We start from the raw sequence: 57,671 nt of genomic DNA, 5'->3' as shown, positions 1-57,671 counted from the left end.
CGCAGCAACCATTGAACGAAACAGTTCATCAAAAATATGCGGATAATCCGCAAAACTGTCTGCCAACGTGTAACCTTCCGTCACCTTTGAGCGAATAGCGGCCATCATGGTGCGAATTCGTGGTTTTTCAGACTGCTCAGAAACGGCTTTTAAGCACTCTTCAAGTGGCATGCCTGATTGTACTAATGTCGATAACTGACGCGTAATCAAAGCGAGATCAGGCGTACTGATGCCACGCTTAAAACCTGAAGATTTACCACTGGCTTTATCGGCTTTCGCTTTGGTCTGTGTTTCCACGACTTCAATCGGGACTAAGCCTTGCTCTTTTAAACGCTGGCGAACTTGACGAGCATTATCACCTTCGATAACCCCTTTTTTCTGTCTGCCTTTTTCGTTTAAGGCTTTGTATTCAAACGCCGCCATTATGCTTCCTTAGTCACTCGCATAACTTCTTCAAGCGAGGTTATGCCACGTTTCACTTTCGCTAAACCATCATCACGAATACTTGGCGTTTTAGATCGGATGCATTTATCAATCGCTTGTTCACCCGCTTCGCCATGAATCAATTCTTGGACGGATTCATCTATCATTAGAAGTTCATGGATACCCGTTCGGCCACGGTAGCCTTTGTTATTACACTGCTCACAACCATGAGCTTTGTACAGCACCAACTCTTGGTCACTGCCGAGATTAAACAGTTTTTTCTGCTCATTATCGGCTTGGTAAGGCACTTTGCAGTCTGAACATAATGTTCTCACTAAGCGTTGAGCCAATACTCCCAATAATGATGACGAGATGAGGAAAGGTTCGATCCCCATATCACGCAGACGAGTAATCGCACCAACAGCGGTATTCGTGTGCAATGTCGACATCACTAAGTGACCCGTTAATGATGCTTGAACCGCAATTTGCGCCGTCTCTAGGTCACGAATTTCCCCGACCATCACCACATCGGGATCTTGACGAAGAATGGCACGTAAACCACGCGCAAACGTCATATCCACTTTTGGGTTAACTTGAGTTTGGCCAATACCGTCGATATCAAATTCAATCGGGTCTTCAACCGTGAGGATATTTCGCTCGTTGCTATTCAGCTCTTGCAAGCCCGCATACAAGGTGGTTGATTTACCTGAACCCGTCGGGCCCGTCACCAAAATAATACCGTGAGGACGTTTGATCAAACGGCGGAAGTTTTCATGATTTTCGGCTGTCATGCCTAAACTGTGTAGATCTAAGCGGGTCGCGTTTTTGTCTAAAAGACGCATTACCACACGCTCACCGTGTGACGATGGCATAGTCGAAACACGCACATCCACCGCTCGACCACCGATTCGCAACGAAATACGACCATCTTGTGGAACACGCTTTTCTGCAATATCCAACTTCGCCATCACTTTAACCCTCGACACCAACAGTGGTGAGAGTTTACGGCTTGGCGCTAGAACGTCGCGCAACACACCATCGATACGGAAGCGAATCGATAAGGTTTTTTCGAATGTCTCAATATGAATATCAGAAGCACCCTCTTTGATCGCCTCACCAAGCATGGCGTTGATCAATTTAATGATAGGTGCGTCGTCTTCCGACTCAAGTAGGTCTTCATCTTGTGGTAGTTCTTCCGCAAGAGAGAAGAAATCATCGTTATCGGCTCCGATATCTTCCATTAACTGACGCGCTTCCGACGAATCACGTTGATAGGCATCGGTCAGTTTTTTTTCAAACAGCTCTTCTGAAATCGCTTCAGGCGTAAAAGCCCCTTTTAGCACTCGACGAACTTCCATTAATGCCGCCGCCTTGATTGGCGCGACATAAAACAAGATCGGGGGACGCTCAGGGTGAGCGTACTCCAATACCAGTTTAAATCGGTTGGCGAAACTAAAAGGTAGACGACGATAAGCTGGCGCCGTATCCAACATATCAACCATTATTGCGTCTCTTTCATTTGATCTAGAAACGCTTGAATTTCTGCAGGGTGACGAATGTCATCACCAAACTCAGGCAATACCGGAATCAAGCTGTTATCCATCAACTTCAAGCCTTGATCCGCTTTGAATAGCTGCTCAGCTCGAATGTAGTTGTATTTACGTTGAGTAATGCCATCAGCACTCATTCCATCACGAATAATGGTTGGCTTAATGAACACCATCAGGTTCTTTTTCTCAACTTGAGTGCTGGTTGATTTAAATAGGTGCCCCAAATACGGAATGTCACCTAATAGCGGCACTTTAGATTCACTCTCTAATGCACGCTCATCAATCAGACCACCAAGCACCAGCATCTGTCCATCTTGCACAATCACGGTCGTATTAAGCTGACGTTTAGCAAAACGGACATCAACCGCACCATTCGCGCCAAGAACGTTCGATACTTCTTGCTCAATTTGTAGCTGAACCGAGTCGCCTTCGTTGATTTGTGGTACCACTTTCAGCTTGATGCCCACTTCTTTACGATCAACGGTTTGGAATGGGTTGTCATTACCCGAACTCGCACTTGAACCCGTCAATACCGGCACTTCTTCACCCACGATGAAGGAAGCTTCGCCATTATCCATCACTGTAATGCTTGGAGAAGAGAGAATATTCGAATTAGAGTCTGTCGCGACAGCACTAATCAAGGCAGTCCAGTCACCCATGACTACACTCATGGCTGCGCCGTTCACCTTCCCTAATGCGCTTGCTAAAGTAGAGTAATCACCTTCTTCGGTTGTCTCGCGACTTTCCCATTTATTGTCCGTAGAATTCCAATAGCTCTCTGTTTTGGTTGTATCTTTCGCTTCTTCTAAACCAACCATCACTTGGCCGATTGATGCGCCCGTGTTGCCGTACTGGATCATCGCGCCGGTTTCTAGGTTGCCCCACTGAACACCTAGGTTCACCCCGTCGCCTTCTGACATCTCAACAATCAATGCTTCAATCAGCACTTGTGCACGACGAATATCAAGCTGAGCAATCACATCTTGAATCGCATTCATGATATCTGGCGGAGCGGTGATCACGAGAGAATTGGTGCCTTTATGCGCCGCAATCACGACATCACCGCGCTTAGTTTTACTGTTCTTACCGCCCGACTGTTTCTCCGCTTGCAGGTTGTCTGATACGCCTTTTAGCACATCCACCATGTCTTCTGCTTTCGCGTATTTCAGGTAAACCACACGGTTATTACCTTTGGTCGCCATTTCAACATCCAGTTGTTCAATCAGACGACGTAGGCGTTCACGCACTTTCGGGTCACCTGAAATCAGAATAGAGTTGGTGCGCTCATCGGCCACCAATTTAGGCTGTAAGAAAGCAGGGGTATTTTTTGTATTGGTGGTTTTATTTAACGCTTCAACAATACGTACCATTTCAGCAGCAGAGGCATTTGCTAGCTCTACTACTTCAATCTCTTTGTCACCCGCTTGGTCAACACGTTTGATGATTTCCGCTAAGCGATTCACCACCGCTGCACGGCCAGTAATCAAAATAATGTTAGCAGGGTCGTAGTGAACGACGTTACCCGCGCCCGCATTATCATTTAGCTGACGTAATAATGGAGATAATTCACGAACAGATACATTTCTCACCGCCACAACACGAGTGATCACGCTGTCGCCTTTAATGCGTTCGTTATTACCCACAACAGGAATTGCTGAGGTTTTTGCATCTTTCGCTTTAATGATTTTCAAGATGCCGGTGTCCATTTCAACCACCGCAAAACCGTAGACTTCTAATACGTTCAAGAAGAAGCTGTAATACTGCTCTTCATTGAGTACATCGTAACTACGGACGTCGATTTTTCCTCGAACGGCAGGATCAACAATGATGGTTTTTTCTAGATTTCGACCAACAATATTGATGAATTCTTGAATGTCTGTTCCTTTAAAACTCGCACTAAAATCATTTGCGATAGCCGCTGGAGTACAGAATAAGCATCCCGCTAACAACCATGCACTCTTCTTCAACCAATGTTTCACGAACCTCTCCCTCTACTCACCCCATGTGGCATGAGTCTGTCTTCTTATCTTAAATGTATAATTCGTTATCAATATCGATGATGGTGTCGCTAAAATTCAATATAGATGTCGTGTTGCTGTCCATCTCTCTCGACAGTGAGACTCAGCTCTGTCAAATCAGAAATCGACCTAAATATTTGCCCCATCGCCTTTGGATCGGTGAGGTCTAACCCATTCAGTTGCGTGGCTATATCGCCGCTTTGTAAACCAACCGACTGAAATAACTCTGGCTCTTTACCCGGGCTAACGCGATAGCCTCGTACTTTACCACCCTGCTTAACTTGGGATAGACGAACGTATTGGAATATCTGTTGTGGATCACGAGTAATCGTTTGTTTTATCTTGGCTAACTTATCACGAGCGCTTGATGGGTTGTTACCACGGACATTAGAAACGGTTTTTTTATTACTCGGTTCTGAAACAGAAAGCTTCTTATACTCTAACCCTTCGAGCATTAACGTCTCATCTCGTCCAGAGTTATCAATAATGACTCGATCGATCAATACCGCTTTCAACTTAGCGCGAGTGCCTTCAATTTCTTCATTGATACCGTATGTCGCTTGCTTACCGCGATTGGCTATAACCGCTAAACTGGTATTAGGGTTTGAACTTGCCACCGCACCCACGAGCACAAGATTAAGACGTGTTTTCGGCGCATCTTGCACAACAGGTTTAGCGATCACTTGAGGTCTTTTTTCATCATAAGCGCCAAACAGGTTGATACTTTGTAAGTCAGATAGATCCATCTGCTGCGATTGATGATTACCACGGTTTTGAGAGACTTGCGCTTTCCATGGGACTAGAGCTCCGCTTTGAGGCTGAACGAACCATATGATTTGCCCTAGTATCCAAGCAGACGCTGCGATTAAGACTAGTGTTAGTACAAAACTGATCTGTTGCTGGAGTGCTGGCCCGTTATTCAATAACCGCATATATAGCGGGCTACTATTGATTCCGCTTCCGAGCTCTAATCGTTTCAAAAATTCGATTCCTTCTTCATTCTTGGCTTTCTACCATACGCATATTAACCGCCAATTTTATCGCGGGTAAAATAGGGACGAACTATAACACAGTCAACAAATTAGGCTGAGAGCGAAGACTGAATTTGCAAGTAACCTTGAAAAATTTGATCGCAATCACCATTGTTAGCAGCAGTATATGACGATTCACCATCTCACTTAGAGGTACATTCGCGTTATGAGTTCCCCAACATCAGCAGTAAGGCTAGACAAATGGTTATGGGCGGCACGTTTTTACAAGACTCGTTCCGTTGCTCGTAACATGGTTGATGGTGGCAAAGTCCACTATAATGGTCAACGAAGTAAACCAAGTAAAATTGTTGAACTTGGGGCAGTTATCACTTTGCGTCAAGGAAATGAAGAAAAAACCGTCACTATCGAGAAAGTCTCTGATCAGCGACGAGGAGCACCAGAAGCTCAAACCCTTTATACAGAAACACAAGAAAGCGTGGCCAAGCGTGAGCAACATGCACAAGATCGCAAGTTACATGCCGTTAGCCCAAGCCCTGAACGCCGCCCTGATAAAAAGCAGCGCCGCAACATCATTAAATTTAAGCAACAATAAGCTGGATCGCCCTTATGACAACGAAACCAACGGCACAAAACGTTTTAAACCGCTACCTATTTGACAACCTATCGGTTCGTGGCGAATTAGTGCAATTAGACGAAACTTACCAACAAATTATATCTAGCAAAGAATACCCAGCACCCGTTCAAAATTTACTGGGTGAATTGCTAGTAGCCACTACTCTATTAACGGCAACGTTAAAATTTGAAGGTTCAATCACACTACAACTTCAAGGCGATGGTCCCGTATCTCTTGCGGTAATCAATGGCGACCACGATCAGAAAGTTCGTGGTGTCGCACGCTTTGAAGGTGATATTGCTGATGACGCTGGTTTACATGACCTTATTGGTAAAGGCCACCTAGTGATCACCATTACTCCGAAGAAGGGCGAACGCTACCAAGGTGTTGTCGGCTTAGAGGGTGACAACCTTGCACAAGTGCTAGAAGGTTACTTTGAGCGTTCAGAGCAACTTAAGACTCGACTATGGATTCGCTTAGGTGAACACCAAGGTAAAGCTCATGCAGCGGGTATGCTGTTGCAGGTAATGCCGGATGGAACAGGTTCTCCTAACGACTTTGAACACCTAGAGCAGCTAACCAATACTGTTAAAAATGAAGAACTGTTCACTCTTGAAGCAAATGAGCTGCTTTATCGCTTATATAATCAAGAAAAAGTACAAGTATTTACACCTCAAGATGTGGAATTTCATTGCGGCTGTTCACGTGAACGTAGTGCATCTGCCATCATGACGATTGCAAAAGAAGAAGTTTACGACATTCTTGCATCGGAAGGATCTATTTCTTTACATTGTGATTACTGCGGCACGAATTACACGTTCGACAAGAGCAACGTAGATACCATGTACAGCGATGCTGCCAGTGATAGCAACACTGTTCATTAATTTGCATAAATTAAGAAGCACATAAAACCCGTACTAAGGCCAGCATTTCGCTGGCCTTTTTTGTGATCCAAACCCAGTCATAGCAAGGCTTAAACGGCCAAATTCCTCACTTATTTTTTTGAAAGTAATAATCATTTAGCTCTAGCGCAAAGGATTGCGGACAGGATAAAATAATAGGCGCCAATATGTGACGAGACACTTAAATCCACGAATATGACATGGGTATTTTTTGAACTATATCCCTGTTTTCTCCCTATCTCGTTGTTAGCATGGTGAGCAGATTACAAAACAAAAATTATTACAAAATCCCTACAAAATATCCTACAAGGAGCACCTATGACCGTTATGGAACATACAAAGGCTGCACAAATCGATCTGACAAAACATGGATTATCTGGCGTATCTGAGGTTGTACATAACCCTAGTTATGACCAATTGTTTGCTGAAGAAACGCGCGAAGGTTTAGAAGGCTACGAAAAAGGCGTAGTAACGGAACTAGGTGCGGTTGCAGTTGATACTGGTATCTTTACTGGACGCTCACCAAAAGATAAATTTATCGTTAAAGATGAGACAACTCGCGACACGATGTGGTGGTCTGATCAAGGTAAAAATGACAACAAAGCTATCACCCCTGAAGTATGGGACGATCTAAAAGCGTTAGTCACTGAGCAGCTTTCAGGCAAACGTCTATTCGTACTCGATGGTTACTGTGGCGCGAACCAAGATACACGCCTAGCCGTTCGCTTCATTACTGAAGTAGCATGGCAAGCTCACTTCGTTAAAAATATGTTCATTCGCCCTTCAGAAGAAGAACTTGCTTCATTCGAACCTGATTTCGTTGTTATGAATGGTGCAAAAACCACTAATCCTAAGTGGAAAGAGCATGGTCTTAACTCTGAAAACTTCGTGGCTTTCAACCTAACAGAGCGCGTTCAAATCATCGGCGGTACTTGGTACGGTGGTGAAATGAAAAAAGGTATGTTCGCAATGATGAACTACCTACTTCCTCTAAAAGGCATCGCTTCTATGCACTGTTCTGCAAACGTTGGTGAAAAAGACGACGTTGCGATCTTCTTTGGTCTTTCTGGTACAGGTAAAACGACTCTATCTACCGATCCTAAACGTCAGCTCATTGGTGATGATGAACACGGTTGGGATGATGAAGGTATCTTTAACTTTGAAGGCGGTTGCTACGCGAAAACCATTCGTCTTTCAAAAGAAGCGGAACCTGACATTTACAACGCGATCCGCCGTGATGCACTACTAGAAAATGTGACAGTTCGTGGCGATGGCTCTATCGATTTTGATGATGGGTCTAAAACAGAAAACACTCGTGTGTCTTACCCAATTCACCACATCGATAATATCGTTAAGCCAGTTTCAAAAGCAGGCCATGCTCAGAAAGTTATTTTCTTAACCGCTGATGCATTTGGTGTACTACCTCCTGTTTCTAAATTGACGCCAGAACAAACGAAGTACCACTTCCTATCAGGCTTTACCGCTAAACTGGCAGGTACAGAGCGTGGCATCACAGAGCCAACACCAACGTTCTCTGCTGCATTTGGTGCTGCATTCCTAACACTTCACCCAACTCAGTATGCTGAAGTACTGGTGAAACGTATGGAAGCGGCTGGCGCGGAAGCTTACCTTGTCAATACTGGTTGGAATGGCACGGGTAAACGTATCTCTATCCAAGATACTCGCGGTATTATTGACGCTATCTTAGACGGTTCTATCGATGATGCTAAAACGAAGATTATCCCAATGTTCAATTTAGAAGTACCAACATCTCTACATGGTGTTGATGCCGAAATCTTGGACCCACGTGATACCTACGTTGATCCACTACAGTGGAGTAGCAAAGCTGAAGATCTAGCACAACGCTTTATCAAAAACTTCGCTCAATACACTGATAATGACGAAGGTAAAGCACTCGTTGCAGCAGGCCCTCAACTAGACTAAAACCAAGAAATCACGAGCAAGCCCCTCTTTTGAGGGGCTTTTTTTGTTGATGAAAGATCAAATTTGGGCCACTGTATCAATCTGAATATTGAAAAAAAGGCAATCAGGGAATGAATAGAGCCATTAAAGCAGTCATTGTTCTGCTTCTGCTGCTAACGGCCACGTTATGTGTGTTGATAGGCCTATTGCACACTCAGTACGCGACCCCGCTGGTTAATTCACTGCTCTCTTCTTATTCTCAACGGCTTGCCAGTCAACACACTAGCACTCAACACTCATCGTCTTCGATCCTGATACCGACCCATATTAAAAAAGTGACGTACGAGTTCCCAACTCACTTCACTCTGCATGACGTAAGTTTTGACAAAACAGATCTAAGCTATATTGATCAAGTGGATATCTGGCTGGACTCTCGCCTGATAAAAAAGGGCAAGCTTGCCATTGATAGCGTCTTGATTGACGGGTTAAGCCTACAGCAAGGCATCAACGCGACCCACCCACCAGAGAACGTCCTAGTTTCTCAATTAGCCATCAATAATTTGGATTATTCAGACGGTCATTTCAGTGCCCGTGGAATGAATATACAAATAGAAAAACCACTTTGGGCGCACGCCAACCAGATCATGCCATTTGGTAAAGTTCAGCTCAGTGCTGACCAGGTTTACTGGCAAGGTGAGGCGTTCAATCAACTGCTGATCAGCAGCAACTACAAGCAAGAGCGCAGCACTATTTATGGTCTCTCTTTCGAGTGGCGTGATGCTCAAATATCAGGACAAGCAGAACAGTTAAATGATCGTTGGTCACTCATCAATGTCACTCTCAATAAGCTCAACCTAAACCAGAAACAGGTAGAACGTATTCTTGCCAAGCCTTGGGAAAACATTGCTCCAGTGAATTGGGATCTTAATAGTGTCGACATCCTAAATAGCGATTTAGCTTTCAATGACATCCACCTTATTAATGTTGACGCCTCGATTGAAGATCTCACTTTTCCAACGAACATTTGGCAGCAAGACTCTGGATATTTATCACTCAATGCGGAAAGTGTTATTTATCAAGGAGAGCAGTGGATCGAGCCGAGTTTTCAAGCGAATTTCTTTCCTAATTCCATTAAGATATCGAATTTCAATGCCTCCTTACTTCAAGGGTTTGTTGCTTTTAATGGGAAATTCTCACCCAACTCTGCCAAGCTACAAAATCTCTCGATCAACGGTGTCAAATGGATAGCAGAGCAAGAGAACTCAACTCACTGGTTAGGCAAGCTTTTTCACGATTATCAATCACTCTCTATTGAGCAACTCAACATTGAACGTAGCCAATTTATTCAACTTGCGACTGAACCATTTTGGCAACTCTCAGGTATGAGTGCGGAAGGAAAGTCGTTAGAACTCATCAGGAAAGGTCGCCAAGGTGTCTGGAATGGTTCATTAACCATGAGTGCCAACAGTGCCAGCTATCAAAATATTGTGGCCTCACAGGGGCTCTTTGAGATGGAGAGTCAGCATGGTGACTGGCGGCTCAATCGCCTATTCTTCCCTTTACAACAAGGTTATATCGAAGCCAGCGCCACCATGGCATTTTCTAAGCCGAGTCAACCATGGCAACTTGAGATTGGTGTCGATGGGCTAGACATTCAACCTCTAGTTAAGCCTTTGAAGTTACCTTTTGAACTGCATGGTTTAGCTGAATTCGAACTCACCGCGTCAGGGCTCGCAGGAGATGAACTCATGTTCGCTCACTCTTTAACGGGGCAGCTGCAAGGCTCGATTCGAAATGCTGCGATTGCGAACCCACCTCAACAGCACATAGCACCGAAACCGCTGCCGACACAAGCCTCTCAGCCTCAAACTCAAACTCAAGAAGAGCTAAAAGAGGAACTAAAAGAGAAACTAAAAGAGAAACTAAAAGAGAAACTAAAAGAGAAACTAAAAGAGAATGAAACCATAACGTCATCAGCGGAGTTTATGGCTCAAAATGAGAAAGAGGTATCCGTCCCTGTAGAAATCTCAGATATTCAGATTCAAATGGATCGAGGGCGAATTAATGTCAATAAAATCACCATCATTGGGAGTGATATTGATGGGAAGATTGAAGGGCAATACGATCTAGCGTTACCAAATAAAGAGCAGGTTACGCTAGAGTATCAACAAGCTTGTCAGAAACACACTGGAGCGCTGACTTCTGATATTAGCCAAGCCGAAGATCAATGCTTAACGGATAATACCAATCACAGTAAGTAAATGGTCATAAAAAGCGTAGGAAAAATGCTTGAGAACAAGGCAGAAATTTTCGATAAGTAGTTATTCTACAATTAAAATTTCTAACGCCGTTATCGAGTATTTTAACAAGCTAGGATGACCAGTTATTTACTACGATTGGTATATTACCCCGCTCATTCAAGATTGATCCATACGGCCATCACTAATGAACTGGCCACTATCGTGACAAGGGCGCAATTATTATCATTGCGCTTACATGCTACTATTTAGCACCGCTTTGTAGTTGGGTAGCAGCATGTAAGTTCCAATAAACTGCACCGCCGCGACGTCTCCACTATAGATAGTGACATTGATAACAATCCGAGCTTTACGCCCTGAAGCCAGCCGATCCAAATCACCACTGATCCCATCTAAAGAAGTCATCGCAACGGGGCTCTCCTCAACGGGGTGGCGGTAACGAATATTGCTATCAGCCAACACAATATCCCCTTTCAAGTTACGCTCTTTCATCAATAACCAAGCCATCCCCCACCCCGTTAAAGTCGCGAGGGTAAAGGCAGAACCCGCAAACATGGTGTTGTGTGGGTTTAAGTTTGGATTGAGCTGCGCACTGCACTCGAATTGGTATCCCGTGTACTGGTTGATCTTGATTCCCATCTTGTCACTGATCGGAATATGATTCTCCCAGCGTTCTTGCAGTTCACTACACCATTCTGGCCGACGAAGCACATCTGCCATTGGATCGAGAGGTTTAATCATCTGTTGATGACGTACAGGCCCGCGTTGGTCATTCAAGTTGCCTTGGCTTTCAAAACCATTCTTCTCGTAAAATGAAATCGCATCTTCACGCGCACTACAAACCAGACGTTTAGCCCCTTCTTGACGTGCAAGCGACTCAAGGGTCACAAGGAGCAGAGATCCCATCCCTTTATTTCGAGCCGAGTTTTTCACCGCCATAAAACGAATTTGCCCTTCGTTATCGGGAGTGATGTAAAGTCGCCCAACCGCGATAGGTCGCCCACGGCCATCAACAATCATCCGATGGTGGCTCATTGGGTCATACTCATCTCGCTCTGAACCAATCGGCATCCGCCATGGTTCACGTAGCATCTGCCAGCGAAAATGGTAGTACTTGTTTAGCTGATTCTCCGTCTTTGGAGTAATAAGTTTAAACATGAAAATCCTTTTTTAGAAAAATCCTATTTACCGCTATACCTGCAACCAAAACGTCACGGGACCATCGTTAACTAATGATACTTTCATATCAGCAGCAAAGCGACCACGTTCAGTTGGCAATACTTGCTCACATTGATCAGCAAAGAAATCATACAAACGCTCAGCGTCGGCAGGGTGAGCGCCACGAGAAAATCCGGCTCGGGTGCCTTTCTTTGTATCCGCAGGCAAAGTAAATTGAGAGACCACAAGTACACTTCCATTGACTTGTTTTACATTCAAATTCATCTTGTCGTCATCGTCACCAAACACGCGATAATTCGTCACACGCTCCATCAAGCGTTTCGCTTTTGCCTCATCGTCATCTCTTTCTACGCCGAGCAACACCAATAAGCCTTGCTCTATCTCACCAACGACTTCACCTTCCACTTTAACAGCGGCTTCACTTACTCTTTGGATCAGTGCTATCACTGGTAATTCCTTCTTCTTCATCACTAATTATGGTCGAGTTTAGCACTTCTTGCTTCGAACTCCACTGAGCACTTTCGCCTAATGCTGCTGTAACTTCCGCCCCAATTAATACAATCAACCAACATAAATACACCCACACAAACAGGATAGGAATTGCGGCTAATGCGCCATAAATCAATTGGTAAGAAGGAAACTGGGTTATATAAAGGGCAAAGCCTTTCTTACTCATCTCAAAAAGCAGTGCCGCCACTAATGCACCCATCACCGCATGGCTAATGTGTACCTTCTTATTTGGAACCAACAGATATAAGCCAACAAAAGTACTTAAAGAGAGGATAAAAGGCAGCCAGCGAAGTAATGTGTGATATACCCCAGAGATCGTTTCACTCTCCAGAAAGTTGAGAGAGGTCACATACGATGTTGCCGCAATACTGGCACCAATCAGTACAGGACCAAGCGTCAATACCATCCAGTACATTGAAAATGAAAAGACAGCGCGGCGTTTTGCAGTCACTCGCCAAATGTAGTTAAGATTCTTATCAATATTCGAAATCAACATTAATGCCGCAATAAACAAAAATGCAGCGCCAACTGCCGTCATTTTCCCAGTATTGGCGACAAATTCGGTTAATGCGCCATGAACCGCATCTCCCGCCGCAGGGACAAAATGAGTGATGATGAATTTTTGTAATACCACGCCTACATTCTCAAAAACTGGAAATGAAGACAGTATCGATAACAAAACAGTCAGCAGTGGCACAATCGAAAGCAGCGTAATGTAAGCAAGGTAGCCCGCATTCACATTGACTCGGTCATGGCTCATTCGCGTGAGCAAATAGCGTCCAAATGGCACCAATTGCTGTGTAATCTGTTCGATTCTCAACTTGTATCTCCCAAATAACTCGTTCATAGTCTTATTAATAATTGATTATACCTATGTATGGAGAAATAGGATGCCCTACGTACTTATCATTCTGCTATCAGTTTTTACGTTAAGTGGATGTCAAAGCGCATATTACTCAGCAATGGAACAAGTCGGCTACCATAAACGAGACATCATGGTCGATCGCGTTGAGGATGCCAAAGAGTCTCAACAAGATGCTCAACAAGAGTTTACCAGTGCTCTCGAAGCGTTATCAGCACTGACCAAATTTGACGGAGGCGAGCTTGAGGCTATTTATAATAAAATAAATGATAAATACCAAGACAGCGAGCAAGCGGCACAAGATGTTCGCAATAAAATAGCCGCTATCGAAGATGTTTCTGATGCGCTGTTTGATGAATGGCAAACCGAGTTAGATTTATACACCAGCAGCAAATTACGTCGTTCAAGCGAACAAAAGCTACGTGAGACCAAAACCTCTTACACGGCGATGCTGAAAGCAATGAAACGTGCAGAGCAAAAAATGACACCCGTGCTCAATACACTGCGTGACAATACTCTCTACTTAAAACATAACTTAAACGCGAGTGCGATAGGCTCACTTCAAGGAGAGTTTATGTCATTGGAGCAAGATATTAGTTATGCGATTAAACAGATGAATACCGCTATCGCAGAGTCCGATAAATTTCTGAAAAAGTTGAATGCTAAATAACTGGGCTGTTGAATAGCAGGTCTGTTAGATAACGGGTCTACTAAATAACTAGACGGCTAAATAACTAGGCGGCTAAATAGCGAAATCTCTGAACAGCAAAATACGAAAACAGCAAACAACATTATTTATAGGCAAAGTGGACGCGGCATAGAATGTTTGTCGCGTTTACTTTAGCAATCGTATTGTTCCACTGATGGTACGTGCAATTCAGCCAGAATAAATTCCACTCTTTCAGCGACACTTCCCCACGGTACATTCACCACCTCATAATCAAAAGCCTGATAAACCTTAACTAACTTCTGATGGATCTCTAACGCTTCCGTAAACGGGTGAGGACGCACGTCATCTTGGACGTAAATCTCACGCTGCGGTGCACAAAGAAATACTTTTTGATGGTAGCCCAAACTCTCGCTACGATACGCTTCACTTACCTCAATCTCTCCCTGCTCCAAATAAGCACAAATATCAGGGATCGCTCGATCCATAATGCTCATCTTTGCATCGGCTAATGCGGCCCGCTTTTGTTCCGCCATCAACTCTAAACACAACTCAGCGAATGCGGGTAAATCCGTCCACGGTAATACTCCATCATCCAATTGGCTCTGTTGCTCAATCAGAGTGCGTGAACCTTCAGAGTAGACCTTAAAGCCACAAGCTCCCAATGCATTGGCTAATGTCGTTTTTCCTGCACCAGGGCCACCTGTAATAACAATAGGCTTCATATCGTATTTCATCTATTTGCCTCAATGTAACGCACATTGATTAGTTAAAAAAAAGCCCCGCTATTTCTAGCAGGGCCTTAGATTTTTGCTTACGCGTTTAACGAATTACTTCGCTGGACGGCTTGCACGTTTACGTTCGTTTTCAGTAAGAAGACGCTTACGAATACGAATGCTTTCTGGTGTTACTTCTACTAGTTCATCATCATCGATGAATTCTAGAGCTTGCTCAAGTGTGTACTTGATAGCAGGAGAAAGCGTTTGAGCTTCATCAGTACCAGATGCACGTACGTTAGTTAGTTGCTTACCACGTAGACAGTTGATAGTCAGGTCGTTTGCACGGTTATGAATACCGATGATTTGACCTTCATATACTTCGTCACCGTGCTCTGCAAATAAACGACCACGATCTTGAAGGTTGAATAGTGAGTAAGTTACTGCTTTACCCATACCGTTCGAGATTAGTACGCCGTTTGCACGTTGACCAATTACACCACCTTTGTGATCGCCGTAGTGATCAAATGAGTGGTAGATAAGACCAGAACCAGACGTCATTGTTAGGAATTCAGTTTGGAAACCGATAAGACCACGAGAAGGCATCATAAAGTCCATGCGAACACGGCCTTTGCCATCTGGTGCCATATCAGTTAGTTCGCCTTTACGAACACCAATACTTTCCATGATTGCACCTTGGTGCTCTTCAACAACATCGATAGTTACCGTTTCAAACGGTTCCATTAGCTTACCATCTTCTTCTTTGATGATTACTTCTGGACGAGATACTGCTAGCTCGAAACCTTCACGACGCATGTTTTCGATAAGGATAGATAGGTGAAGTTCACCACGACCAGAAACGCGGAAACGGTCTGGGCTATCTGTTTCTTCAACACGTAGTGCTACGTTGTGTACTAGTTCTTTTTCAAGACGCTCAAGAATGTTACGTGAAGTAACGAACTTACCTTCTTTACCCGCGAACGGAGAAGTGTTTACTTGGAACGTCATTGTTACTGTTGGTTCATCAACAGAAAGCGGAGTCATCGCTTCAACTTCGTTTACGTCACAGATAGTGTCTGAAATTTTCAGCTCACCAAGACCTGTGATTGCAATGATGTCACCAGCATTCGCTTGTTCAACTTCGTGACGCTCAAGACCTAGGTAACCAAGAACCGTACCGACTTTACCGTTACGTTTCTTGCCATCAGAGCCAACGATTGTAACTTGTTGGTTAGGTTTAACTGAACCACGAGTTACACGACAAACACCGATAACACCTACGTAAGAGCTGTAATCTAGTTGAGAAACTTGCATTTGTAGTGCGCCATCAAGGTCAACTTGTGGAGCTTCTACTGTATCAACAACCGCTTGGAACAGTGGTTCCATGTCTTCGCCAACAACGCCTTCTTCCATTGTTGCCCAGCCATTTAGTGCTGATGCGTAAACAGTAGTGAAGTCTAGTTGCTCATCAGTAGCACCTAGGTTGTCGAATAGGTCAAAGATTTGATCCATAACCCAATCAGGACGAGCGCCAGGGCGGTCAATCTTGTTGATTACAACGATCGGTTTAAGACCGTGTGAGAATGCTTTCTGTGTAACGAAACGCGTTTGAGGCATTGGGCCATCAACTGCATCAACGATCAGTAGAACAGAATCTACCATAGACATAATACGCTCAACTTCGCCGCCGAAGTCCGCGTGTCCAGGAGTATCTACGATGTTGATACGGTAATCGTTCCAATTAATTGCTGTGTTCTTAGCAAGAATCGTGATGCCACGTTCTTTTTCGATATCATTCGAATCCATGACGCGCTCTTCAGCTTCACCACGAGATTCAAGTGTACCTGATTGCTGTAGCAATTTATCAACCAGAGTTGTTTTACCGTGGTCAACGTGCGCGATAATCGCGATATTTCTTAACTTATCAATCTGTGGAGTAGACATGGATTTTCGATTCACTCATAAAAAGTAGCCGCAGGAGTGCCGCCAACTGATTTAAAAAACGGTCAATAATATACCAGATATTCTGCAGAAACCCAAAAATATGTGATCTGAATTGAAATTTTAATTTCTTATCCACTCCAAAAGTGACGAATAACACACATATAAGCGCCCTTTCTTATAAAAAGTGGATTGACAATATCTGCAAGAAGATGCTGAATAGTATGCGTTTGTGATTCATTTTAGTGCACCATCAATAATCCGCACCAAAATAGTGCACCTCAGGATCATCTTGGTGCAATAGAAGATAAAAACAAAAACACAAACGCTTCAAATCAATGAAATTAAAGGAATAATTTTTTTGGCACGGTTTTGGCTTACTCTTTATGTAAGCTCATTAAGAATAGTCAGCATCGATTAGTTCTATGCAAATGGTCATTAATCAATGCCGATTACTATTTACTCTTAATGAATAGAATCGCACCCAATATCGATTTAATAACACTGGAGGTTATCCACGATGTCAGTAGAAAATGTTCTGTCGCTAATCCAAGAAAACGAAGTTAAGTTTATTGACCTACGCTTTACCGACACAAAAGGTAAAGAGCAACATATCTCAATTCCTTCTCACCAAATTGATGCTGACTTCTTTGAAGACGGTAAAATGTTTGATGGATCTTCAGTTGCTGGCTGGAAAGGAATCAACGAATCTGACATGGTAATGATGCCAGATGCAGCAAGTGCGGTTTTAGACCCATTCACTGCTGATCCAACACTCAACATTCGTTGTGACATTCTTGAGCCTGCAACAATGCAAGGCTACGATCGTGACCCTCGCTCAATCGCAAAACGTTCTGAAGAATACCTACGCGCAACGGGTATCGCTGATACCGTTCTTGTTGGTCCAGAACCAGAATTCTTCCTATTTGATGATGTAAAATTCTCAACAGATATGTCAGGTTCTTTCTTCAAAATTGATGACGTAGAAGCGGCATGGAATACTGGTGCTGATTTCGAAGGCGGTAACAAAGGTCACCGTCCTGGCGTTAAAGGTGGTTACTTCCCAGTAGCTCCTGTTGATTCATCTCAAGATATTCGTTCTGCAATGTGTCTAGTAATGGAAGAGATGGGCTTAGTTGTTGAAGCACACCACCATGAAGTAGCGACGGCGGGTCAAAACGAAATTGCGACTCGATTCAACACGCTGACGAATAAAGCAGATGAAACTCAAATCTATAAGTATGTGGTACATAACGTAGCGCACGCTTTCGGTAAAACAGCGACATTCATGCCAAAACCACTCGCTGGTGATAACGGTTCTGGTATGCACGTGCATATGTCTTTAAACAAAGACGGCCAAAACTTATTTGCAGGTGACAAGTACGGCGGCCTATCTGAAATGGCACTTTACTACATCGGCGGTATCATCAAGCACGCTCGTGCAATCAACGCATTTGCAAACCCAGCGACGAACTCGTACAAGCGTCTTGTTCCTGGATTCGAAGCGCCTGTAATGCTTGCTTACTCAGCACGTAACCGTTCTGCATCTATCCGTATTCCAGTCGTGCCAAGCCCGAAAGCACGTCGTATTGAGCTACGTTTTGGTGACCCAGCAGCGAACCCGTACCTTGCATATTCTGCAATGCTAATGGCTGGTCTTGACGGAATTAAGAACAAGATCCACCCAGGTGAAGCGATGGACAAAGATCTATACGACTTACCAGCAGAAGAAGCAGCAGAGATCCCAACAGTAGCGGAATCTCTAGATATCGCGCTGAAAGCACTAGATGCTGACCGTGAATTCCTGACGGCTGGCGGCGTATTCTCTGATGACTTCATCAGCTCGTACATCGACCTTAAAGCGCAAGACGTTGAAAAACTGAACATGGCGGTACACCCACTTGAGTTTGACCTGTACTACTCAGTATAACTCTAGCAAGTATCGTGCTTGGCTTAGTTGCTTAGTTGCTTAGTTGCTTAGTTGCTTAGTACCTAGCTTAAAATACAAATGAGCGTCGGTATACCGTCGCTCATGTAACATGTAACTAAGCCGATTAAAATTTCAGGCTCGCCTCGCAGGCGGGCCTTTTTTGTATTTTCCTGATCTCATATCCCCATTAGCATGGGTTCTGTTTTATTTCTTAAACAGCCAAAGCCAAGCATTTATTGCCTTCAACTCAATAATGGCACGCTTGAAATGAATTCACTTTCGTCAGGAAAAGAGAATATGAAGTCTATAGTCGCCATCATCAGCCTAATACTTGCTTGGTCAATACTGTTCATCAGGCCAATAACGAGCCATGCTCAAGAGGTTTATACTTGGGAGGATGAGAATAACGTTATCCACTTTAATGAGAACGCGTTGAATGCTAAAAGCCTGACAATTACCCTTCCAGATTACCAAGCCGAGCCACCAGCGCCCGAAATAGAGAACATCGCCACCAACGCTATGCCGAGTGAAACACCAAATGAACACAAGGTTAAGGCCAACGACAACATAGTAAAATATGTGAAACCGCAGCCGGCTAAACCAGAGCGGTTAACTATCACTCTCAGCGCACCTCAACATGAAGAGACCATTCGCAGTACCCGAGGTACTATTCCAATAAGCGCACAGATAAACCGAAAACTAGGCATCGGAGAACAACTGCAACTCATGCTTAACGGCAAACGTTATGGAGCGCCGCAAATCCAGTCAAATTGGGTCTTAAAAAATATCGACCGTGGTGCTCATACTATTTCAATTCAAGCAGTTAGAAGCGGCAAGCTTATTGCATCGACTACTCCTATCACGGTGTATTTACATCGTGCCACGGCTAAGTAGTGTAATTGCAAGATAACTAAGCTAAATATCGGTTTAATCGCCTCTGTATTTACTTTTTCTTCTTGTCTTTATAAGCCATACTGAGATCGCACTGCACAACTTTGGTGCATTGCCCTCAAGTGGATCAATAGACAAGGATGCTGTTTTGAATTCTGAATTAACCAGTTCGATTATTAATAATATGGTCACGGCTACCTTAATGCTCGACGACGGCCTGATCATTCGCTACGCCAATCCAGCCGCGGAGCAACTTTTTTCTCAAAGTTCAAAACGCATTGTCGATCACCCACTGTCTCAATTAATTCAACACGCCTCTCTGGATCTTGCTCTGCTCACTCAACCATTACAGAGCGGCCAAAGTGTCACTGATAGCGATGTCACCTTCGTGGTCGATGGTAAACCACTCATGCTCGAAGTGACGGTGAGTCCACTCTCCTGCCAAGCTCCTCACTCCAACAAAAAGGCATTAATGCTGTTGGTTGAAATGAGAAAGATCGATCAACAGCGACGTTTAAGCCAAGAGTTAAACCAACACGCTCAACAACAAGCCGCCAAATTACTGGTTCGCGGGCTGGCTCATGAAATCAAAAATCCTCTTGGTGGGTTACGAGGCGCTGCCCAATTATTGGAGAAAATGCTACCTGAGCCTGAGTTGACCGAATACACCCAGATCATTATTGAACAAGCAGACAGGCTTCGAGTGCTTGTTGACCGCTTACTTGGCCCTCAAAAACCGGGACAGAAGAAGAGCGAAAATCTGCATTTAATTTTAGAGAAAGTCCGCCAGCTTGTAGAGTTAGACATTAATGCGGATGTACGTATTGAGCGAGATTACGACCCTAGCCTGCCCGATATTTTGATGGACACCGACCAAGTTGAGCAAGCGATGCTCAACATTGTGAGTAACGCGGCTCAAATACTGTCGAACCAGCCGCAAGGCATTATCACCATCCGCACCAGAACAGTGCATCAGGCCAACATTCACGGGCAACGGCACAAGCTTGCGGCACGGATTGAAATTATCGACAACGGCCCAGGTATTCCTAGTGAGCTACAGGACACACTTTTCTATCCAATGGTCAGTGGCAGAGAAGGCGGAACCGGGTTGGGTTTATCTATCTCACAGAATTTAATCGATCAGCATCATGGGAAAATTGACGTCGAAAGCTGGCCCGGTCATACGATATTTACGATCTATTTACCGATTTAATTTCACTCAGGATACAAAAATCCAATATCACTTAATAAATCACTGAGTTCACCAAATTTGCTGCAAGGAACAAAAGATGAGTAAAGGCTACGTATGGGTTGTTGATGATGACAGATCGATTCGCTGGGTAATTGAGAAAACCCTCTCTTCCGCCAATATAAAATGCGAAACATTTGCCGACGCTGAAAGTGTATTAATGGCATTAGAACGCGAAATACCCGATGTCTTAGTGTCCGATATTCGCATGCCTGGAATGGATGGTATTGACCTACTCAACCAAGTGTCACAGCGCTGCCCTGATCTGCCCGTGATTATTATGACCGCGCACTCTGATCTTGATGCGGCGGTGAACGCTTATCAAAAAGGGGCTTTTGAGTATCTACCAAAACCATTCGATATCGATGAAACACTCACCTTAGTCGAACGCGCCATCGCACATAGCCAAGAACAAAAACGTTCTCACTCAAACGCAGAAGCCTTGAATACCAATACACCTGAAATCATAGGTGAAGCCCCTGCCATGCAAGAAGTATTCAGAGCGATAGGTCGACTGTCCCGCTCTTCTATCTCCGTATTGATCAATGGCGAATCAGGAACCGGCAAAGAACTCGTGGCTCACGCACTGCATCGTCACAGCCCTAGAGCTGACAAACCCTTTATTGCATTAAATATGGCCGCTATTCCAAAAGATCTTATTGAATCAGAATTATTTGGTCACGAAAAAGGGGCATTTACGGGAGCCAACAGCGTTCGCCAAGGCCGCTTTGAACAGGCAAATGGCGGCACACTATTTCTGGATGAGATTGGTGACATGCCTCTTGATATCCAAACTCGCTTGTTGCGCGTGTTATCCGATGGCCAATTCTATCGAGTCGGTGGGCGATCACCTGTACAAGTAGACGTCAGAATCGTTGCCGCCACCCACCAACACCTAGAGCAACTCGTTAAAGCCGGAGATTTTCGCGAAGATTTATTTCACCGTTTGAATGTTATTCGGATCCATATTCCAGCGTTAAGAGAGCGTAAGCAAGATATCGAAAAGCTAACACAGCACTTTCTTAGCATGGCCGCAGAAGAGTTAGGTGTCGAAATAAAATCGCTGCACAAAGAAACAGTCGAGGTACTCAATACGCTCGCTTGGCCGGGAAACGTCAGACAATTAGAGAATATTTGTCGTTGGTTAACCGTAATGGCAAGTGGCAGTGAAATTCTACCCAGCGATCTACCGACTGAATTAGTCGATGACAAGAAAATGACCGCTCCTGACTCAGATGCGAGTTGGCAGCATCAACTCACTACCTGGGCCAAAAATTCATTAGCTTCTGGAGAAACAGAACTACTTTCTTATGCACTTCCTGAGTTTGAACGTATACTGTTAGAAGCCGCATTGGAGCACACTAATGGTCATAAACAAGATGCCGCTAAAGTTTTAGGCTGGGGGCGCAATACACTTACTCGAAAACTTAAGGAACTGTATTAGCTTTATAGACCGTTAGCTTTAATAGACCGTTAGCTTTTAGGCTATGAGCATATTAGGTCATTAGCATTTTAGATCATTAGCTTTATAGGCTATTCGTTTTATAGACTGAGCTCTCGCTTCTACTGATTGCTCAGTCAAAACAGTCGATTGTTTTTTTTGGAATGATAAACTTACAGAATGATATTCCTACAGATGAATAGTGCATGTCCATGATAAAAAAAATTACGCTTAGAACTGCTCTCGTTCTCCCCACTGTAATGATTTTAATAATTACATTTGGCGTAATTGTGTTTGTCCAACAAAATAGCTATGAAAAAATGGTCAATGATATAAGTACCAAGCAACTTACGTCACTCACCGCCAACGTCAACAAAAGCCTATTCACCTTCCTCCATGAACCATTTAATGCCAGCTTAGCTCTCAGTCATAACATCGGATTCAATCAGCTTTACCAACCAAATAACATCGAACCACTACAGAGCTACATGCATGCGGCTTTTTCCAATCTCTACCGAAATATCCCTCAATTAGATGCTCTCGGTTTTGGCTCAACACGTTTAGAACATATCACCTACCGGAAAGAAGCCAACAATGGCTACACGCTTATTCTTCAAGATGAGCGCACAGACAGAAACCTCGTCGTTTATCGTGGAAGTAAAATCAGCCAAGATATTCGTTCCATTATTTCTAACTATGATTCTCGAACCCGCCCTTGGTATACGCCGGTAGCCAAAACTAAAAAACCAATATGGTCTTCGATTTATGCTAATGCCGATGAAAGGCAAGAAATAACGCTCTCTGCGCTCACCCCCGTTTTTACTGATGATGCATTTCAAGGCGTATTTGTAGCCGATATCAAAATCAATACGTTCAATAAGTTTTTGCAGAATCTCAAAGAAAAACACAATGCCTCTTTTTATATTTTTGATCAGGACCAACGTTTAGTCGCGCATTCCAGCAATGGCAGCGTTGTCTCATGGGGGACGCCTACCACAGAGAAAGGTCACCGACTGCTGGCGACAGAAAGTAGTAACCCGATAATCAAAATCAGCTCTAGCTACATTAATGAGAACAAACTCGACCTCAATAGTGGCACCCAGCGGTTCCAGTTTAATGTCGATGGCGAGCGTTACTTTAGCCAAACCACCCCTTTTAAGGACGAATATGGTCTTACTTGGTTTATTAGCACCTCCATCTCTGAGTCCGATCTGTTAGGTGACCTGCCACAGGATCAGAAAAACAGTTGGTTAATGGGGGTGATTGTGGGCTTATTTGGTATTGGGATGGCGATTCTAGCTCTCAATAGAATCACAAAACCCATCACATCAACTGCAGATTCAGCGAAACAACTGGCGAAAGGAGATTGGGACAGCACCATGCCTCAGCCTGGGTATATATACGAAACCAGTATGTTGGTGTCTGCATTTAATGAGATGTCGAATAATCTTAGAGCCTCGTTTAAAGCGTTGAGGGATCAGATTCTCATCGACCCGCTCACGAAGTTATATAGCCGAGATGGGTTAATTGAAACCAGTTCAGCATTTGAGGCAACCTCAGGGTTTCTGCTACTCATCGGTATTGATCGCTTTAGAGATATCAACGAGAGCCTTGGGCACCACAAAGGCGATCAGCTATTGGTGATGATTGCTGAGCGCTTAAACGCCGTCTCTGAGTATGATTATATTATTGCTCGTCCAGGTGGTGATGAGTTTGCGATCTATCTTCCAAACGCAACCCAGCAAGAAGAGGTCACACTGTTTGCCCATACCATACTGCAAATCTTCAACTCAGCTTTTGTATTACAAAGCGAGAATGTCGTCATTAATGCTTCCATTGGAATTGTTGAAACGTCATCAAACCAAAACATGATGCTTTGGTTACGTAATGGCAGCATTGCATTAAGCCTTGCCAAGAAAGACATCACACACATTACGATATATAGCCCTGAAATGGCCGATGTCTCTCGTAACCGAACCAAAATGATGACAAAAATTCAGTTCGGCTTAGCAAATGATGAGTTTGTTCCCTTCTACCAACCGATTATCGATCTCGCCACAGGAAACGTCATTGGAGCTGAAGCACTGGCTCGGTGGATAAGCTCTGACAATGAAATCATTTCTCCAATCGACTTTATTCCATTAGCCGAAGATACCGGGTTGATTGAAGGGATTGGGCAGCAAATACTTGAAAAAACGTGCCATGACACTGCACACGCCATCCGCACCAGAAAATGGCCAATTAACTTCCAGATTCACGTCAATGTTTCAGTGAATCAACTCTCTAAACCGACGTATATTGATGATGTAAAGCGAATCATTCATGAAACAGGGCTTTCTGAATCGAACCTAACCTTAGAGATAACGGAGTCTCGCATTGCTGATAGTGACCCGATGGTGATGCAAAATATGCGTACTCTCAAAGAGATGGGAATAGGCATCGCCATTGACGACTTCGGAACTGGGTACTCTTCTCTCGCTTATCTACATAAGTTACCGTTCAACTGTCTTAAAATAGATCGCGCTTTCATCAAAAAATTGGATAGTAAGAATTTAGACAGTTCAATTGTTGCCGCCATCGTGAATATCACGAAGGGATTTAAAGTCAATTTAGTCGCGGAAGGCGTTGAAACTGTACAACAAGCTGAATTACTCGCGCAACTTCATTGCCCTCAAGTACAAGGTTTTCTGTACAGTAAGCCAGTGCCACTTGATGAATGGCCAACAGATTTAGTTAACATGAATTAGAAAACAGCACTTTGGGCTGATTTTCTAGACATTGAGTACTGACACTTAGGTCAATCATTTTTATACTTACGCTAACTACAGCGATCTGGAATCACAATAATGATAACTAAAAATCTGCCCCTAACTGACTTGCACCGCCACCTTGACGGTAATATCCGTACTCAAACTATTTTAGATTTGGGCCAAAAATTTGGTGTTGCACTGCCTGCTTACGATGTTGCAGCCTTAACACCTCACGTTCAGATTGTTGAAGCTGAGCCATCTCTTGTTGCCTTCCTTTCTAAGTTAGATTGGGGTGTGGCTGTTTTAGGTGATCTTGATGCTTGCCGCCGCGTCGCTTACGAAAACGTTGAAGACGCTCTTAATGCTCAAATCGATTATGCTGAACTTCGCTTTTCGCCTTACTACATGGCGATGAAGCATAAACTTCCAGTTGCTGGTGTGGTTGAAGCAGTGGTTGATGGTGTTGAGGCAGGCATGCGCGATTTCGGCATCAAAGCGAACCTGATTGGTATTATGAGCCGTACTTTTGGTACCGATGCTTGCCAACAAGAACTCGATGCTATTTTGACTCAGAAAGATAAGATTGTTGCTGTCGATCTTGCTGGTGATGAGCTAGGTCAACCGGGTGATCGTTTCGTATCTCACTTTAAACAAGTGAAAGATGCAGGCCTAAACGTAACGGTTCACGCTGGTGAAGCTGCGGGTGCAGAAAGCATGTGGCAAGCGATTCAAGAACTTGGTGCAACGCGTATTGGTCACGGTGTAAAAGCGATTCACGATCCAAAACTGATGGATTTCTTAGTTGAAAACCGTATTGGTATCGAATCTTGCCTAACGTCTAACTTCCAAACAAGCACCGTTGAATCTTTGGCTAACCACCCTGTGAAACAGTTCCTTGACCACGGTGTTATGGCTTGTCTAAATACGGACGATCCTGCGGTTGAAGGTATTGAACTTCCATACGAATACGAAGTGGCAGCACCTCAAGCTGGGTTGACTCCTGCTCAAATTCGCCAAGCACAAATCAATGGTTTGGATCTAGCCTTCATCTCTGATGCAGAAAAAGCAGAGCTACGAGCTAAAGTGGCTGACCGCGCTTAATTTTTACGGTCATCGTCGATAAGGGTTAAATGCTTTATCGACGGAAACAAAAATGCCAGCATCGTTGCTGGCATTTTTATTGGTATAAACTGAACTCAGTAATAATCGATTAAATCACTCGTGAGAACTGCTGCTGTCTTGCTCGACTACGTAAGTATTTATCAAAGCACATACAAATATTACGGATCAACAAACGCCCACGAAGCGTCACTCTAATTTCAGTGTTATCCACTTCAACCAATTCATCATCGATGAATGTTTGTAGCAGTTGCAAATCTTCAGCAAAGTACTGATTAAACGTTACTTTATACTCAGATTCAATCATACTCTTATCAAGTTTAAAGTTACAAATCAGCTGTTTAATCACTTCACGACGCAGTAGATCATCGCTATCAAGAGCGACACCTTTCCATAGCGCATGACGCAATTCATTCACTTGAGCATAGTACTTTTTCAGCTCTTTCTGGTTTTGTGCGTATGCATCACCAATCATTGAAATCGCTGAAACACCAAACCCAACCAGATCCGCTTCACCTTGAGTGGTGTAACCTTGGAAATTACGGTGCAAAATACCTTGGCGTTGAGCAACAGCCAATTCATCGTCAGGCAGAGCAAAGTGATCCATACCAATAAATTGATACCCAGCGCCTGTTAGTGTACCGATGGTGTCTTGCAAGATCGCCATTTTCTCTTCAGCTGCAGGTAAATCTTCATCTTTAATTTTACGCTGCGCTGCAAATAACTGCGGCATATGAGCGTAATTAAACACCGACAAACGACCCGGCTTCATATCCAGAACTTGAGACAAGGTTTCCGCAAATGACTCTTTCGTCTGTTTTGGCAAACCATAAATCAGATCTAGGTTAGTTGAACGGAAACCTAACTGCTTCGCGCGTTCAACCATTGCAATGATGAACTCTTCATCTTGTTCACGGTTTACGAGTTGCTGAACTTCTTTATTAAAATCTTGAACGCCGATACTTAGGCGGTTAAAGCCTTCACTGCGTAAGTGATCCAATACATCCAGCTCAATTTCACGAGGGTCAACTTCAATACTAATTTCAGCATCTGCATCAAAGTTGAACTCTGCACGTAGAATCGTCATTAAACGAGTAATTTGAGCCTTAGTTAGGAATGTCGGAGTACCGCCACCAAAATGCAACTGAGTAATACGACGTTCATTTAACAGTGACGCACGCAAGCGGATCTCATGTTCAATAACGTCCAGATACTCATCCGCTTTGTGAGAGTGGCGAGTAATCACTTTATTACAACCGCAGTAATAACAAAGCTTATGGCAGAAAGGAATATGCACATATAGCGAGAGCGGGCGCTCAGGATACTGCGTGCATGCCATATCGTAATCAGCAATGGTGAACGCTTCATGAAACTCAAGAGCGGTCGGGTATGAGGTATAACGAGGGCCGGAGTAGTTGTACTTATCTAAAATAGCTTGATCCCAAACTATTTGTTGGCCGGATTCAATTTGCTGACTGGACATGGGGTTTTCCACTTAAAACTAGGACGGGTTATTTTGCCACACGACCATGGCAGACGTTGCCTGGCAAAAAAGTTTTTAGATACAAATATTCAGAAATGCTAGCGTGATCACTTCATAAGATACCCCTAAATGAGTATCTAAAGTAACCAATAGTTAGACCATCTGAATATTGATCTGATTATTGAGCGGTTTGACTTGTTCTTGCAGCTGCTTTAACTCATCAACAACAGCGTCATTCAAGCGCGTTTCTGCTTTATGTCGTTCAAGGTTTTGCTTCATTCGCTCAGATTTTTGTATCTCTTGGCGACTTTCACCGCGAGCCATATCTTTTACAACGTGGTACAACTCTGAAATAGCAGGATAGCGCTGTTCAAAATCAACACGCTGCTCACCTTGAACGTAATCCATAATGCAATAAACGCGAATGCTAATTTCCGATAAGTCACACTCACCCTGAATACCCGCTAAACATAAGGTATTCACATTTTCATAAATATTAGCATTACGTTTATTGATCGCTAAAGCTTGGTGCTGCTGTTGCAGCACCTTTTGCTTTTTGATTTGAAGCAGAAGGTAACCCGCATAAGCAGCCAAAGCCACAATAATGACTCCACCAACAATCGCTAATAAGGTTACATTCATCAGGCTTCTTATCCTTTAAAATCGTTTAAATTGATGTCTTCAAACTGAGAAAGCAGATCTTCATCAGAACTTGATTTCTTAGGTTGTGACTTCGGCTCAATGGCATCAAGTTCAGCCAGTTCAGCTTCTGACATCTCCTCATCAGAGAATTCTTCACCAAAATGCTCATCAGACTCATCCGATTCAGGTTCCATCAAACCAAGTTGATTCATCAGAACTTCGATACGATCTAATTTCTCATCAACATACTTCTGCAAACCAGCACCTAGGTTTTCACCCATTTCAATGCGATCGATAAGTACATTAAGTTGAGCATCATTCTCAAGCATTTCAAGTTCTTGAGCAGCAGAGATCTTACGCTCTTGCTTAGTCAGCTTCTTCTTAGGCTCGATGATTAATGGGATCTTTTTCTTGCTGCCTAAACGAGGGTCACGTGCTTTTGCTGCACTTTGTGCTTTTGCATCGCTCACTTCAGAGTTACGGTTACCCGTTTTTAGACCTTTACGCTTTTTAATGCGTTTTTGCTCACGACCTTGTACATTTGACTCTGTACGGTTACGAGTTACAACGACTTCACCACCGCTTGATGGTCCTACTTTTCTAGATTTTTTATTACGGCTCATTACTGGGCTTTCCTCAGTAAAATTACATCATTACCAATAAATTCGAGTTCGAGCTTATCCCGCTCGGCCAAAAACTGGAAAGTTTGACGGCTAAAAAAGACTACATGCGTAAGGTCATTTTTATAGTGCCAGCTAGCAAACGCATCTACGTCTATTACTAGCTTAGTCATTAAACCAATCCAGCCACCAGGCTTAACTAAATTCAACCATTTCTGCCACACTTGATTGGGCTCATATAAGTGCTCAATCACTTCTGTGGCTGTCATAAAGTCATACACTTTATCTAACACCTGAGTCTCAGGGTGATAGTAAATATCGTATAACTCCATATTGTGCCCCGCTTCTTGTAACATTAAAGACAATGTCGGTCCTGGGCCACAACCAAAATCTAATCCACAAGATGGTTTTTCCAACCTTTCTAATAAAGGAGTGGAGACGCGTGATAAAAAGCGTCGATATCCCATATCTTGGGGATCATTGTTATGTAGATCGTAGTGAGCTTTTTCAACTTTAGCATCCAATCTTTGTTCAGGTGGAACAAAAACCAAATGACAACGTGAGCACTGCAAGTACTCTCGATGTTTATCTTCAAAATAGTGAGAAATATGACTACTGGAGCATAAAGGACAAAAATTCATTAACACATCCTCAAACAAGGATGCGAAACATACCAGAAACTGGCTTTATAGTGGAGAGGTATTGAACATTTTTTCATCAGATAAAGAAAAAAAATCCACATCTCGACCATCGCTGCCGATTTCAATCAGGAGAGGTAGGAAAAATAGGACGCCTCGACAATCAAGAGGAGAATTCACATGATAAAAAATGACAGATGCCACACACGAACAGCTCCGAGATGAGGCTATGGTTCTAGATCTGGTTTTGCTTCTGGCTTTAAAAAAAGAAAACGCCTCTACCAGTTAGCAGCGGTTAGCTACCACCAATAAAGGCGTATCTGTAATACTATGCTCGAGCGATATTGTTATTAGTGTAGGCCACCAACGTATTTAGATAAGGTATCAATATCTTCATCGTTCAATTTCTTCGCGATATCACGCATCATGGCGTTCATATCGTTATTACGTGACCCATCACGGAATTTTTCCAGTTGAGCTTTTACGTAATCAGCATGCTGACCCGAAATTTTAGGGAATCCAGACAATTCTGTACCGTTACCACGGGGACCGTGACACGCCGTACATGCTGTAATTCCACGTTCTGCATCACCAGCAAAGTAAAGAACCTTACCTGCTGCGACAACATTTTCTGGCGTTGTATTTCCAGAAATCGGTAGAGAAGAGTAATAAGCAGACAAATCCGCCATATCTTGCTCTGAAAGTGGCATAGCCATGCCACCCATGACAGGATCGTAACGACCTTGCTTACCACCGCTGGTCATTCCAAGCTTAAGTTCTTTTAACTGCTTCTCAAGATACTTAGCATGTTGACCCGCTATTTTAGGGTAATTAGTGATTAGACTGTTGCCGTCAGCACCATGGCAGGCAACACATGTTTGTGATTTTGCTTTACCAGCTTCAATACTACCTTGAGCCCATACTGAGCAGCTGGCTAAAAGACTCAAAATTAGCGCTAATTTCTTCATGACATTCCATTATAATTATCAAGCTTCCAGTACCACTCTATGTTCTCATGGTACAATAGGCGACCTTATGCCGAGCACGGTTATTTTACACAATTTCACAAAAAAGTAATCAATCGACTACACAAAGTCGAGATGGAGTTAACAGTGAGCGTAAAAATTCATTATCAAAACACGCATTTCATTACCAGTGCACCTGATATTCGTCATTTACCAGAAGACGAAGGGATCGAAATTGCGTTTGCAGGACGCTCCAATGCTGGTAAATCTAGTGCATTAAATCGCCTAACCAACCAACGTGGTTTAGCAAAAACAAGTAAAACACCAGGTCGCACGCAATTAATTAACTTATTTAAAGTGCGTGAAGATTGTCATATTGTCGATCTACCTGGGTACGGTTTTGCTCAAGTTCCTGTTGAACTGAAGAAAAAATGGCAGAAATCACTGGGTGAATACCTACAAAAACGTGAGTCTTTAAAAGGACTTGTCGTATTAATGGATATTCGTCACCCAATGAAAGACCTTGATCAGCAGATGATTTACTGGGCTGTAGATAGCCATATTCCAGTTCAGGTATTGCTAACGAAAGCGGATAAACTAAAAAGTGGCGCACGTAATGCGCAGCTGTTGAAGATTCGTAAAGATTCAGCAGGCTTTGGTGGGGATGTTTCTGTCGATGTATTCTCATCACTCAAAGGACTTGGTGTTGATCAACTGCGTAACAAGCTGGACACATGGTTTGCGCCGGCACTTGTTGATTTAGTCGAAAACGACGACATCGATGAGTAAATTGTAGTATTTGATTGAACGATTAAGAGCCCTGCCAAATTTGGTGGGGCTTTTTCTATTCGGGGATTTTTTCCAAGCCTATATTTTCTTTCAGGCATAAAAATCCCCACCATCCTGGTGGGGCAATGGGAGAGAAATAGTAGTAGTTATTATGCTGACTAGGATTCCTTAGCTTGGCTAAAATATCAATACCTTATCACTTCACTTTTCACCGCCTCCCACATGAACATGAGATCAAAAAAACGCTAACCAGTTGTTTTAAAAAATCAAAAACAATAAGAACCCTTCAACACTGGCTTCTTAATTTTAGCTGGAAAATATTATTCATGTGATCGGTATAAAATTACATTCCACTCATTGAGTAACACGGTCATGAGTTTTAATAATAAAGGTGTATGCGGCAATACTGAGCTCAGAAAGTAGCTGGAAAGTTAAGAGGAGGAGTTTCATATAGAGCGGTAACTGTAGGTGATATAACGGAAAAAGTTTTCTTTGCCCCATAAAAAACGCCCCAGTCAAATACTGACTGGGGCGGCTGAATCAGCCTAATCCAATAACGTGAAACAAAAGGTCTGAAAGATAGAACATCTTACCTCTGTACCCTACAAGAGATAATGTACAACAATTGGTCAGAAATGAAAACTTTTTTTGTAATTTATTTTCACCAAAATATTACTAAAAAACAGACAATCCCAATTTTTCAATTCTTTTTTTTTAATCAAAAAAAGCCAGCGTTTGTGCGCTGGCTCATGATTTATGACTCAATATGGTTAAAAAGTAACTAGTGCGCTTGGTCCCAGTTGTCACCGTGACCAGATTCAGCCACTAACGGAACATCCAGATTAGCCGCCGCCTCCATCAATTGTTGTACTTTACTTTCAATTTCGCCTAAAGCAGACTCTTGAACTTCAAATACCAGTTCATCGTGTACTTGCATCAACAACTTCACTCGACCATCGCCTTCCGCTTGGATCCATTCGTCTACCAATAACATCGCTTTCTTAATGATGTCTGCCGCTGTTCCTTGCATTGGGGCATTAATCGCCGCACGTTCTGCTGCTTTACGACGCATTCCATTACGTGATTTGATTTCTGGTAAATGCAACTGGCGACCAAATAAGGTTTCAACAAAACCCTGTTCAGATGCTTTTGAGCGCGTATCTTCCATGTATTGCATCACGCTTGGGTAACGTTCGAAATACATGTCCATATAATGTTGAGCTTCGCCTCTTGGAATACCAAGCTGTTTTGCTAAACCAAATGCACTCATTCCGTAGATAAGACCGAAGTTCACCGCCTTTGCTCGACGACGTTGCTCTGTCGTCACTTCATCGATGCTAACACCGATAATTTCAGCCGCGGTTGCAGCATGAATATCTTTGCCCTGTTGGAACGCTTCTAATAAGGCCTTATCCCCTGATAAGTGCGCCATAATACGCAGCTCAATTTGAGAATAATCGACCGCTAAGATTTTCCAACCGTGAGGTGCAACGAATGCCTGACGAATTCGACGACCTTCTTCGTTACGAATAGGAATATTCTGTAAGTTTGGATCGGTTGAAGATAAACGACCTGTCGCCGTTACGGCTTGGTGATACGAGGTATGCACGCGCCCAGTTTCGCCGTTGATCATCTTCGGAAGTTTATCGGTATACGTTGATTTCAGCTTAGCTAGACCACGATATTCTAGGATAAGCTTTGGCAATGGGTAATCTAACGCAAGCTCTTGTAATACTTCTTCGTTAGTCGATGGTGCGCCAGATGGTGTTTTCTTCACGACTGGCAGTCCCATTTTTTCAAATAGGATCGCTTGAAGCTGTTTTGGAGAGCTTAGGTTGAACTCTTGTTCCGCAACTTCATACGCTTTTTGTTCGAGTTCATCTAAACGAGCCGCGATCTCTTGCGATTGAGCCCCTAACAGCATGTCATCAATGAAAACGCCCGTACGTTCAATGCGTGACATCACTGGCACTAATGGCATTTCGATATCTTCATAAACGGATTTCAGCTTTTCATCCGCTTCAATGTGTTTCATCAAACGATTGTGCAAACGTAGAGTCACATCCGCATCTTCTGCTGCATATGGTGACGCTTGCTCAAGATCGATCTGATTAAATGTCAGCTGCTTTTTGCCTTTACCTGCGATCTGCTCAAATGAAATACAGCTATGTTGCAAGAATCGAAGCGCTAAGCTATCCATATCATGCTTGCCACCGACACTGTTATACACGTAAGACGCTAACATGGTGTCGTGTTTGATGCCTTTCATATCGATACCGTAACGCGCAAGAACACTGGCATCGTATTTCAGATTCTGCCCAACCTTCGCTTGTGCATCATCTTCTAAAATAGGTTTTAACTGTGCTAATACCCAATCACGATCTAGTTGCTGTGGCGCATCAAGATAATCATGAGCCACCGGAACATAAGCGGCTACACCTTCTTCTGTCGCAAATGATAGGCCGACTAGATTCGCTACCATGTAGTCTAGGCTGTCTGTTTCAGTATCAAACGCAAACAGCTCAGACGCTTGCAATTTTTCTAACCACAATTTGAAGGTTTCTTCATCAAGAATGGTTTCGTACTGACTGCGGTCAATAGTCACCGCTGAATTGTCGATTACTGATGCAGAACTTGAAGCGCTTGTGCTACTGCGCATCGCACCGGACTTTTCATCCGCCTCAACAACGCCTGTGCCACCTTCAAGTAATTCATTCAGCCAAGACTTAAAGACCATTTGGCCGTAAAGCTTAATGAGCTCATCGGTATTTGGTTCAGCCTTAACTAAAGATTCTGGTGTCTCTTCTAGTTCAACATCTAATTTGATCGTCGCAAGCTCGTAAGACATCAAAGCATTATCTTTATTGTCGACTAACTTCTTCGCCATGGTTTTAGAACCACGGAAACCTAGGGCTGCGATGTCATCAAGATTTTCATACAGCTTTTCAATACTACCAATACCTTGCAGTAGAGCGGTTGCCGTTTTATCACCAACCCCAGGAACGCCTGGAATGTTATCGACTTTATCGCCCATTAAGGCTAAGTAATCGATGATTAACTCAGGGGGAATTCCGAATTTTTCGATCACCCCTTCACGATCCATGACCACGTTTGTCATCGTATTGATAAGCGTAACGTTCTCATCTACAAGCTGCGCCATATCTTTATCGCCAGTGCTGATCAGAACAGGCATACCCGCTTTAGAGGCTTGTGACGCTAATGTACCAATAACGTCATCGGCTTCAACTCCAGAAATCGAAATTAATGGCAAGCCCATTGCTCGAATCACATTGTGCAGCGGCTCGATCTGACAACGTAGGTCATCTGGCATTGGTGGACGATTGGCTTTGTACTCTGGGTACATGTCGTCACGAAAGGTTTTCCCTTTGGCATCAAAGATGACGGCAATCCTATCCGAAGCAAACTGCCTCATCATACTGCGAAGCATATTCACAACACCGTAAATGGCATTGGTCGGAATATCACCATTACTCATGGTGCCAGGATAAGCATGAAAAGCACGGTAAAGGTACGAAGATCCATCAATGAGAATTAATGGGTTATCAGGAATGCGAGCCATAGTATTTTGTATCCAAAGAAATACGAAAAATGATCTGCTTAGGATGCCACGACTCACGATCTGAATCTATGCCAACCATTCGCTTTTACTCGCATAGATCAAGCGAAAATCGTTGTTCACAAGACACTCAAACTGTGGATAACTCTGTTTATATATTTTATCCACTGGTTATACAAGGTAATTAATTCGCACCAAACCTCAACTTAAGCCCATGAAATAAATAAACTTATATATAGATCGAACAGATTTAAATCGATCCTTTCACGATCCCTCATTGTGGAAAAGAATGTTCCCCATCCATTATTCCACTCCACCTGACACCTCTAAGCGACTGGCATAAAAAAAGCGACACCCGAAGATGTCGCCTAGCATAAAAGTGGAAAGCCAAATCATTTGTTGTTATTCAGCCTTACCAAAAGCTATAAATTACACTGGAAGCAATGTGAGCAATGTCGTGTCAAAAAAGAACTTAGTGCAAGTTCGTTAAGAATTCTTGGTTAAAGCTAAATTGGAAGCTTTTCAACATCCTTGTGAACCGTTTCTTTATTCCTTAAGACGCAGTTAATAATAATGATTCTCATTTAATAGTCAACCATTAAATGAGAAAAAATATCATTTAGATCTTAGCGTGTTAATTGCTTAACAAAATGAATGCTCGAAGCGGATAATGGCTCCTTTTTTTCGAAATGCTCAATGGCGTAGCCGTTTCTCAACAGTAAACGCAGCATCGCTGGAAACTGATTACGAGATTTTACTTTCAGATACTGATACTGCTGGCTTTCGACCCAACGCTCTTGCTCATTCAATAACGCTTGGGCTACTCCTTTATTTCTCGCAATCGGAGAAACGCCACCAAACCAACTATAGAAAGTGTCATCATCAAGCTGGTAGCCAATTTTAAATCCAAGCAACGTGCCCTCTTCTTCGGCAACAAGGATTAGCTGCTTTTTACCTTGTAAACGAAGTTGTAAAGATTCGATGGTCTCTCCTCGAACAAATTCATCAATAGATTCAACCACCGCGATGACTTCTTGCAGGTCACCCACTCTCACATCAACCGACATAAACTATCCCTCCAATAAAAAAGGGCTGGTACAAGACCAACCCTATTTACTACTGCGTTTCGTTTACCCTACTTTTCAGTATTTAGGTGCTCAGCGGCTTGTGCATTTTCTTGCGCCAACCATTCCGCTACGTCTTTCGCAAAGTACGTTAAAATGCCATCAGCACCCGCACGTTTAAAGCAAAGTAGTGACTCTAAAACCGTCTCTTGCTCTTTTAACCAGCCATTTTGAATCGCCGCTTTATGCATCGCATATTCACCAGAAACTTGGTAAGCAAACGTTGGAACTTGAAGCTCTGACTTCACTCGACGAACAATATCTAAATACGGCATGCCCGGTTTCACCATGACCATATCCGCACCTTCATTGATATCCATCGCCACTTCATGAATCGCTTCATCACTATTTGCTGGATCCATCTGGTAGTTTTTCTTATTACCACCCTTCAAATTAGATGATGAACCGACGGCATCACGGAACGGGCCGTAGTAACAAGAGGCGTATTTTGCCGAGTAAGCCATAATCTGAGTATGAATATGCCCAGCTTCTTCTAATGCTTCACGAATTTTACCAATACGGCCATCCATCATATCCGATGGAGCAACAACATCTGCGCCAGCTTCAGCATGAGACAGTGCCTGTTTGATCAAGACTTCTGTCGTTTCATCGTTTTGTACGTAGCCATCTTCATCAATAATGCCGTCTTGGCCATGAGTGGTGAATGGGTCTAATGCTACATCAGTAATCACGCCCATTTGCGGCACGTGTTCTTTCAATGCGCGAACCGCTCGTTGCACTAAGCCTTCTGGGCTGTATGCTTCAATAGCACATAAGCTTTTTGCATCTTGATTCACTACCGGGAATAAAGCGATCGCAGGCACGCCCAGTTTGGCTAGGTACTCTGCCTCTTCGAGCATCAGATCGATAGAAAGACGCTCAACACCAGGCATCGACTCAACCGATTCACGACGATCTTTACCCATAAGAATAAACATCGGATAAATAAGATCGCTAACTGTAAGTTGATTTTCGGCCATAAGACGGCGACTAAAATCATGTTTACGCATGCGGCGCATACGTCGCCCTGGGAATTGACCTTGAATTGAAACAGACACTCGATTCTCCTTGTCTGGATTAGTAGCTTAATCAGAGAATATCACTCTCGATCTCAGACGCTAGTGCTATTATTTAAAACCTGTAAAAAATGACGAAAAATGACCTTCTTCTCACACTGCTTTATACTCTCCCTACTAACGAAACCGACTGAGACCAAACATGATTGACTCACACGCCCACATTTACGCCACTGAATTTGATAATGATCGTGATGAGGTTGTGCAGCGCGCACTTGCTCAGGGTATCGACACAATCTTACTGCCCAATATCGACTTGGACTCTATCGAACCCATGCTAAAAACTGAAGCGGCTTACCCTGATGTATGTCGCTCTATGATGGGGCTGCATCCTTGCTATGTAGATGGTGATGTAAAACAGACTCTTGCAACGATCCACTCTTGGTTTGAAAAGCATCATTTCATTGCAGTTGGCGAGATAGGTATTGATCTCTATTGGGATAAGACCTTTAAAGCTGAACAGGAGATGGCTTTCATTACTCAATTAAATTGGGCAAAAGAGATGGATCTTCCTGTGGTGATCCATACTCGTGATTCGATTGAAGAGACGTTAACCCTACTACGTAAAGAACAAAATGGCTCTTTAAGAGGAGTATTTCACTGCTTTGGTGGGACAATTGAAGAAGCGAAAGCCATCAATGATCTCGGTTTTCATTTAGGTTTAGGCGGCGTATCAACATTTAAGAATGGTGGTATGGATAAAGTGATTCCACATTTAGATCTCAGTAAGGTGATCCTTGAAACCGACTGCCCATACCTTGCGCCTGTTCCGCATCGTGGTAAACGAAATGAGCCTGCGTACACGCAACTCATCGCCAAGCGTATTTCTGATCTACGAGACATCGAGATTGAACAGGTTGATATACTGACGACTCAGAATACAAAAACACTGTTTAACCTATAATTCCAGCTGTAAAGATAAGCTTTCAGATACAAAAAACGACTCATTCGAGTCGTTTTTTTATTTAATCTTCAACCTGCTCTTCATCAGGATCTTTACGCACGTAGAATCTCGCAAAGAACAAACCCACTTCGAACAGAATACACATAGGTATCGCTAACAGGGTTTGAGAAACCATATCTGGAGGCGTTAACATCATCCCGATAACAAAAGCGGCAACGACTATGTAAGGACGCTTTTCACTTAATGCTTTTGGATTCGTCGCCCCAGTCCAGCATAATAAAATGATGGCAACAGGCACTTCAAACGCAATACCAAACGCAAGGAACAGAGCTAGAACAAAATCGAGATAGCTTGAAATATCGGTCGCAAACTCCACCCCACCGAGTGAAATGGCCGTAAAGAAGCCAAATACCAACGGGAACACCACAAAATAAGCAAAAGCCACACCGCAGTAAAACAGCAGTGAACTAGAGAACATTAATGGCATAATCAAACGACGTTCGTGCTTATATAAGCCAGGAGCAACAAAGGCCCATACCTGATACAAAATAAAAGGCACGGCAATGAACACCGACGTCATTAAGGTTAACTTCAATGGCGTGAAAAATGGCGATGCAACATCCGTGGCAATCATCGTTGCCCCTTCAGGCAGGCGATCCACTAATGGTGCAGAGACAAATTCATAGATCTCATTGGAAAAATAAATCAGCCCAAGAAAAACAACAATCACCGCAATGATTGCGCGTAATAAACGATTACGCAGTTCTAACAAGTGGCTAATTAAAGGTTGTGTCTGCTCAGCAGAAGACATATCAAACCTCTTATATAGGGCGATCGAAAAGGAGCCGCAACGGTAGCAGCTCCAATTGGGTGAGACTATTCGGCTTTTTTATCTGACGAGCTTGGCTGCGCTTCACTATTTGTTTGCGCTTCACTATTGGTTGGAACAGACTCATTCCCCTGAGCAGTATTGTCTACCGCATCACCATCAGTGTTTTGCTTTGCATAAGGTCGAGTCACTTCTTGCGCTGCTTTCTTAAGTTCATCAACTGAAGCTTTCAGCTCTGGCGCAAGGTCTTCCATTCCCATTTGCTCAGCTTTACGCAAGTTATCTTGCAGTTCTTGAACCTTGAGCTCATGAGATAACTCATCTTTTACACTGTTCGCCATACTTTTCGCAGAACCAATAAATTTGGATACACTACGAATCGCGACAGGTAAACGCTCAGGACCAAGCACAACTAACCCCACGACAGATATCAATACCAGTTCCCAAAAACCGATATCAAACACGTATTATGCCTGCTCTTTGTCTTTTTCTTTCTTGATTTCAGCAGTGGTGTCCGTCTTCTGCCCTTCAAGATTCTTTGGTTCAAAGTCCGCATCTTTCTTTAACGCTGCAGGATCTTCATCACTCATGGCTTTTTTAAAGCCCTTTACAGCTGAACCTAAATCACCACCCATGCCGCGTAGCTTTTTAGTTCCGAATAGTAATACAACGATTACTGCGATGATTAGGAGTTGCCAAATACTGATACCGCCCATTATTTTTACCTCGGGTCTTTTCTACACAAAAAATTATATTTTCACGAGTCTACCGCTTAACGACGGTAAGCTCGCCAACTAAGCAGCCAAAATGTGACACCTGCTATGCCACAGCCCAATGTTAGCTGCTGATACGGGCTAGAGATTAAGATCGCAGAGCATACGACTAAAGTGGCTCCAACACCAAACAAAAACTTACCTGTCCCTTGTTGTCGCTTGCTATCTCGATAACCTTGATAAAGCTGATCCATTCTTTGATTCATGGATTTTCCTTGTCGTAAGCTATCATAAAGCAACTCTGGTAATTCTGGCAGCTTCTCTATCCAAAACGGTGCTCTATCTTTTACTGCATGCAGTAAAGCTTGTGGCCCGACTTGGTTCGCCATCCATTTTTCAAGAAACGGTTTTGCTGTCTCCCATAAGTCTAGCTGAGGATAAAGCTGACGCCCTAAACCTTCAACGTACAATAGTGTCTTTTGCAGCAACACCAATTGAGGTTGAACTTCCATATTAAAGCGACGAGCGGTATTGAATAGGTTCAATAGCACGTGACCAAATGAAATTTCACATAAAGGTTTAGCAAAAATCGGTTCACATACAATACGGATTGCAAATTCAAACTCATCAATATTGGTATCAGCAGGCACCCAACCAGAGTCCACATGCAGCTCAGCAACTCGGCGATAATCACGATTAAAAAAGGCTAAGAAGTTCTCTGCCAAATAACGCTTATCTTCGCTATTGAGTGTGCCAACAATGCCGCAATCTAAACCAATCCATTGTGGATTTTCTGGATGCTCTGGGTTAACAAATACATTTCCCGGATGCATATCTGCATGGAAAAAACTGTCACGAAACACTTGAGTAAAGAAGACACTCACGCCACGTTCAGCCAACAATTTCATGTTGGTGCCATTGGCTTCTAATGAGGCTATATCAGAGACTTGAATGCCATAAATTCGCTCAGAGACCATCAAGTGTTCACTGCTTAAATCAGAGATCACTTCAGGTACGTAAAGCTCTTCACTGCCTTCAAAGTTGCGTCTTAATTGAATGGCATTCGCCGCTTCTCGACGCAGATCCAATTCATCAATTAAGGTTTTTTCATACTCACGAACCACTTCTACGGGCTTTAATCGTCTTGCTTCTGGCAAGGCTTTTGCGACGATTCTAGCCATGCGATACATCAGCTTAATATCGGCATCAATCACAGGACGAATATCAGGACGAATCACTTTAAGTACAATATCTCGACCTGATTCTTTTAGCTTCGCGGTATGTACTTGAGCAATCGACGCTGAAGCAAGTGGCTCGATATCGAAATCCGTAAACCAGTTATCTAAGCTACCGCCTAAAGACGCTTCCATCTGATCTTTGGCTAATTGGCCATCAAAAGGAGAGACTTGGTCTTGAAGGAGGGCTAATTGATCTGCCAAATGAGGAGGGAACAGATCTCGTCTCGTTGACATCATCTGTCCGAACTTAATCCAGACCGGACCGAGTTCTTGCAAGGCGAGACGTAACCTTTCGCCCATGGTCTTATCTTGATGCTTACGCTTGATCCAGAACAGAGACTTACGCATCATCAGTGGTGCTTTCGTCAACTGGTGCTCTGGGAGTAACTCATCTAAACCATATTCAAGCTGTACTTTGACAATGTGGTACAGACGGCGCAATTCTGTTGGGGTCATACTTTCTCCAACAAGGCGTTCAGTTTCGATTCTAATCGAGAAACCGAACTCTTAAGTTCATCCACTTGATCGCAAAAATAGGCAATTTCTAACGGTGCCGGAGCAATTTTCCACTCTTCCGTTAAGACTTGTGCGAAATTCGATTGTTGTTTTTCTGCTTGTTGATACAAAAAGCTTCCCACATTTTTCGCGCCTTGAACGACAGTATGTGCGACCACATCTCCCGTCACACGAGACAACCACTCTTCGAGATCAGGTTTGCAATCTGTCATGAGTTGAGCAAACTTCTGCGCCAATTGAATATCACCTTCTAAGATCAGCTTATCTTGTTTAATCAGCTTGGTGATGTTGGCCTGCTCACGCAACTCCGGAAGTACGGACAAATTCAAACTAAGGTAACAGTCTGGTTTGGCTTCATAATCGGCCAACACGTCTATTTGTTGGCTAAAAACGAACGTTAAACTCTTATTGAGTTCTTTCAGATGAACCTGAATCACTTGCCCTTTTAAGCGCGATAAACGACGCACCAAGTTGGGGTCGTCATTTACAAGGGTATTAAGCGAAGTTTCAATCACTGCGGTGACAAGCGGATCAAATGGCATGACTATCCTTAAAATATAAGTCTTAACTACACAGGATTAAAATTTATAACCACGGTGTAGCGCAACAATGCCACCCGTTAGGTTGTAGTAGCTCGCATTTTCAAAACCTGCGTTTTCCATCATCCCTTTCAGCGTCTCTTGATTTGGATGCATGCGAATAGACTCCGCTAAATAACGGTAGCTATCAGCATCGTTCGCAATCAACTCTCCCATTTTAGGTAATAGGTGGAATGAGTAAGCGTCATAAATCTTAGAAAGGGGCTCAAGAACTGGTTTTGAAAACTCAAGTACCAGCAAGCGACCACCGGGCTTTAACACTCGGAACATAGATTGCAGTGCTTTGTCTTTGTCTGTCACATTACGTAAACAGAAACTGATGGTAATGCAATCAAAGTAGTTATCAGGGAAAGGTAGCTCTTCCGCATTCGCTTGTACGTAATGAACGTTACCCACAATGCCGTTATCGCGCAGTTTGTCACGACCAACGTTCAGCATTGAGTTGTTGATATCAGCAAGAATTACGTGGCCTTTTTCACCGACAATGCGTGAAAACTTAGCGGTTAAATCGCCTGTGCCGCCGCCTAAATCTAGAATACGCTGACCAGGGCGAACACCACTACAATCAATGGTGAAACGCTTCCATAAACGGTGAACACCACCCGACATAAGATCGTTCATGATGTCGTATTTTGCGGCTACAGAGTGAAATACCTCTGCTACTTTCGCGACTTTTTCTTCTTTCGCGACCGTTTCAAAACCAAAGTGAGTGGTTTCTTGTGTTTCTAAAGCTGAATTTGATTGCACACTCGTATCCGTCATGTTGTTGTCTGCCATGATAAGTTCTCTTCAGCAGTGCGTCATTTCAACAAGGGCACTGCGGGCGATTAGTGTACTTTATCCTCTGCTTAATACCAATTCCAATAATGCATCAAGCACAAGAAGGGTGACGCCAGTTATGATTCATTTGTCTCAAGAAGTGCATCGGTTTGTGCTAATTCAGCTAAGCTCGGGGAGATTGGCCTTTTGACTTCGACTCCCAGTTGCTTAAAGCTTTCCGCCTGACGAATAGCATTACCTCGCCCTGTCGCTAATTTATTCATCGCCCCTTGATAGCTTTGATTCGCTTTATCCAACGCGCCTCCTAATCCTTCCATATCATCGACAAAAAGACGTAATTTGTCGTACAACTTGCTTGCTCTGTCTGCGATAACCTGTGCATTTTGGTTCTGTCTGTCATTACGCCACAAATTGTCAATCGTTCGGAGTGCCACCAGCAGAGTGGTTGGGCTAACTAAGATAATGTTCTGCTCCATGGCGTCTTTCACCAAGCTAGGATCCGCTTGAATGGCGACTTGGAATGCAGGTTCAACCGGAATGAACATCAACACATAATCCAAGCTTTGAATGCCTTTTAATTGATGATAATCCTTCTGACTTAAGCCTTTGATATGAGCACGCAAGGCGACCAAGTGATCACTCAATGCTTGATCACGCTGAGTATCATTTTCCGCATTGAAGTAACGCTCAAAAGCGACTAATGCCATTTTTGAATCCACCACCACCTGCTTTTCTTGTGGAAGATAAACGATCACATCAGGCTGATAACGTTTTCCTGCTTCGTTTTGCAAGTTCACTTGTGTGTGGTATTCATGACCTTCTCGCAAACCAGACTCCGCAAGCACACGCGCAAGCACCACTTCTCCCCAGTTACCTTGCTGCTTGTTATCCCCTTTTAGCGCTTGAGTAAGGTTCACGGCTTCACGCGTCATGCTCTCATTCAAACGTTGTAGATTTTTTAGCTCATGCACTAAGGTATGGCGCTCTTTGGCTTCTTGACCAAAGCTGTCGTTAACTTGTTTTTTGAAGCCTTCTAACTGATCTTTCAACGGCGACAGCAGCCCCTCTAAGCTTTGCTTATTCTGCTGATCAACTTTGGCAGTCTTCGCATCGAACATCTGGCTGGCTAAGTGTTCAAACTCGGTCTTTAAACGAGCTTCTGCATTTTCTAGCAGCTGAAGTTTTTCACGATTCGATACATTTTCTTGTGCATGTCGAGCGTCTTGCTCTCGCAGTTGAGCTTCAAGCTGAGATTTAAGTTCCTTCACTTGGTTCAATTCATCCGCATACTGCTGGCGCTCTTGCTTGACGGCCTCAAAATAACGCAGCTTTTCAATGGCCGCCATCAGCTTGCCGTGGGCTTGTTTTAATTCAAAGGCGGATTTGTCTCGTTCATTGTCCAACTCATCTAACTCGGCTTGCGCTTGGTTCAGAGCATCTTGCAACGGCTGAACTTGAGACTGATATAGCTGCTTATCGGATTCAAGCTGCTGCATCAGTAATTGTATTTGAAATTGCGCTTTCTGCTTGGCCCACCAGCCGAATGTGCCACCACTGATGATCGCGCTTACAATGCCGCTAATAAGAAGAGATTGGTACTCAAGAATCCATTGCATGATAAAGATTTAGCCTATAAATGAGATGCTCATTAAATGGTATTTTGATACTGGATAAATGTCCAGTTTGTTGTGGTTTATTTAGTCTATAAACTAGCCACACTCTTCCTTTAACACCAACCACGAGAAATCATGAACGAACGTCGAGCCATTGGTTTCGGGCTTGCTGCGGTACTGCTTTGGTCAACCGTTGCAACTGCATTTAAGCTGACTTTGGCTGAATTTACGCCTATTCAAATGTTAACGGTGGCGAGCTTTGTCTCTGCGATTGCGCTCTCTATCATCTGCATCGCGCAGGGTAAATCGTCTCAAATTGCGAACACCTTCTTGGCTAACCCTTGGTACTACTTACTGCTTGGGCTTATTAACCCTTTGGCTTACTACCTAATCTTATTTAAAGCTTATGACTTATTGCCCGCCTCTCAAGCCCAGCCTTTAAATTACAGTTGGGCGATCACCCTCACCCTCATGGCCGCCGTATTTTTAGGCCAGAAGATTCGTAAGCAAGATTGGGCCGCCTGTGTTTTTGGTTATGCTGGCGTTGTCGTGATTGCGACGAAAGGCGATATTTTAGGCTTAGAGTTTGATAGCCCACTAGGGGTTGGGTTGGCGCTACTCTCTACCTTGTTATGGGCGGGATATTGGATCTTAAATGCGAAGAATAAAGCCGATCCCGTTATTGGTGTGCTGCTCGGCTTTTTAGTCGCGCTACCGTTTGCTGTCGGCTTGAGTATTTATGAAGGTGCAACATGGAGTTTGATCAGCACTAAGGGTTGGTTATCTGTCACTTATGTCGGGCTATTTGAAATGGGCATCACCTTCGTTTTATGGCTAACGGCCTTAAAACTGACCGAAAACACCGCGCGTATCAGTAATCTCATATTCGCGTCACCGTTTATCTCCCTCATGCTATTGGCTTATATCATTGGTGAAGAGATCCACCCTTCGACGATGATTGGTTTATTGTTGATTGTGACGGGCTTGGTCATACAACAACTGAAGTTCAAATCAATAGCTGAAAAAGATAAGTAACGCACCACCACATACCTTGCCCACCGATCATAAAAACCGACATCAATAGATATATTGATGTCGGTTTTTTCCATTCAATCAAAGACAATAGAGCCGAACCTATTACACAGCTGAAATGCGCCTAACTTACGCGCTTAATGAAGGCAAGGAGCTACAACTAGCTAAAGAGCTCAAATGCTAACTCGCTGCCCTTCCCTCTCACTTCATCAATGACGGCTACGGTCGCAGGAGCGATAGATAACGCTTTCGCTGCTGGATGGGTTGTCAAAAAATGGACTTTATTTTTTTCACTTGGCAGGGAATCCCAACGCTTATGAATATCTCGTGCTAAGTACAATAAGCAGGCTAATTTTTTAGAGACTTCCGCTTTTCCGGGCTGGTTAACATTGGCAATGGCATCCGCCATTTCTGGAGGGAATTTCCATGCATTCGCCAGTTTGGCACCTAATTCGGGGGCATCGGTAGAGAGGACATCACGCTGAACTTGTAAGGGGTTTTCACCTTCATCAACGCGCTTCGTGATTTCAACCGCTTGCTCTGGCACCAGTGAGTGGATCATTAATTCACCGATATTGTGTAGCACTCCCGTTGTGAAGGCCTCATTGGGATCCAACCCAACCTTGGGGGCAAGTTTGCTGGCAATCATCGATATTTCAAACGTATTCGACCAATAATCTTTTACATTTAAGGTCTCTATTTTTGGAAAAGCACTGGATAAAATGGATGATGAGACCAACGTCCGAACGGCCCCACTGCCCACTCGAATAATGGCATCATTGATGGTTGCAACGGATTTACTACCACCAAAATGAGCGGAGTTTGCCATGCGTAGCAAGCGAGCGCTGAGCACTTGCTCCATCGACATTTTTTTAGACAGCTCACCAAAATCTACGTTCTCTTGGTTCACCATCTCCAAAAGTTCTTGCAGCACGCTTTCAATACGAGGCAGTTCGTTAATGCGGCTAATTAAAGCGTCTTGTCTCATAAAGCTCACTCCTTTGGCTCATTATCATCCTTTAATATAGGATAGATTTGGCGATTAGGAGGGAGGTTATTGTGTTTAAAGTTAATTATATATGTTTGATCAAATTCAATCGAATCTGCTCAACTAGCTACTTATACACTTACGCCCACTGGCCTGCGACAAAACCGCTCGACCAGCACCATTGGAAGTTGTACCCACCAAGCCAACCTGTTACGTCCATCACTTCGCCGATGAAGAACAAGCCTTTATGATTTTTACATTCCATTGTCTTCGATGATAAATAGTCAGTATCCACGCCACCGAGTGTCACTTCTGCCGTTCTATACCCTTCCGTTCCATTCGGAGCGATCTGCCAATTTTCTAGGTGATCGGTAATCGCTTGCAACTCTTTGGCATTAAACTGCTTAAGAGGCTTATCCGTTAGTTCTTTACGCTCAATCAATACTTCCACAAGACGCTTTGGTAACACTCGCGCTAAGGTATTTTTTAGGCTTTGATTAGGGTGCTTCTCACGTGCATTGGCTAGCAGTTCACTGACATCAGATTCTGGTACAAGGTTAATCGTCACCTTTTGGCCTGCGCGCCAGAACGATGAAATTTGTAACACGGCCGGACCAGATAAACCACGGTGAGTAAACAGAAGTGCTTCTTTAAATAACGTACCATCTTCTGCGGTGATCTCCGCTGGAATCGCAATCCCAGATAGCTCAGCAAAATCTTCTTTATCTTGCTTGTGCAAAGTAAAAGGAACTAAACCTGCGGTGGTTGGAATGATAGGTAAACCAAACTGTTCAGCAATTTTATAACCGAACGGAGTTGCGCCTAGCTTCGGCATCGATAGGCCACCAGTCGCTACCACAAGAGACTCACACTCAATGGTTTCATCATTAACTTGCAGCAGGTAACCGCTCTCTTTTTTCTCAATCATATGCACATCACAACGGTAACGCTGCTCAACGTTCGGAAGTTTGCACTCTTCGAGCAGCATGGTGACGATCTCTTTTGCTGAGTCTAAGCAGAATAACTGCCCATGATCTCGTTCTTCAAACTCAATGCCGTGCTTGCAGATCATCGAAATAAAATCCCAGTGAGAATACTGAGACAGTGCCGATTTAACAAAGTGTCGGTTCTGGCATAAGTAATGATGAGCAGTAACGTCATAGTTGGTGAAATTACAACGACCGCCGCCCGAGATCAGTATTTTACGTCCCGGTTTTTTGGCATTATCGACCACAAGAACACGTCGACCACGTTTCCCTGCTTCTGCGGCACACATTAAACCCGCCGCTCCAGCACCAATAATCACGACATCAAATTTTTCGCTCATTTCACTTACACCATTTTCATATTTCACAATATGAATTTTCACCAATAAAAAAGGATGTGCTGAGTGCACATCCTTGCTGAATTCGTCGCTAGTTTAACCAGTTCAGGCTCTCACCTCAAGGCGCAGAGTCGATCTCACGATTTAACGTGATATTGATAATAATCATCGCCCGCTTACGCTCAAGGCAAACAGAGGAAAGCCATTGTTTCTCGTCTACTTTACACCATAAATGCGGCGAGCAGTGTCACACCCAATAACGACATGGATAAAATAAACAGTGAACGAACACGGTCGCACTTACCTGTAAAAACAGGATCGTGATGATGGTGATACTCTTTACTTTTCAGGTAATGAAATAGACGAACTTGCTTGGTGACATTGCCGTGAGTGGTAAAGAAACCACCGCCGTCAACTTGCTGATAAAGTAATGGGTGAGCTTCACGCATGATATAAATCAATGCTCGTAAAGCGGTTAAATAGCGCGCACCATTCACCATGGTTACAACCATAAGTGCGAATAGGATGGTATCTCCATTGATCATCTTTTCCTCCCTACATCTTCTACGATGCCCTGAGAAAAAGATAATCAAATCATATCTTTTTTGCTGTGATGTTACGCAGCAGGGGTATCCATAATAGAAGATGAACCTTCTTTTGCCATCATCGCTAGGTCTTTGTCGATAAAGAATAATGCTTTACCATCTTCACCAACCAACTCTAGCTTATCCAAAATCCCTTTAAATAACTTCTCTTCTTCGTGCTGTTCAGACACATACCACTGTAAGAAGTTAAACGTTGAGTAGTCTTGGTTAGTAAACGCTTCATGAGCAAGCTTATTGATTTGTGTCGTAATCATCTGCTCATGTTGATACGTTTCACGGAACACGTCACCTAGGCTCTCAAATTCATGCTGTGGAGCTTCAATTGCACCTAAAATTGGCATTGAACCTGTTTCACTTACATAAGTAAAAAGGCGTTGCATGTGTTCCATTTCTTCGACTGCGTGAGCTCGTAAAAATTCGGCTGCACCTTCGAAACCTTTGTCTTCACACCAAGCACTCATTTGTAAGTATAGATTGGATGAGAAAAATTCTAGATTAATTTGCTCATTCAATTTCTCAACCATATTTGCAGATAGCATGTCTCTCTCCTAATTACGCTTCTTTTTATTAATTTAAATATAACATGATTTAACGACTAACACCTGATGCAGTCTGTAGAGATATGAGATCACAGCAACAAAAAAAAACCACACGCGGTGCTAATCTTTAAGGAGTCAACAATAAGGAGATTGTAATATGAGTTATCAACATATTTTAGTAGCGGTTGATCTGTCTGAAGACAGTAAACTTTTGATTGATAAGGCAGTAGCACTTGCGAAACCTTTAGAAGCCACCGTTTCATTCATTCATATTGATGTGAATTATGCCGAACTTTATACCGGGTTAATTGATATCAACTTAGCTGAAACTCAACACCAAGCAATGGAGGCATCACAGAAACAACTTCAAAGCTTTGCGGACTATGCTCAATACCCAATTAAACATACATTAGTGGGCAGCGGCGATTTGAGTAATGAGCTGTGTGATTCGATCAATGAGTATCATGTTGATCTCGTAGTATGCGGTCATCATCAGGACTTTTGGAGTAAATTACTCTCTTCAACTCGCCAGTTAATCAACGATTCTCCTGTTGATATGTTGGTTGTACCTCTTAAAGAGGAGCAAGACTGAACTCGTAAACTTAGGTAGACTGCTGCCATCTATTGATGGAACGAATTGATTATGAATTATCTAGCAGCAGTGACCCTTTTATGGGCATTCTCATTTAGCCTGATTGGCGTTTATCTTGCCGGTCAGGTCGACTCTTGGTTTTCGGTGTTAATGCGTGTTGCATTGGCAAGCCTTGTGTTTCTACCTTTCTTAAAATTTCGCAATATTCCGAAAGCGCTGATCGCTAAGCTAATGACTATTGGCGGCATTCAATTAGGTTTGATGTACTGTTTTTACTATCAATCTTTCTTGTTGTTATCAGTGCCTGAAGTGCTTCTATTTACGGTTTTCACCCCTATTTACGTCACCCTTTTTTATGATTTTCTTAAAGGGCGGTTTTCACCTTGGTATCTCATCACCGCGCTTGTTGCTGTCGCTGGTGCCGTAACCATTAAATTCGCAGGAGTGAACGACCACTTCTTAATGGGCTTTTTAGTGGTTCAAGGCGCCAACCTCTGCTTTGCGATTGGCCAAGTGGGCTATAAATATGTCATGGAACAAGAAGAGATAGATCTTCCTCAGCACACCGTGTTTGGATACTTCTATCTTGGAGCGCTGTGCGTGGCGACAATAGCCTTTGCGTTAATGGGTAACCTAGACAAACTGCCAACCACATCATTACAGTGGGGAATATTAATCTACTTAGGGTTAATCGCTTCAGGGTTAGGTTACTTTGTGTGGAACAAAGGGGCATGCATGGTGAATGCGGGTGCTCTTGCCGTCATGAACAATGCACTGGTTCCTGCTGGGTTGGTGGTCAATATTCTGATTTGGAATAGAGATGTCGATGTAGTTCGATTATCGATTGGTGGAGGCATTATTTTGCTGTCTCTTTGGGTTAATGAGAAATGGGTAAAACCTAAAGTTGAGCGCCAATATAAAAAATTACATTCGCAAGAGTAGAGCTCTTGCTGTTGGTGGGATGAACGAGTCCTACATTCCCGTCACTTTGGTTTGAGTAAGTATGTTTGGAAATCCAAATTAAAGTAAACCCAACTTGAGCCACTTAAAACGCAAAATGCCCGAGATGTCAGTCTCGGGCATTTTTATTTATTGGCTGAACTCAGCATCAATGCAATTGCGATGGCGCAGGAGCATGAATGTTCGACACATGAAACAATTGATTCGTCTTGGCAAACTCTAGCTCTAATTCTTGCTGTTTCTTTAAAAGCTTTTGCTGCTTTTTGAGTACTTTTTTCATCTCTTTGTAGTACTCCTTCTGTTTCTTAAGCTCTTTCTTCAATGCTTTTAATTGTGCTTCACTTTCTGGCAATGCCTTATCTTTTAAACTTTCAGAGGATTCACGAGGAAGCTCAGTAGCGAGTTCAAACTGCTCCGTACTCCTTGACTCAACACTGAGTTGAATCGATTCAGGGTTACACAGCATCGCTTGAGAAGCGCAAGTTCGAGCGCAAGAACGGCAAACATATTGAGGCGAAGAGGCTGATGTTAAAATACCCTCAAGTTCGCCACGAATTTCCTGACGGGTGAGTTGGCACATCCGCTTAGTCATACTTTACCTTAGCGAGAATAATAATGATTCTTACTTAGATATACCTTCAATCATACCAATTAACAAGTCTTAAATTAGGCTCTTGTCAATTTGCGCATCATCACGAACAGATAGAGAGCGTAAGTTTCATTAAACCATCGATGCTTTCACATAAACATCAAAACGATTTTTCTTCGTTTCAATGGCCATCGTCGGCTTTTTTTCATCCAACCAATCAGCATAATCAGGTCTTTTCACCACAACACGTTTACTGGCCAATGCAAGGGCTGGCGTTAACAAGCTATCCGCATCAAGATCAGCACCCACTAATGATTGGAAAACACGCATCTCTTTTTTGACTAGGGCTGACTTTTTCTTATTTTCAGGATGTGGGTACATAGGGTCTAAATAGACCACATCCGGTTGTTCAAAATCATCATCGGCCGCTAATTTATCTAACGCGTCATGGCTGGAGGCGTGGATCAGAGTCATTCTGTCGCCAACCCATGTTCCTATTTCGGGATCTTGCTTAGCGCGCTCTAAACCATCATCGAGCAAAGCCGCAACCACAGGATGGCGCTCAACCATCTGAACCTTACAACCAAGCGAAGCGAGAACAAAAGCATCTCTTCCAAGCCCTGCGGTTCCATCTAGAACCGTTGGGGTTGCGCCTTTATTTAAGCCTGCCGCTTTGGCTATTGACTGTCCTTTGCCACCACCAAATTTACGTCTGTGCCCCACCGCACCGCCAATCAGGTCGACAAAAATCGCACCTAATTTGGGCTCATCCAATTTTCGTAATTCAAGGCGCTCTTGTGTCAGCACTAAAGCAAAAATGCTCTGCTCATCATGAGTTAATTGCCAGCGTTGTGCCAAGGTTTGAAGTCGTGAGGATTGGGTTGGATCTTCGCAAATCAGTTGTAGCTGCAAAGTTAGGCTCCGCATGAAGTTATAGTATTAAAAAGAGTTCGCAAGTGTACCGCCATCACACGGCCTTTTCTAGGCTCAACTCACTGACTAATTCAGCGAGCGGTTTAGGTCGACCAATGACATACCCTTGGGCAAAATCGACATCTATTTCCAGAAGTTTATCGATAATTTTCGTATTTTCGACAAACTCTGCCACCGTATGTTTGCCCATCTGCTTGGCTAAATCATTGATCGCTCTTACCATGACATAATCGGTTTCATTAACGTCCATATCCCGAACGAACAGACCATCAATTTTCACGATATCCACTGGTAATTTTTTTAAATAACCAAACGATGATAAACCTGACCCAAAGTCATCTAAAGCAATGAGGCAACCCAAGGATTTCAAGCGAGTAAAGAACTCTATCGCTTGATTCATGTTACTCATGGCTGCGGTTTCAGTGATCTCTAAACAAATCTTGTCACACGGTACTGAACTTGCCGATAAGGTATGCAAAAGAAAATCAATGAACTCTTGGTTACCCATCGAGTGACCCGATAGATTAATCGAACAGATCCCTAAGTCCGCCACTGCTTCTGGGTGCGCTTCTAACCAATTCAAGGTTTTAGTCACAACCTGTTTATCAATCAAGTGCGCAATGTTGTAACGCTCCGAAGCCGGTATAAAAATCCCAGGAGAAATATAGTCTCCTTGATGATTTTTCATTCTCACCAAGATCTCGAAGTGCATCTTCTGATTATCGTAAAGATTTAAACCTAAAATTCGCTGACCAAAGAGTTCTAGGCGATCATGAGCCAGTGCATTATGAACTAAATTCACGCACTCCATCTCTAACTGCCTACGGCGAATATCTTCATCGTCTTGGTGGTACAAACTAAAGCGGTTACGCCCTTCTTCTTTTGCAGCATGGCAAGCTGTATCTGCTTGAGCATGAACCATTTGCGAAGAGGTAACAGTATGATCAATAAGTCGAACGCCAATTGAGCAGGTTAAATTCAGTTTAATCTCTTCCCAAGTAAACACTTGATCACCCAAGGTTGAAATAATGTTTCGCGCCACTTTAATCGCATCAAATTCCGTACAGTCTTTGAGAAGAACGGCAAATTCATCCCCGCCCATACGCGACAAGATCGAGTTATATGGCAGAACTTCTTCCAACACTTTGGCACAGAATTTAATCGCAGCATCACCTGCATCATGCCCTGCCGTGTCATTAATCACTTTGAGTTGATCAAGGTCGAGGAACAGCATCGCATGCGTTCTCATATGGTTTTCAACTTCAAGAAGCGCTTTCTTCAACTCAATATCAAAATGGTTTCGGTTGTAAGTATTGGTGAGCAAATCGTATTGAGCTTGATACTCCAATTTTTCTGACAGCGCATAAGTTTCACTAATATCCTCACCGACAATCAGTAATTCACCAGAATCATGCAGTGGTCTAATATTTTCACGCACCCATATAGTATGCCCATCAGCATGACGATATTGAATTTCACGTCGCCACACGCCTTCCATCGCTTGCTTAGGCTGAAGCAATACATGCCTTGGAATAATGGCATTCTCATCATTATAAAAAACACGTAAGCGTTGACCGAGTAACTTCCCTTGCGGGTAGCCAAGCAACTTCTCCGTAAATTGATTTACTTGTTGGATTCGGTTGTTGCTATCAAGCGTCACCATCATCACGGGCTGTAACTCGTAATAAGTCCGCAAGTTCATTTCACGCTGATGGAGTTTATCTTCTGTCAACTTGCGAGACGTAATATCCCTCGCCTCTAGCAAAACATTCGCATCCGTCTGGTCATCAGAAAGCATAGGTTTCAGCGACAACTCTAAAATAATCAGACCTTTGTTTTGCGACCACACATCCGCTTCAAAAGAGACGATACTTTTCTGACCTTGGACAAACAGCGCTTCGAGCTTTTCAGCCGTCATATTTTGCCAATGTTTATATAGCCAGAATGGTTTATCCAGTTTAATGCCTTGATGGAAAAACAGCCCCTGAAGTTTGCTATTGCTTGAAATGAGTCGCCCATGACGATCAAGCATGCCGATATACTGGAAGCTTTGATCAAATACGGACTCTAATAAGAGTTGACTCTTACGCGCGGCGACTTCACTATTTTTGATTCGTCGGAGGTAATAGACGAGGAATATGATCACTATAGACATCACGATAAACACAACACCGAACGTCTGTAGCGCTTCTTGATTTCGACTAAAAAAAGTTTCAGGCTTATTCAACAGTGCAGAATGTTCCACGTCATCAGCCATTAATTCCCAACGAACGAGTGCTTCATAATCCAACTTAATTTCAGGGGAAGCAGAGGTCACAGCTGGCAAAGGTTGGTTTAGGTTACCAAGAACCTTAAGTAGTAAATCACCCGTAGCTTTCCCTTGGATTAAGCCACTTTGCATGATCCCCCCAACCGCTCCATAACCTAACCCAAGATCATGAATAACAAACAAAGGGGCAGAAGCGACTTGGTTTAATTTTTTCCATTGCTGATTGTCACTTACCCAACCATTAATATCGCGATAGTAAACCCAAAAGAGAATGCTATTTTTTCGATCAAACGACGCTGTTCTAGCGAGAAGCTCTTCATAGGTATCTGGAACATAATGTTCAATTTTTTTCTTATAGATTGGGTTTTGTTCTATGAATTCATCAACTTGCGATCGAATTTCATGTCCGGTGACTGAATGATCAGATATAACCGTGATCTTCTCTGCATCAGGCATCAAGTCTTGAATCATCAAGATATTGCCCATCAAATTAATATCTTCCGTCACACCCGTCGCGTTCAGGCTAGCGTGCATCTCTGGACGATAATTATTGATTCCACCAAAAATAACGGGGGTGTTTTTTAATTCAGAACTTAAACGCTGCATTAAATTAAGCGCGTTATTATCACTCACGACAATCGCTTGAAATTCTTCATTTTGAAATTTGGTTTTATAGAGTTGATAAAGTTGTTCTAAATATTCAGCACTTTGGAAACGCTTCGTGTCTAAATAAACCACTCGGTAAGGGATGTTTCTTGTGTCGAGTCGAGATTGAAGCCCAGACTGAAAGGCATCAGTCCAAAAAAAGCCTTGATGGTAGGAGTGGATGATTAGTACATCTTTACTTTGTGCAGAAGCAAAAAAACTACAGAATGCGACGAAAATAAAAAAGATGGCACGCACTAATGTTATCCCAATAAAGTTATATTTGTTAATACTATCACCCCTGATGATAAAATATACTTTTACCTGTTAACATAGTCTAATTACGTAAAATAAGGAGTTAATATGCATGCATCTAATAGTCGCCTTGATGATTTAGATCGAGCGATACTCAAAACACTGATGGAAGATGCTCGGACCCCTTATGCTGAAATGGCGAAACAATTTAATGTTAGCCCCGCGACCATTCATGTTCGTATCGAGAAGATGAAAACCGCTGAGATCATTCAAGGCACAGAAGTTGTCGTTAATACCAAAAAACTCGGTTACGACGTATGCTGCTTTATCGGCATCAACCTTAATGCAGCTCGTGATTATCATTCTGCGATAGCGAAACTCAATGCCCTTGATGAAGTTGTTGAGGCTTATTACACCACTGGGGCTTACAATATTTTTGTGAAACTGATGTGTAAATCCATTGAAGAGCTGCAATTTGTTTTGATTGATAAATTACAAGCCATTGATGAAGTGCAATCCACTGAAACACTGATCTCTTTGCAAAACCCTATAAATAGAAATGTAAATCCATAATTCAACCAAACAAGAATATAAACATAGACTTAAATGTAAAAAAGAGCCACCAAAGTGACTCTTTTTTAACTAACGACCCCGCCTGAATTACGCGTTAATCCCAGCATGACGCAACATGGCATCAATTTGAGGCTCGCGGCCACGGAAACGTTTAAAGAGTTCCATCGGCTCTTCGCTTCCGCCCATTTCTAGGATGTTATTAAGGAAGCTTTGACCCGTCTCTTGATTAAAAATCCCTTCCTCTTCAAATCGAGAGAATGCATCCGCTGAAAGTACTTCTGCCCATAAATAGCTGTAGTAACCTGCGCTATAACCACCAGCAAAAATATGGCTGAAGCTATGAGAGAAGCGGTTCCATTCCAAACTTGGCAATACAGCAACTTTCGCTTTTACCTCTTGGAGCGTTTCCAACACGCGAGCACCCAACTCAGGATCAAACTCGGTATGAAGTGTGAAATCGAATAACCCAAGCTCTAGTTGACGCAAAATAAACATCGCTGATTGAAAATTTTTCGCCGCTAACATCTTTTCTAGCATCGCTTTCGGCAGTGGTTCGCCCGTCTCAAAATGTCCTGAAATAAACGCCAATGCCTCTTCTTCCCAACACCAATTCTCTAAGAACTGGCTTGGTAACTCTACCGCGTCCCAAGGTACGCCATTAATCCCAGAAACAGAGCCGGTATCCACTTTTGTTAGCATATGGTGAATACCATGACCGGTTTCGTGGAATAGGGTCACCACTTCATCGTGCGTGAATAAGGCTGGTTTATCACCGACAGGTTTATTGAAGTTACACGTCAGGTAGGCGACGGGAGTTTGCAGATCACCAGATTCAGTCAGACGACGTACGCGACACTCATCCATCCATGCGCCACCACGTTTGTGTTCGCGAGCATATAGGTCTAAGTAGAAACTGCCGCGTAGTGTGTCGTTCGAATCAAAGATATCAAAGAAGCGAACAGAATGATGCCAAGTATCCACGTCCTTTCGCTCTTTTACTTGCATGCCAAATACACGATTCAACACTTCGAACAATCCGCTAACGACTTTCTCTTCAGGGAAATAAGGACGCAACTCTTCATCTGAAATCTGGAATAAGTGCTGCTTCTGTTTTTCGCTGTAGTAAGGGATATCCCACAAGTTCAGCTCTGTTACGCCAAACTCTTTTTCTGCAAATTGACGCAACTCTTCAACTTCTTTTTCACCTTGTGGTTTCGCTTTCACCGCAAGATCATTTAAGAAGCCAATCACTTGAGACGTGTTTTCTGCCATTTTGGTCGCCAACGACTTTTCACTATAAGTGTTAAAACCTAGCATCCGGGAAATTTCATGGCGCAACTTCAATTGTTCCGCAATCAGCTCAGTATTATCCCACTCGCCCGCTTTTGGACCGCGATCAGAGGCGCGTGTTACATACGCTTCATACATTTCTGCGCGTAGTGCTTGGTTATCACAATACACCATCACCGGTAGGTATGACGGCATTTCAAGTGTCAGCAGGTAGCCATCAAGCTCTTTAGATTCTGCGGTTTCTTTCGCCGCTGCAATTGCTGATTCCGGCATACCCGCCAGTTCAACCACATCAGTAATGTGTTTGTTCCAGCCCATTGTGGCATCAAGTACATTGTTGGAAAACTGCGATCCTAGCTCCGACATGCGTTTGCTGATCTCACCATAGCGATGCTGCTCATCAGCAGGTAAGCCAATGCCCGAAAGCTCAAAATCACGCAGTGAATCGGTGATGGTCTTTTTCTTCGCTTGCTCTAGTGAATCAAAAGCATCACTCGCCTTGATGGCTTTATAGGCTTCAAATAGCCCTTTATGTTGCCCAACCCAAGTGCCATATTCAGACAGCAATGGTAAGCAACTCTCATAAGCATCACGCAACTCATCACTATTGACGACAGAGTTCATATGACTCACCGGCGACCAAACTTGGCTTAATTTATCATCCACATCTTCGATAGGTGCGATTACATTATCCCATGTTGGCGTGGTGTTATTTTCTAATACATCGTCAATTTTTGCTCGGCATTCAGCTATGACCGCTTCAACAGCTGGCTTGATATGCTCAGGTTGGATCTGAGAAAACGGGGGTAAATCGGTAAACGTCAGTAGTGGATTAGACATGAGGCATCCTTTTAAATTCGTCTTTTTATCATTATATACGTCTAATAAATGTAGGCAGCTTATGCAATTTTCAATAGTGGCGTATAATCATTCACATTAGTTTGTTTGGAGTATCAAATTTTGAGACTTCACGGTTCATTCAGTTAAGCGAGAAATTATTTTGCTCAGTTATCGTCACAGCTTTCATGCAGGCAACC

50 protein-coding genes and 1 pseudogene (2 of these 51 cut by a window edge) are annotated in these 57,671 nt (G+C 43.3%); 18 read left to right on the top strand and 33 right to left on the bottom strand.

Going from position 1 to position 57,671, the window contains the following annotated elements:
- The 4 genes from gspF to gspC form a co-directional block, all read right to left on the bottom strand.
- Positions 1-423 carry the start of a type II secretion system inner membrane protein GspF gene (gene gspF, locus OCV39_RS00510; RefSeq protein WP_113796186.1) on the bottom strand. It extends 804 nt beyond the left edge of the window, so 423 of the gene's 1,227 nt are visible here — the first part of the coding sequence; the start codon lies at positions 421-423; its stop codon lies beyond the left edge, outside the window.
- Positions 423-1,925: a type II secretion system ATPase GspE gene (gene gspE / locus OCV39_RS00505; RefSeq protein WP_017052067.1), complete on the bottom strand. Its 1,503-nt coding sequence runs from the start codon at positions 1,923-1,925 to the stop codon at positions 423-425. The genes gspF and gspE overlap by 1 nt, the downstream gene beginning before the upstream one ends.
- Positions 1,925-3,952, bottom strand: coding sequence for a type II secretion system secretin GspD (gene gspD, locus OCV39_RS00500; RefSeq protein WP_171756978.1), 2,028 nt, complete (start codon positions 3,950-3,952; stop codon positions 1,925-1,927). Before gspD ends, gspE begins: the two co-directional genes overlap by 1 nt.
- 89 nt (positions 3,953-4,041) lie before the next feature.
- A complete protein-coding gene (gspC, locus tag OCV39_RS00495; protein ID WP_040887159.1) occupies positions 4,042-4,971 on the bottom strand; it encodes a type II secretion system protein GspC in 930 nt (309 codons plus the stop codon).
- A gap of 217 nt (positions 4,972-5,188) precedes the next feature.
- Between gspC and hslR the strand changes: the two genes are divergently transcribed.
- The 4 genes from hslR (at position 5,189) to OCV39_RS00475 (ending at position 10,682) form a co-directional block, all read left to right on the top strand.
- Positions 5,189-5,575 (top strand): ribosome-associated heat shock protein Hsp15, encoded by a 387-nt coding sequence (gene hslR, locus OCV39_RS00490; RefSeq protein WP_113796182.1) that lies wholly within the window; start codon positions 5,189-5,191, stop codon positions 5,573-5,575.
- A gap of 14 nt (positions 5,576-5,589) precedes the next feature.
- Positions 5,590-6,480 (top strand): Hsp33 family molecular chaperone HslO, encoded by an 891-nt coding sequence (gene hslO / locus OCV39_RS00485; RefSeq protein ID WP_113796180.1) that lies wholly within the window; start codon positions 5,590-5,592, stop codon positions 6,478-6,480.
- Between the two features lie 336 nt (positions 6,481-6,816).
- Positions 6,817-8,442 (top strand): phosphoenolpyruvate carboxykinase (ATP), encoded by a 1,626-nt coding sequence (pckA, locus tag OCV39_RS00480; RefSeq protein WP_017052072.1) that lies wholly within the window; start codon positions 6,817-6,819, stop codon positions 8,440-8,442.
- Positions 8,443-8,552: 110 nt separating this feature from the next.
- Positions 8,553-10,682 carry an AsmA family protein gene (locus OCV39_RS00475; RefSeq protein WP_261888704.1) on the top strand — a complete coding sequence of 710 codons (2,130 nt, stop codon included), beginning with the start codon at positions 8,553-8,555 and terminating at the stop codon, positions 10,680-10,682.
- Between the two features lie 231 nt (positions 10,683-10,913).
- Here the strand turns inward: OCV39_RS00475 and OCV39_RS00470 are convergent, their stop codons facing one another.
- From OCV39_RS00470 to OCV39_RS00460, 3 genes are read right to left on the bottom strand one after another with little or no spacing between them, the layout of a single operon-like run.
- On the bottom strand, positions 10,914-11,837 hold the full coding sequence (locus OCV39_RS00470) for a bifunctional GNAT family N-acetyltransferase/hotdog fold thioesterase (RefSeq protein WP_017053830.1): 924 nt from the start codon (positions 11,835-11,837) through the stop codon (positions 10,914-10,916).
- Between the two features lie 33 nt (positions 11,838-11,870).
- Positions 11,871-12,305 carry a D-aminoacyl-tRNA deacylase gene (gene dtd / locus OCV39_RS00465; protein ID WP_261888703.1) on the bottom strand — a complete coding sequence of 145 codons (435 nt, stop codon included), beginning with the start codon at positions 12,303-12,305 and terminating at the stop codon, positions 11,871-11,873.
- A complete protein-coding gene (locus OCV39_RS00460) occupies positions 12,277-13,215 on the bottom strand; it encodes a virulence factor BrkB family protein (protein ID WP_017053832.1) in 939 nt (312 codons plus the stop codon). The genes dtd and OCV39_RS00460 overlap by 29 nt, the downstream gene beginning before the upstream one ends.
- Positions 13,216-13,258: 43 nt before the next feature.
- Between OCV39_RS00460 and OCV39_RS00455 the strand changes: the two genes are divergently transcribed.
- Entirely contained in the window at positions 13,259-13,900 is a 642-nt protein-coding gene (locus OCV39_RS00455) for a DUF2959 domain-containing protein (protein WP_017053833.1), read from the top strand.
- Positions 13,901-14,070: 170 nt separating this feature from the next.
- Here the strand turns inward: OCV39_RS00455 and OCV39_RS00450 are convergent, their stop codons facing one another.
- Both OCV39_RS00450 and typA read right to left on the bottom strand, forming a co-directional pair.
- Positions 14,071-14,622 carry an AAA family ATPase gene (locus tag OCV39_RS00450; protein ID WP_261889457.1) on the bottom strand — a complete coding sequence of 184 codons (552 nt, stop codon included), beginning with the start codon at positions 14,620-14,622 and terminating at the stop codon, positions 14,071-14,073.
- A gap of 105 nt (positions 14,623-14,727) precedes the next feature.
- Positions 14,728-16,557 carry a translational GTPase TypA gene (typA, locus tag OCV39_RS00445; protein ID WP_113796172.1) on the bottom strand — a complete coding sequence of 610 codons (1,830 nt, stop codon included), beginning with the start codon at positions 16,555-16,557 and terminating at the stop codon, positions 14,728-14,730.
- A 517-nt stretch (positions 16,558-17,074) separates the two neighbouring features.
- On the opposite strand from typA, the gene glnA reads away from it, so the two are divergent.
- The 6 genes from glnA (at position 17,075) to add (ending at position 25,916) form a co-directional block, all read left to right on the top strand.
- Positions 17,075-18,484 (top strand): glutamate--ammonia ligase, encoded by a 1,410-nt coding sequence (gene glnA, locus OCV39_RS00440; RefSeq protein WP_017053836.1) that lies wholly within the window; start codon positions 17,075-17,077, stop codon positions 18,482-18,484.
- Between the two features lie 297 nt (positions 18,485-18,781).
- Positions 18,782-19,378 (top strand): DUF4124 domain-containing protein, encoded by a 597-nt coding sequence (locus OCV39_RS00435; RefSeq protein ID WP_261888702.1) that lies wholly within the window; start codon positions 18,782-18,784, stop codon positions 19,376-19,378.
- A gap of 145 nt (positions 19,379-19,523) precedes the next feature.
- Positions 19,524-20,588 (top strand): nitrogen regulation protein NR(II), encoded by a 1,065-nt coding sequence (glnL, locus tag OCV39_RS00430; protein WP_113796166.1) that lies wholly within the window; start codon positions 19,524-19,526, stop codon positions 20,586-20,588.
- A 76-nt stretch (positions 20,589-20,664) separates the two neighbouring features.
- Entirely contained in the window at positions 20,665-22,068 is a 1,404-nt protein-coding gene (glnG, locus tag OCV39_RS00425; protein ID WP_261888701.1) for a nitrogen regulation protein NR(I), read from the top strand.
- 203 nt (positions 22,069-22,271) lie between these two features.
- Positions 22,272-24,812, top strand: coding sequence for a phosphodiesterase GepA (locus tag OCV39_RS00420; RefSeq protein ID WP_261888700.1), 2,541 nt, complete (start codon positions 22,272-22,274; stop codon positions 24,810-24,812).
- Positions 24,813-24,911: 99 nt separating this feature from the next.
- A complete protein-coding gene (gene add, locus OCV39_RS00415) occupies positions 24,912-25,916 on the top strand; it encodes an adenosine deaminase (protein ID WP_017052127.1) in 1,005 nt (334 codons plus the stop codon).
- A 109-nt stretch (positions 25,917-26,025) separates the two neighbouring features.
- Here add and hemN read toward each other — a convergent pair whose 3' ends face one another.
- The 5 genes from hemN to OCV39_RS00390 form a co-directional block, all read right to left on the bottom strand.
- Positions 26,026-27,417 carry an oxygen-independent coproporphyrinogen III oxidase gene (gene hemN, locus OCV39_RS00410; RefSeq protein ID WP_017052126.1) on the bottom strand — a complete coding sequence of 464 codons (1,392 nt, stop codon included), beginning with the start codon at positions 27,415-27,417 and terminating at the stop codon, positions 26,026-26,028.
- A gap of 153 nt (positions 27,418-27,570) precedes the next feature.
- The gene (locus OCV39_RS00405) at positions 27,571-28,059 is read right to left on the bottom strand and encodes a DUF2489 domain-containing protein (RefSeq protein WP_171756986.1); all 489 of its coding nucleotides are present in this window, start codon (positions 28,057-28,059) and stop codon (positions 27,571-27,573) included.
- Positions 28,060-28,067: 8 nt separating this feature from the next.
- Entirely contained in the window at positions 28,068-28,682 is a 615-nt protein-coding gene (gene yihI, locus OCV39_RS00400; RefSeq protein ID WP_261888699.1) for a Der GTPase-activating protein YihI, read from the bottom strand.
- Positions 28,682-29,320, bottom strand: a complete 639-nt coding sequence (locus OCV39_RS00395) for a class I SAM-dependent methyltransferase (RefSeq protein WP_017052123.1) — start codon at positions 29,318-29,320, stop codon at positions 28,682-28,684. The genes yihI and OCV39_RS00395 overlap by 1 nt, the downstream gene beginning before the upstream one ends.
- Before the next feature lie 347 nt (positions 29,321-29,667).
- Positions 29,668-30,285, bottom strand: coding sequence for a c-type cytochrome (locus OCV39_RS00390; protein WP_017052121.1), 618 nt, complete (start codon positions 30,283-30,285; stop codon positions 29,668-29,670).
- Positions 30,286-30,417: 132 nt separating this feature from the next.
- Between OCV39_RS00390 and yihA the strand changes: the two genes are divergently transcribed.
- Positions 30,418-31,071, top strand: coding sequence for a ribosome biogenesis GTP-binding protein YihA/YsxC (yihA, locus tag OCV39_RS00385; RefSeq protein WP_084654905.1), 654 nt, complete (start codon positions 30,418-30,420; stop codon positions 31,069-31,071).
- A gap of 540 nt (positions 31,072-31,611) precedes the next feature.
- On the opposite strand, the gene OCV39_RS21245 is transcribed toward yihA, so the two are convergent.
- The 4 genes from OCV39_RS21245 to hemB all read right to left on the bottom strand — a co-directional run bounded on the left by OCV39_RS21245 (position 31,612) and on the right by hemB (position 36,830).
- The gene (locus tag OCV39_RS21245; protein ID WP_438356636.1) at positions 31,612-31,659 is read right to left on the bottom strand and encodes a hypothetical protein; all 48 of its coding nucleotides are present in this window, start codon (positions 31,657-31,659) and stop codon (positions 31,612-31,614) included.
- 193 nt (positions 31,660-31,852) lie between these two features.
- Positions 31,853-34,651 (bottom strand): DNA polymerase I, encoded by a 2,799-nt coding sequence (gene polA, locus OCV39_RS00380; RefSeq protein WP_136994080.1) that lies wholly within the window; start codon positions 34,649-34,651, stop codon positions 31,853-31,855.
- Positions 34,652-35,274: 623 nt separating this feature from the next.
- Positions 35,275-35,715 (bottom strand): GNAT family N-acetyltransferase, encoded by a 441-nt coding sequence (locus OCV39_RS00375; protein ID WP_017052117.1) that lies wholly within the window; start codon positions 35,713-35,715, stop codon positions 35,275-35,277.
- 68 nt (positions 35,716-35,783) lie between these two features.
- Positions 35,784-36,830, bottom strand: a complete 1,047-nt coding sequence (gene hemB / locus OCV39_RS00370; RefSeq protein ID WP_113796156.1) for a porphobilinogen synthase — start codon at positions 36,828-36,830, stop codon at positions 35,784-35,786.
- Between the two features lie 160 nt (positions 36,831-36,990).
- Here hemB and OCV39_RS00365 point away from each other — a divergent pair, with 160 nt between their 5' ends.
- On the top strand, positions 36,991-37,752 hold the full coding sequence (locus tag OCV39_RS00365; protein WP_261888698.1) for a TatD family hydrolase: 762 nt from the start codon (positions 36,991-36,993) through the stop codon (positions 37,750-37,752).
- A gap of 61 nt (positions 37,753-37,813) precedes the next feature.
- On the opposite strand, the gene tatC is transcribed toward OCV39_RS00365, so the two are convergent.
- The 7 genes and pseudogenes from tatC to rmuC form a co-directional block, all read right to left on the bottom strand.
- Positions 37,814-38,563: a twin-arginine translocase subunit TatC gene (tatC, locus tag OCV39_RS00360; protein ID WP_017052114.1), complete on the bottom strand. Its 750-nt coding sequence runs from the start codon at positions 38,561-38,563 to the stop codon at positions 37,814-37,816.
- A 181-nt stretch (positions 38,564-38,744) separates the two neighbouring features.
- Positions 38,745-39,045: pseudogene (gene tatB, locus OCV39_RS00355) on the bottom strand (Sec-independent protein translocase protein TatB); the annotation flags it as partial.
- A 3-nt stretch (positions 39,046-39,048) separates the two neighbouring features.
- Positions 39,049-39,297, bottom strand: a complete 249-nt coding sequence (tatA, locus tag OCV39_RS00350; RefSeq protein ID WP_017052112.1) for a Sec-independent protein translocase subunit TatA — start codon at positions 39,295-39,297, stop codon at positions 39,049-39,051.
- 56 nt (positions 39,298-39,353) lie between these two features.
- Entirely contained in the window at positions 39,354-40,988 is a 1,635-nt protein-coding gene (gene ubiB, locus OCV39_RS00345; protein ID WP_261888697.1) for a ubiquinone biosynthesis regulatory protein kinase UbiB, read from the bottom strand.
- Positions 40,985-41,590: a ubiquinone biosynthesis accessory factor UbiJ gene (locus OCV39_RS00340; protein ID WP_017052110.1), complete on the bottom strand. Its 606-nt coding sequence runs from the start codon at positions 41,588-41,590 to the stop codon at positions 40,985-40,987. Before OCV39_RS00340 ends, ubiB begins: the two co-directional genes overlap by 4 nt.
- A gap of 36 nt (positions 41,591-41,626) precedes the next feature.
- Positions 41,627-42,409 (bottom strand): bifunctional demethylmenaquinone methyltransferase/2-methoxy-6-polyprenyl-1,4-benzoquinol methylase UbiE, encoded by a 783-nt coding sequence (gene ubiE, locus OCV39_RS00335; RefSeq protein ID WP_029203315.1) that lies wholly within the window; start codon positions 42,407-42,409, stop codon positions 41,627-41,629.
- A gap of 134 nt (positions 42,410-42,543) precedes the next feature.
- Entirely contained in the window at positions 42,544-44,043 is a 1,500-nt protein-coding gene (gene rmuC / locus OCV39_RS00330) for a DNA recombination protein RmuC (RefSeq protein ID WP_261888696.1), read from the bottom strand.
- Between the two features lie 132 nt (positions 44,044-44,175).
- Here rmuC and OCV39_RS00325 point away from each other — a divergent pair, with 132 nt between their 5' ends.
- A complete protein-coding gene (locus OCV39_RS00325; RefSeq protein ID WP_136994083.1) occupies positions 44,176-45,075 on the top strand; it encodes a DMT family transporter in 900 nt (299 codons plus the stop codon).
- Between the two features lie 157 nt (positions 45,076-45,232).
- Here the strand turns inward: OCV39_RS00325 and OCV39_RS00320 are convergent, their stop codons facing one another.
- The 4 genes from OCV39_RS00320 to ftnA form a co-directional block, all read right to left on the bottom strand.
- Positions 45,233-46,060: an HDOD domain-containing protein gene (locus OCV39_RS00320; protein WP_113796144.1), complete on the bottom strand. Its 828-nt coding sequence runs from the start codon at positions 46,058-46,060 to the stop codon at positions 45,233-45,235.
- A gap of 139 nt (positions 46,061-46,199) precedes the next feature.
- On the bottom strand, positions 46,200-47,387 hold the full coding sequence (locus OCV39_RS00315) for a BaiN/RdsA family NAD(P)/FAD-dependent oxidoreductase (RefSeq protein ID WP_029203314.1): 1,188 nt from the start codon (positions 47,385-47,387) through the stop codon (positions 46,200-46,202).
- Between the two features lie 218 nt (positions 47,388-47,605).
- Positions 47,606-47,929 carry a universal stress protein UspB gene (gene uspB, locus OCV39_RS00310; protein WP_017052104.1) on the bottom strand — a complete coding sequence of 108 codons (324 nt, stop codon included), beginning with the start codon at positions 47,927-47,929 and terminating at the stop codon, positions 47,606-47,608.
- A 71-nt stretch (positions 47,930-48,000) separates the two neighbouring features.
- A complete protein-coding gene (gene ftnA / locus OCV39_RS00305) occupies positions 48,001-48,528 on the bottom strand; it encodes a non-heme ferritin (protein WP_017052103.1) in 528 nt (175 codons plus the stop codon).
- 157 nt (positions 48,529-48,685) lie between these two features.
- Between ftnA and uspA the strand changes: the two genes are divergently transcribed.
- A complete protein-coding gene (uspA, locus tag OCV39_RS00300; protein ID WP_017052102.1) occupies positions 48,686-49,120 on the top strand; it encodes a universal stress protein UspA in 435 nt (144 codons plus the stop codon).
- 51 nt (positions 49,121-49,171) lie between these two features.
- On the top strand, positions 49,172-50,062 hold the full coding sequence (locus tag OCV39_RS00295) for a carboxylate/amino acid/amine transporter (protein ID WP_261888695.1): 891 nt from the start codon (positions 49,172-49,174) through the stop codon (positions 50,060-50,062).
- A 166-nt stretch (positions 50,063-50,228) separates the two neighbouring features.
- Here the strand turns inward: OCV39_RS00295 and OCV39_RS00290 are convergent, their stop codons facing one another.
- The 3 genes from OCV39_RS00290 to OCV39_RS00280 all read right to left on the bottom strand — a co-directional run bounded on the left by OCV39_RS00290 (position 50,229) and on the right by OCV39_RS00280 (position 54,774).
- A complete protein-coding gene (locus OCV39_RS00290; RefSeq protein WP_261888694.1) occupies positions 50,229-50,672 on the bottom strand; it encodes a hypothetical protein in 444 nt (147 codons plus the stop codon).
- Positions 50,673-50,801: 129 nt separating this feature from the next.
- Entirely contained in the window at positions 50,802-51,581 is a 780-nt protein-coding gene (locus tag OCV39_RS00285; protein ID WP_136994087.1) for a class I SAM-dependent methyltransferase, read from the bottom strand.
- Positions 51,582-51,636: 55 nt separating this feature from the next.
- Positions 51,637-54,774: an EAL domain-containing protein gene (locus OCV39_RS00280; protein WP_261888693.1), complete on the bottom strand. Its 3,138-nt coding sequence runs from the start codon at positions 54,772-54,774 to the stop codon at positions 51,637-51,639.
- Positions 54,775-54,879: 105 nt separating this feature from the next.
- Here OCV39_RS00280 and asnC point away from each other — a divergent pair, with 105 nt between their 5' ends.
- Positions 54,880-55,344 (top strand): transcriptional regulator AsnC, encoded by a 465-nt coding sequence (gene asnC, locus OCV39_RS00275; protein ID WP_113796138.1) that lies wholly within the window; start codon positions 54,880-54,882, stop codon positions 55,342-55,344.
- Between the two features lie 87 nt (positions 55,345-55,431).
- Here the strand turns inward: asnC and prlC are convergent, their stop codons facing one another.
- Positions 55,432-57,474 carry an oligopeptidase A gene (prlC, locus tag OCV39_RS00270; RefSeq protein WP_261888692.1) on the bottom strand — a complete coding sequence of 681 codons (2,043 nt, stop codon included), beginning with the start codon at positions 57,472-57,474 and terminating at the stop codon, positions 55,432-55,434.
- A gap of 160 nt (positions 57,475-57,634) precedes the next feature.
- Here prlC and OCV39_RS00265 point away from each other — a divergent pair, with 160 nt between their 5' ends.
- On the top strand, positions 57,635-57,671 hold the 5' end (the start) of the coding sequence (locus tag OCV39_RS00265; RefSeq protein WP_261888691.1) for a 23S rRNA (adenine(2030)-N(6))-methyltransferase RlmJ. It continues 818 nt past the right edge of the window; only the first 37 of its 855 coding nucleotides appear in the window; the start codon lies at positions 57,635-57,637; its stop codon lies beyond the right edge, outside the window.

It is taken from the genome of Vibrio cortegadensis, assembly GCF_024347395.1.
GTDB classification, from domain to species: Bacteria; Pseudomonadota; Gammaproteobacteria; order Enterobacterales; family Vibrionaceae; genus Vibrio; species Vibrio cortegadensis.
The sequence above is the reverse complement of the archived record's forward strand: the minus strand, read 5'-3'. Positions and strand labels throughout refer to the sequence as shown.

What these genes read in the sequence shown, in the direction of transcription:
- gspE (WP_017052067.1), bottom strand. Translation starts at nt 1,925, where the DNA reads ATGGTTGATATGTTGGATACGGCGCCAGCTTATCGTCGTCTACCTTTT.
- hslR (WP_113796182.1), top strand. Translation starts at nt 5,189, where the DNA reads ATGAGTTCCCCAACATCAGCAGTAAGGCTAGACAAATGGTTATGGGCG.
- hslO (WP_113796180.1), top strand. Translation starts at nt 5,590, where the DNA reads ATGACAACGAAACCAACGGCACAAAACGTTTTAAACCGCTACCTATTT.
- pckA (WP_017052072.1), top strand. Translation starts at nt 6,817, where the DNA reads ATGACCGTTATGGAACATACAAAGGCTGCACAAATCGATCTGACAAAA.
- OCV39_RS00475 (WP_261888704.1), top strand. Translation starts at nt 8,553, where the DNA reads ATGAATAGAGCCATTAAAGCAGTCATTGTTCTGCTTCTGCTGCTAACG.
- OCV39_RS00470 (WP_017053830.1), bottom strand. Translation starts at nt 11,837, where the DNA reads ATGTTTAAACTTATTACTCCAAAGACGGAGAATCAGCTAAACAAGTAC.
- OCV39_RS00460 (WP_017053832.1), bottom strand. Translation starts at nt 13,215, where the DNA reads ATGAACGAGTTATTTGGGAGATACAAGTTGAGAATCGAACAGATTACA.
- OCV39_RS00455 (WP_017053833.1), top strand. Translation starts at nt 13,259, where the DNA reads ATGCCCTACGTACTTATCATTCTGCTATCAGTTTTTACGTTAAGTGGA.
- OCV39_RS00450 (WP_261889457.1), bottom strand. Translation starts at nt 14,622, where the DNA reads ATGAAGCCTATTGTTATTACAGGTGGCCCTGGTGCAGGAAAAACGACA.
- typA (WP_113796172.1), bottom strand. Translation starts at nt 16,557, where the DNA reads ATGTCTACTCCACAGATTGATAAGTTAAGAAATATCGCGATTATCGCG.
- glnA (WP_017053836.1), top strand. Translation starts at nt 17,075, where the DNA reads ATGTCAGTAGAAAATGTTCTGTCGCTAATCCAAGAAAACGAAGTTAAG.
- OCV39_RS00435 (WP_261888702.1), top strand. Translation starts at nt 18,782, where the DNA reads ATGAAGTCTATAGTCGCCATCATCAGCCTAATACTTGCTTGGTCAATA.
- glnG (WP_261888701.1), top strand. Translation starts at nt 20,665, where the DNA reads ATGAGTAAAGGCTACGTATGGGTTGTTGATGATGACAGATCGATTCGC.
- OCV39_RS00420 (WP_261888700.1), top strand. Translation starts at nt 22,272, where the DNA reads ATGTCCATGATAAAAAAAATTACGCTTAGAACTGCTCTCGTTCTCCCC.
- add (WP_017052127.1), top strand. Translation starts at nt 24,912, where the DNA reads ATGATAACTAAAAATCTGCCCCTAACTGACTTGCACCGCCACCTTGAC.
- hemN (WP_017052126.1), bottom strand. Translation starts at nt 27,417, where the DNA reads ATGTCCAGTCAGCAAATTGAATCCGGCCAACAAATAGTTTGGGATCAA.
- OCV39_RS00405 (WP_171756986.1), bottom strand. Translation starts at nt 28,059, where the DNA reads ATGAATGTAACCTTATTAGCGATTGTTGGTGGAGTCATTATTGTGGCT.
- yihI (WP_261888699.1), bottom strand. Translation starts at nt 28,682, where the DNA reads ATGAGCCGTAATAAAAAATCTAGAAAAGTAGGACCATCAAGCGGTGGT.
- OCV39_RS00395 (WP_017052123.1), bottom strand. Translation starts at nt 29,320, where the DNA reads ATGAATTTTTGTCCTTTATGCTCCAGTAGTCATATTTCTCACTATTTT.
- OCV39_RS00390 (WP_017052121.1), bottom strand. Translation starts at nt 30,285, where the DNA reads ATGAAGAAATTAGCGCTAATTTTGAGTCTTTTAGCCAGCTGCTCAGTA.
- yihA (WP_084654905.1), top strand. Translation starts at nt 30,418, where the DNA reads ATGGAGTTAACAGTGAGCGTAAAAATTCATTATCAAAACACGCATTTC.
- polA (WP_136994080.1), bottom strand. Translation starts at nt 34,651, where the DNA reads ATGGCTCGCATTCCTGATAACCCATTAATTCTCATTGATGGATCTTCG.
- OCV39_RS00375 (WP_017052117.1), bottom strand. Translation starts at nt 35,715, where the DNA reads ATGTCGGTTGATGTGAGAGTGGGTGACCTGCAAGAAGTCATCGCGGTG.
- OCV39_RS00365 (WP_261888698.1), top strand. Translation starts at nt 36,991, where the DNA reads ATGATTGACTCACACGCCCACATTTACGCCACTGAATTTGATAATGAT.
- tatC (WP_017052114.1), bottom strand. Translation starts at nt 38,563, where the DNA reads ATGTCTTCTGCTGAGCAGACACAACCTTTAATTAGCCACTTGTTAGAA.
- tatA (WP_017052112.1), bottom strand. Translation starts at nt 39,297, where the DNA reads ATGGGCGGTATCAGTATTTGGCAACTCCTAATCATCGCAGTAATCGTT.
- ubiB (WP_261888697.1), bottom strand. Translation starts at nt 40,988, where the DNA reads ATGACCCCAACAGAATTGCGCCGTCTGTACCACATTGTCAAAGTACAG.
- OCV39_RS00340 (WP_017052110.1), bottom strand. Translation starts at nt 41,590, where the DNA reads ATGCCATTTGATCCGCTTGTCACCGCAGTGATTGAAACTTCGCTTAAT.
- ubiE (WP_029203315.1), bottom strand. Translation starts at nt 42,409, where the DNA reads ATGACGGATACGAGTGTGCAATCAAATTCAGCTTTAGAAACACAAGAA.
- rmuC (WP_261888696.1), bottom strand. Translation starts at nt 44,043, where the DNA reads ATGCAATGGATTCTTGAGTACCAATCTCTTCTTATTAGCGGCATTGTA.
- OCV39_RS00325 (WP_136994083.1), top strand. Translation starts at nt 44,176, where the DNA reads ATGAACGAACGTCGAGCCATTGGTTTCGGGCTTGCTGCGGTACTGCTT.
- OCV39_RS00320 (WP_113796144.1), bottom strand. Translation starts at nt 46,060, where the DNA reads ATGAGACAAGACGCTTTAATTAGCCGCATTAACGAACTGCCTCGTATT.
- OCV39_RS00315 (WP_029203314.1), bottom strand. Translation starts at nt 47,387, where the DNA reads ATGAGCGAAAAATTTGATGTCGTGATTATTGGTGCTGGAGCGGCGGGT.
- uspB (WP_017052104.1), bottom strand. Translation starts at nt 47,929, where the DNA reads ATGATCAATGGAGATACCATCCTATTCGCACTTATGGTTGTAACCATG.
- ftnA (WP_017052103.1), bottom strand. Translation starts at nt 48,528, where the DNA reads ATGCTATCTGCAAATATGGTTGAGAAATTGAATGAGCAAATTAATCTA.
- uspA (WP_017052102.1), top strand. Translation starts at nt 48,686, where the DNA reads ATGAGTTATCAACATATTTTAGTAGCGGTTGATCTGTCTGAAGACAGT.
- OCV39_RS00295 (WP_261888695.1), top strand. Translation starts at nt 49,172, where the DNA reads ATGAATTATCTAGCAGCAGTGACCCTTTTATGGGCATTCTCATTTAGC.
- OCV39_RS00290 (WP_261888694.1), bottom strand. Translation starts at nt 50,672, where the DNA reads ATGACTAAGCGGATGTGCCAACTCACCCGTCAGGAAATTCGTGGCGAA.
- asnC (WP_113796138.1), top strand. Translation starts at nt 54,880, where the DNA reads ATGCATGCATCTAATAGTCGCCTTGATGATTTAGATCGAGCGATACTC.
- prlC (WP_261888692.1), bottom strand. Translation starts at nt 57,474, where the DNA reads ATGTCTAATCCACTACTGACGTTTACCGATTTACCCCCGTTTTCTCAG.